Here is a 57550-nt window from a genome sequence, read left to right as displayed (position 1 = left end):
GATCATCTGGTGCCATTTGAGATCGTCGAGCGCGCCTTCGGTCGTCGCGATGACCTCAATGTTGAAGCGCTCGAACAGCGCTCGCGGGCGAAAATTCTCCCACTGCAGCAAGGTCGCGATCATGTCGTAATGGCGGTCGGCGGTTGCGGCCGTCAGCGGCTCTTCGATGCCGAACAGATGGGCAAGCACATGGTCGAACCACAGCCGCGTCGGCGTGCCGCGGAACAGATGATAGTGCTCGGCGAAGCGCCGCCAGATCGTCCTGCCGTCGGTCTCCACCGGTGAGCCGTCGAGCGTTGGCACGCCGAGGTCCTCGAGGCGGACGCCCTGGCTGAACAGCATGCGGAAGATGTAGTGGTCCGGCACAACAAGCAATTGCGCCGGATCGGCAAACGCCTCGTTGAGCGCATACCAGCGCGGATCGGTGTGACCATGCGGGCTGACGATCGGCAGGTTCTTCACGCCGGCGTAAAGATCGCGGGCAACCGAAAGCGGACGCGTCTCCGATGGAAACAGCAAATCCGGATGCGTCAGCACGGCCACATCAATCCTCCCAATACGGCAATCGGTAGGATCGGAAAGAAGTAATGTCAACATACAAAAATCGGGTTGTTATATGATGACTTGATGGCGGTGACCCATTGTGCAGGATGGAAACGGATGTTACGCCGCTGCCAGCCACGCCTCCGGACGATCGCCGCACCATGACCAACAGACGCCTTTCCAACAGCACGCTGCAGGCATTGCCGGCTCTGGCCGCGATCCCTGGATATGATCGCGACCAGATCGTGCCAGGCATCGTCCATCTCGGCGTCGGCGCGTTCCACCGCGCTCATCAGGCAGCCTATGTCGACGACTGCCTGGCGACGGGAGAGACGGATTGGGGCATTGTCGGCGTCTCGCTGCGCAGCGCCGACACACGCGACGCGCTGGCGCCGCAGGACGGGCTCTACACGCTGGCGGTCAGAAGCAGCGACAGTGAAAGCCTGCGCGTCGTCGGCTCGATCCTGTCGATGCTGGTGGCCCCGGAAGATCCGGGCGCGGTGCTGGCCGCGCTGACCGATCCGCGCACCTCGATCGTCACGCTGACGATCACCGAGAAAGCCTATCTCAGGGCGGCGGGTGGCGGACTGGACACAGCCCATCCCGACATCGTCCACGACTTGGCGAACCCGCAAATGCCGCGAACGGCGCATGGTTTTCTGACCGAATCCCTTTCGCGCCGCCGTGCCGCCGGCATCCGGCCATTCACCGTGCTCTGCTGCGACAATCTCCCGGCCAATGGCGCCACGCTGCACAGGCTGCTGGTCGAATTCGCCGCGCTACGCGGTACCAGGCTCGCCACTTCAGGCGATGCCAGGCTCGCCACTTCAGGCGATGCCAGGCTCGCCACTTCAGGCGATGCCGATCTCGCCCGCCATATCGCCGACGAGGTGGCGTTTCCATCGAGCATGGTCGATCGCATCGTGCCGGCGACCACCGATGCCGACCGGACACGGATATCAGGCCAGCTCGGCGTCGAAGACGCGTGGCCGGTGATGACCGAGCCATTCTGCCAATGGGTGGTCGAAGACGATTTCCCGGCGGGCAGGCCGGCCTGGGAAAAGTTCGGCGTCACCATGGTCGGTGATGTCGGGCCGTTCGAGGACATGAAGCTGCGCCTGCTCAACGGCTCGCATTCGGCCATCGCCTATCTCGGCCTGCTCAGCGGATATGAGACGGTCGACCGCGCCTTTGCCGATCCGGCGATCCGGCAATTCGTCGACGGATTGTGGGCAGAGGCCATCCCGACGCTGCCGCAGGACGCCGGGCTAGACACGACCGACTACACGGCCCAACTCGCTAAGCGTTATTCGAACACCGCGCTTGCCCACCGGACGGCGCAGATCGCCAATGACGGCAGCCAGAAACTGCCGCAGCGCATCGTTGCCTCCGCCATGGAGCGGCTGAGTGCCGGTGCCCCGCCCGCGCATCTGATGCTGGTGGTGGCCGCCTGGATCGCCGCTTGCGAGGCGCGCGGCAAATCCCTGCCGGAAAACCATTTCACCGACCCGCTCGACTTGGCCCTGGCCGCACTAGGCACCCGACAGCTATCGGCTGGCGAAGCGGTGGCGGCGGTGTTCGACCTGGCCGGCTTCGCCAAGGGCGGTGCTGAGCGCCTGACGCTGATCGACTTAGCGGCCGCCCATCTCGAGCGCCTGCGACAAGGTGGTGTGGCTGCTGCTTTCGCATCGCTGGGCATTGGGAGCGAATGACTATTAGGCTGATCTGATACTGATCCGGGATCAGGGCGTAGCGGGCGATGCAGAACTTTGACGTCGGCGGGACAGCGCCCCCCTCTGTCCTGCCGGACATCTCCCCCACAAGGGGGGAGATTGGCAGCTCTGATGCCGGCGCCAGTTCAGCAACGTCGGAGATTTGCGAAAGCCGCAGTGTCGGCCAATCTCCCCACCCGTGGGGGAGATGTCCGGCAGGACAGAGGGGGGCGCGAAGGAACGCGACGGAAGCTTTATCCTGGGCCGTCCTACTCTTGGCCTATGTCGTAGCATAAATCCCAGGACCTACGCTCCGCTTCGCCCTGAATGACGAGGGATAGCCCAGCCTTTAGGCCGGCAGGATGGCGCTCTCAAGTGTGGTGAGCTGGCTAAGGAACTGCTCGGCCTTGGTACGGGTCTGATCGTCCTTGGCGTCGGCGGCGTCTTCCCTGGCTTCCTGGATCCGGCGGGCAAGGTCGGCGCGGTCGATGTCGCCGACGGCTACCGCCGATTCTGCCAGCAACGTGCAGCCAGCCGGAACGATGTCGGCAAAGCCGCCGAACACGACGTAGCGTTCTTCGTTGCCGGCGGCGGTCTTCACCGTGACGACACCCGGCTTGATCGTGGTCATGACCGGCGCGTGATGCGCCATGACAGTCATTTCGCCTTCGGCGCCCGGAATGACGACGGATTCGACCTGCTCGGAAACCAGCAGGCGCTCCGGCGAGACCAGTTCGAATTTGAAAGCTTCAGCCATGTCAATTTAGTGAGTAGGGAATAGTGAGTAGGGAGTAGGGAGAGGACAATTGTCCCGATCACCCGGCTGCTATTCACTACTGACTACTGACTACTCCCTATTGCCTTGATTACGCCGCTTCAGCCGCCAGGCGCTGAGCCTTCTCGACCGCTTCCTCGATGCCGCCGACCATGTAGAAGGCGGCTTCCGGCAGATGGTCGTAGTCGCCGTTGCAGAGGCCCTTGAAGCCCTTGATGGTGTCGGCGAGATCGACCAGCTTGCCCGGCGCGCCGGTGAACACTTCGGCGACGAAGAAGGGCTGCGACAGGAAGCGCTCGATCTTGCGGGCGCGGGCGACTGTCTGCTTGTCCTCTTCCGACAGCTCGTCCATGCCCAGGATGGCGATGATGTCCTGCAGCGACTTGTAGCGCTGAAGGATCGACTGCACCTGGCGGGCGACCTGGTAGTGCTCTTCGCCGACGACCATCGGGTCGAGCATGCGCGAGGTCGAATCGAGCGGATCGACGGCCGGATAGATGCCCTTTTCCGAGATTGCGCGGTTCAGCACGGTCGTCGCGTCGAGGTGGGCGAACGAGGTCGCCGGCGCCGGGTCGGTCAGATCGTCGGCCGGCACGTAGATCGCCTGCACCGAGGTGATCGAGCCCTTGGTCGTCGTCGTGATGCGCTCCTGCAGCGCGCCCATGTCGGTGGCCAGCGTCGGCTGGTAGCCCACGGCCGAAGGAATACGGCCGAGCAGCGCCGACACTTCGGAGCCGGCCTGCGTGAAGCGGAAGATGTTGTCGACGAAGAACAGCACGTCCTGACCCTGGTCGCGGAAATATTCGGCGACCGTCAGGCCGGTCAGGCCGACGCGGGCGCGGGCGCCCGGCGGCTCGTTCATCTGGCCATAGACGAGCGCCGCCTTGGAGCCTTCGCCGCCGCCCTTCTTGTTGACGCCGGACTCGATGAACTCATGGTAGAGATCGTTACCTTCGCGGGTGCGCTCACCGACGCCGGCGAACACTGAGAAGCCGCCATGCGCCTTGGCGACGTTGTTGATCAGTTCCTGGATCAGCACGGTCTTGCCGACGCCGGCACCGCCGAACAGGCCGATCTTGCCGCCGCGCGCATAAGGCGCAAGCAGGTCGAGAACCTTGATGCCGGTGACCAGGATCTGCGCTTCCGTCGACTGCTCGACATAGGTCGGAGCCGGCTGGTGGATGGAGCGCATCTCGATGCCGTCGACCGGGCCTGCCTCGTCGACCGGCTCGCCGATGACGTTGATGATGCGGCCGAGCATGCCCGGGCCGACCGGCACGGTGATCGGCGCGCCTGTGTCATAGACGTCCTGGCCGCGAACCAGACCTTCAGTAGAGTCCATGGCGATGCAGCGCACGGTGTTCTCACCGAGATGCTGGGCCACCTCGAGCACGAGGCGATTGCCGACATTGGACGTTTCCAGCGCGTTCAGGATCGCCGGCAGATGTTCGCCGAACTGCACGTCAACAACGGCGCCGATGACCTGGCGAACCTTGCCGGCCAAGCCAGTCTTCTTGATGGCAACAGTCGGCGCCTTCGCCGCAACAGCCTTGGCGGGCGCGGCCGCCTTCTTGGCCGGAGCCGCCTTTGCTGCCGCTGCCGGAGCCTTTGCTGGTGCTGCCGCCTTCGCGGCGGTCTTCGGGGCCGCCGTCTTCGGGGTCGCTGCTTTCGCCATCGTCTTTACCCTTTTCGTCTCTTTGTTTCTCACGCGATCCGCTTGAAGGTCACAGACCTTCGTGGGAGCACGCCTAGAGCGCCTCGGCGCCCGAAATGATTTCGATCAATTCCTTGGTGATCTGCGCCTGCCGCTGGCGGTTGTAGGTGATCGACAACTTGTTGATCATGTCGCCGGCGTTGCGTGTCGCATTATCCATGGCGCTCATCTTGGCACCCATCTCGCCGGCCGCATTTTCGAGCAGCGCACGGAAAACCTGCACGGAGATGTTGCGCGGGATGAGGTCGGAGAGGATTTCGCCCGGCTCCGGCTCGTATTCATAGACGGCATTGCCGCCGTCCGTCGTCTCGGCGGCAGCCGAAGCCACACCTGCCGGGATGATCTGCTGGGTCGTCGGGACTTGGCTGATCACCGACTTGAACTGCGAATAGAACAGCGTGCAGATGTCAAAGCCGCCCTCGTTGAAGAGCTGGATGACTTTCTTGGCAATGGCATCGGCATTGACGAAGCCGAGCGTCTTCACTTCGCGCAGGTCTACGCGCTCGATGATCAGCTCCGCGTAGTCGCGGCGCAGGATGTCGAACCCTTTTTTGCCGACGCAGATGATCTTGACCTTCTTGCCGTTGGCCAGAAGCTTGCGGATGTGGTCGCGGGCAAAGCGTGCGATCTGCGAATTGAAGCCGCCGCACAGACCACGCTCGGCAGTGCAGACGACGAGCAGATGCACGTCGTCCTTGCCGGTGCCGGTCATCAGCGCCGGGGCCTCGCCGCCGCCGCCGATCGCCTGGGTGATGTTGGCCAGCACCGCGCCCATGCGCTCCGAATAGGGGCGCGCGGCTTCCGCCGCCTCTTGCGCGCGGCGCAGCTTCGCCGCGGCGACCATCTGCATCGCCTTGGTGATCTTCTGCGTCGCCTTGACCGAGGCGATACGGTTACGAAGGTCTTTTAATGAAGGCATGCTTCAAACCTGATCCCGTCCGTCCGGCTTCGTTCAAGCGAAGGTCTTGGCGAAGGTGTCGATCTCCGCCTTCAGCTTGGCGCGTAGATCGTCCGACAGCGCCTTCTCCTTGCGGATGCCGTCGAGCACCTCCTTGCCGGCCGAGCGCATATGGCTGAGCAAGCCATGCTCGAACTTGCTGACCTGGTCGATCGCCAGCTTGTCGAGATAGCCGTTGACGCCGGCGAAGATCACCGCGACCTGTTCCTCGACCTTGAGCGGCGAGAATTGCGGCTGCTTCAGGAGTTCGGTCAGGCGCGCACCGCGGTTGAGCAGGCGCTGCGTGGCGGCGTCGAGGTCGGAGCCGAACTGAGCGAAGGCCGCCATTTCGCGGTACTGCGCGAGCTCGCCCTTGATCGAGCCGGCGACCTGCTTCATCGCCTTGATCTGCGCCGAGGAGCCGACGCGCGACACCGACAGGCCGACATTGACTGCCGGGCGGACGCCCTGGAAGAACAGATTGGTTTCCAGGAAGATCTGGCCGTCGGTGATCGAGATGACGTTGGTCGGGATGTAGGCCGACACGTCGTTGGCCTGGGTCTCGATGATCGGCAACGCCGTCAGCGAACCGCCGCCATTGTCGTCATTGAGCTTGGCGGCCCGCTCCAGAAGACGCGAATGCAGATAGAAGACGTCGCCCGGATAGGCTTCGCGGCCAGGCGGGCGGCGCAGCAGCAGCGACATCTGGCGGTAGGCGACGGCCTGCTTCGACAGATCGTCATAGCTGATCAGCGCATGCATGCCGTTGTCGCGGAAATACTCGCCCATCGTGCAGGCGGTGAACGGCGCCAGGAACTGCATCGGCGCCGGATCGGAAGCGGTGGCGGCGACGATGATCGAATAGTCGAGCGCGCCGCGCTCTTCGAGAACTTTCACGAACTGCGCGACGGTCGAGCGCTTCTGGCCGACGGCGACGTAGACGCAGTAGAGCTTTTCCTTCTCCGGCCCGTGATCGTGCACCGATTTCTGGTTGAGCATCGTGTCGAGGATGATCGCGGTCTTGCCGGTCTGGCGATCGCCGATGACCAGCTCGCGCTGGCCGCGGCCGACCGGGATCAGCGCATCAATGGCCTTGAGGCCGGTCGACATCGGCTCGTTCACCGATTTGCGTGGAATGATGCCGGGCGCCTTGACGTCGACGCGCTTGCGCTCGGTCGCCTTGATCGGGCCCTTGCCGTCGATCGGGTTGCCGAGCGCGTCGACGACGCGGCCGAGCAGGCCCATGCCGACAGGCGTATCGACGATGGCGCCGGTGCGCTTGACGATGTCGCCTTCCTTGATGTCGCGGTCGGCGCCGAAGATGACGACGCCGACATTGTCGGCTTCGAGGTTGAGCGCCATGCCGCGGATGCCGCCGGGGAACTCGACCATCTCGCCGGCCTGGACATTGTCGAGGCCATAGACGCGGGCGATGCCGTCACCGACGGACAGAACCTGGCCGACTTCGGAGACCTCGGCCTCCTTGCCGAAATTCTTGATCTGGTCTTTCAGAATTGCGGAAATTTCCGCGGCGCGGATGTCCATCAGCCGACCTCTTTCAGTGCAAGCTTGAGCGAATTGAGTTTGGTTTTGAGCGACGTATCGATCTGGCGCGAGCCTATCTTGACCACCAGCCCGCCGAGCAGCGACGGATCGACGGTCACGGTGATCGCGACATCCTTGCCGGCAACGCTTTTCAGCGCCGCCTTCAGCTCGGTTTGCTGAGCCGCCGTCAGCGCATGCGCCGAGGTGACTTCAGCGGCGGTCTCGCCACGATGCTCGGCGGCGATCTGGCGGAAAGCCTTGATCATGCCAGGGATGGCGAACAGCCGGCGGTTCTGGGCGACGACGCGCAGGAAATTTCCGGTGAGGCCGGTGATCCCTGCCTTGTCGGCGATCGCCGCAATGGCCCTGGCCTGGTCTTCGCTGGAGAACACCGGGCTATTGATCAGACGGGTGAGGTCGGCACTGCCTTCGAGCATCGTCGCGAAACTGTTGAGGTCAGCCTCAACCTTAGCAACCGAGTTTGCCTGCAGCGCGAGCTCGAACAGCGAACCCGCATAGCGTTCTGCAACACCTGAGATTGGCGATGACGATTGGGCCACGGACCGTCTTTTCTCTTGTCTGACAGGCCGCAGATTATTGGCGCGAGCGAGAACTCTGGCTAAATCTTTGACCTTACTGCATTTTTCCAAGCACGGAGGCGCAGCTTCCGCTATCCCCGGCCGAAAGTCGATTGCCGTCTAGCACAGGCATTTTAAGACCGCAATGCGTCGTCCTGCATGGTTTTAGGCACTATTGTCGCATCTGGCGGCCGAGCTCAACGACTGGCCCCGAATTAGCCTTTGATTCAAGGCACAAAGCCGAAGGCGAAGGCAAGCGGCAGCGCCGCCAACACCAGTTCCACCACAATTGAAACCCAGTTGAAAGGCGTGTTGGCGCCATCCGACATCATCGACAGCAGCCGGCCGAAGGCGGTGAACAGCCAGGAAAAGCCAAGCGCCATGTACAGCAGCGGCTGCGCCAGCAGAATGCAGCACAGGCTAACGCCGAGATAGAAGCCCGACATCCTGCCGCGCCCTTCGGCGATCGCCGCCGCCTTCTCGGGCTTGACCTGCAGCCGCAGGATGCGGAAGGCCAGCCCCGGCGCCAGGAACAGCAGCAGGCCGAACAGCAAGGTCACAACGGCGCTCGACCATGCCAGCCACTCGCCCTGGCTCATCGGCCACGGAAACGCAAATTCCATCTTGTCCCCTCGTAAATGGCTGTTCGAAATTTCGGGCATTCTAGCGAAGGAAGAAACATGCGCCAGATGGCGCCGGCAATTTGCGAAAAGCGCATCAACCCAGCGCGAATTCGACCGCCGCCTCGGCATGGATGCGCGTCGTATCGAACACAGGAATGTCGAAGTCTGGCTGGCCGATCAGCATGGTGATCTCGGTACACCCCATGATGACGCCGTCGATCTTTTCGTCGCGCCGCAGGCGAGCGATTTCACCAACGTAGGCCGCCTTTGATTCGGTACTGATGATGCCCTGGCAAAGTTCGTCGTAGATCACGCGATGAACCATATCCCGCCCGGCTTGATCAGGCACCACCGGTTGAAGTCCGTATTTGTCGGCGAGCCGGCCCTTGTAGAAATCCTGTTCCATGGTGAAGCGCGTCGCCAGCAGCGCCGGCCGCTTGACGCCGGCCTGGCTGATCGCAACGGCGGTGGCGTCGGCGATGTGGATGAGCGGTATCGACACCGCCGTCTGCACCGTGTCGGCCAGCTTGTGCATGGTGTTGGTGCAGATCAGCAGCCCTTCGGCGCCGGCTGCTTCCAGCTTGCGCGCGGCGTCGACCAGCCGAACGCCCGCCCCCTGCCAGTCGCCAGCGTGCTGCCGTTCGGCGATCTCGGCGAAGTCGAACGACCACAGCAGCAGTTTCGCCGAATGCAGCCCACCCAGCCGCTCGCGCACGATCTCGTTGAGCAGGCGGTAGTAGATCGCTGTCGATTCCCAGCTCATGCCGCCGATGAGGCCAAGGGTTTTCATGATGGGCTGTTCCTTTTCCTGTGCGATTCCTATATTGTGACCACATGAGACCACAAGGAGTTCTCGCATGAAGACAATGCAGCTACGAGAAGCGAAGGCGAGCCTTTCCGTGCTCGTGGCGGCGGCGGCGAATGGCGAGCCTACTGTCATTACCAAGCACGGCAAGCCGACAGCCATGGTTGTACCGATCGATGAGGGACGGAAGCTCTATCCGCAAAACAGCCAAAAAGACTTCGTGGATTTCCTGCTTCAATACCCAGGTGGCATCGAGCTTGAGCGGAACGAATCGCCATCGCGGGAAGTCGAGTTTTGAGCGACTATCTGCTTGATACGTCTTTTCTCTCGGCCTTTGCACCTGGCCGCACTCCGATTCCTCAACATGTGCAGAAGTGGGTTGCTGAACAACGGGAGCGTGGCTCCTGGCATATGTCGTCGATCGTAATTCTAGAGGTGGAAAGAGGCATCGCCAAACTGAAGCGGTCAGGCGGACATGCGAAGGTGGAACGCATCAGCCGCTGGTTCGAAAGTTTACTTATCGAATTTGACCAGCGCATCCTCCCCGTCGATGTTGCAATCGCGCGAGAAGCCGGACGACTGGAAGACGCAACTATCGCACGAGGTGTCAGTCCGGGCTTGGCTGATGTCTTGATCGCAGCGACTGCTCGTTTGAACGGCCTGTCTGTCTTGACAACCAATGTCCGGCATTTCGCCATCCTCGATGTACCGTACCTGAACCCATTCGCTGAGGGCGGGCCAAGGGCTTAATTCTTCGCCCATCACAAAAAGCTCTGCGGGTCGATGTCGACCTGCACACGAACCGAGCCCCGTATCTTCGGGCCCTCGGCCAGCATGGTGCGGATGAACCCTTGCATGTCGGCGCGCCGCTCGCCTTGGATCAGCAGGCGAAAGCGATGGCGGCCGCCGATCAGCGACAGCGGCGCCTCGGCCGGTCCGAGCACGAACAGGTCGCTTGCCTGCGGTGCGGCACGCCGCAGGCCGCGGGCGTGCCCTTCGGCTTCCGCCCGCGTCGCCGCACTGACGATGACGCCGGCGAGCCGGCCGAAAGGCGGCAGCGCCGCTCGTTCACGTTCCGTGATCTCGCGCTCGTAAAAAGCCTCAGCGTCGCCGGAGACGATCGCCCGCATCACCGGGTGGTCGGGCTGGAAGGTCTGCAGCAGCCCGAGGCTCTTCTTGCCGGTGCGGCCGGCGCGGCCCGTCACCTGGCTGAGCAGTTGGAAGGTGCGCTCGGCGGCGCGCGGATCGCCATTGGCAAGACCGAGATCGGCGTCGACCACGCCGACCAGCGTCATGTTGGGGAAGTTGTGACCCTTGGCGACAAGCTGCGTGCCGATGACGATGTCGGCCTCGCCATTGGCGATGGCTTCAAGCTCCAGCCTCAGCCGCCGCACACCGCCCATCAGGTCGGACGACAGCACGATGGTTCGGGCGTCGGGGAAATGCGCAACGACCTCTTCGGCGATGCGCTCGACGCCCGGCCCGCAGGCGACCAGATGATCGAGCGTGCCGCATTCCGGGCAGGCCTCGGGACGGCGTTCATTGTGCCCGCAATGGTGGCAGACGAGCTGGCCGCGAAAGCGATGCTCGACCAGCCAGGCCGAGCAGACCGGGCAGCCGAAGCGGTGACCGCAGACCCGGCACAGCGTCAGCGGCGCATAGCCGCGCCGGTTGAGGAACAGCAGCGATTGTTCCTTTTTCTCCAGTGTCTGGCGCATATGGCCAAGCAGCACCGGCGACAGGAAGCCGCCGCGTGCCGGCGGGGCGCGGCGCATGTCGATCGTCTTCAGGTCGGGAAGGGCCGCCTCGGCAAAGCGCGCCGCAAGCACCGCCCTGTCATAGCGCCCCTGGCTCGCATTGACCCGGCTTTCGACCGACGGCGTCGCCGAGGCAAGCACGACCGGAAAGCCGCCGATATGGCCGCGCACCACCGCCATGTCGCGGGCGTTGTAGAAGACGCGGTCTTCCTGCTTGTAGGCGGGGTCGTGCTCCTCGTCGACGACGATCAGCCCGAGTTCCCGGAACGGTAGGAACAGCGCCGAACGCGCGCCGGCAACGACGCGCACTCCACCTTCCGCCACCTGCCGCCAGACACGCTCGCGCATCCTTGGCGGCAGGTCCGAATGCCATTCCGCCGGCTTGGCGCCGAATCGCTCCTGGAAGCGCTCGAGGAAGGCGTGGGTCAGCGCGATCTCCGGCAGCAGGATCAGCACCTGCTTGCCACGGTCGAGCGCCGCCGCCACCGCCTCGAAATAGACCTCCGTCTTGCCGGACCCGGTCACGCCGTCGAGCAGCGTGACGCCGAATGCGCCGGCCGCGACATTGGTGCGCAGCATGGCGGCCGCATCGCTCTGGTCCGGCATCAGCGAAGGCTGGGCGTAGCTGGGGTCGGGTGCTGCGACCACCGGTCGCGGCGGGATCATGACCGTCTCGAACACGCCTTGCGCTTTCAGCCCGTCGATGACGGTCGACGAAACGCCGGCCGCATGCGCCAGCCCGGACCGCGTCCAGGCAAGCCCGCCTTCGGCTGTTTCCAGCACGCGCATCCGCGCACCCGTCATCCGGTCGGGGTTGGCGAAAGTGCGTTGCAGCCCTTCGATCCACGGTTCCGGGTCGAACGCCTCCGGCGCCCGCAGCAGCATGCGCGCCACCATGCCGGGCGGCGACAGCGTGTATTGCGCGATCCAGTCGACGAAGCGGCGCATGGCGCGGTTGATCGGCGGGCAGTCGAATACCTGCTCGATCGGGCGCAGTTTTTTGGCATCGACCTTTTCGACGGCGCCGTCCCAGACGATGCCCGCAACCTGTCGCGGGCCGAGCGGCACGCGCACGATCGAGCCCGGCACCACGCGCATGCCGGCGGGCACGGCATAGGTGTAGGGCCGCTCGGCGGGCATCGGCACCAGCACTGGCGCGGCTGCGACAAAGGGCGAATCTTCGATCATGAGGCGTGACCTTGCCCCGACTTTCGTCTAGATCAAAGTCCGACCCCAAATGTGCATGACATGCACATGAAAAATCTTCAGGAGACCGTCATGAAATTTTTTGTCGACACCGCCGATGTCAAGGAAATCCGTGAGCTGAACGATTTGGGGCTGCTCGACGGCGTTACCACCAATCCTTCGCTGATCCTCAAATCCGGCGGCAAGATCGCCGACGTCACCAGAGAGATCTGCGAGATCGTCAAGGGCCCGGTCTCGGCCGAAGTCGTCGCCACCGAATACAAGGACATGATGGCGGAGGCCAAAATCCTGGCCAGGATCGCCGACAATGTCTGCATCAAGGTGCCGCTGACGCTCGACGGGCTGAGAGCCTGTAAGGATATCCGGTCAGACGGCCGCATGGTCAATGTCACGCTCTGCTTCTCGGCCACCCAGGCGCTGCTCGCCGCCAAGGCCGGCGCCTCCTTCATCTCGCCCTTCGTCGGCCGCATCGACGACACCGGCTGGGATGGCATGGAACTGATCTCGGACATCCGCACCATCTACGATAATTATGATTTCCAGACCGAGATCCTGACCGCTTCGGTGCGCACGGTGAACCATGTCAAGCAGGCCGCGCTGATCGGCGCCGACGTCATCACCGCGCCGCCGGCAACGCTGAAGGCGCTGGTCAAGCACCCGCTGACCGACAAGGGCCTGGAGCAGTTCCTCGCCGACTGGGCCAAGACCGGCCAGAAGATCGGCTGAAAACAAGACGCCGCGTTCATGAAAAAAGGCCGAGCAATCGGCCTTTTTTGTGCGCCAGCAAGCGGCTGTGGGCGAGAACCGGAACGTCTTGATCGAGGCCGGAAAGTTAACCCGCCACCGTCTTGCCGTGCTTGACCAGATCCTGGGCGATCGACAGGCGCAGCAGGTCCGCCAATTCGCGCGCCGCGCGGTTCTCGGCGTCGATTTGCGCCCGGTAGGAGGCAAACTCCTGACGGGGCTTGTCGAAGGACGACGCTATCGAGCGCTTGCCGGTCGCGATGGTCGTGCCGGTCTTGGCGTCGGTCAGCACATAGTTCGCGGTCAGTGTCACCGTGCCCGCCGTCGGCTCGTCCTCATCGGTTGTGACCTGCACGATTGCAGCGGACTCGACAAGTTCGCTAACGCCGAGATCAAGCGAATAGGCAGGTGAAGCCGGCTCCCCCGCACCCTGGCCGAGCGCGAAGATCAGGTTGTTGCGGACCTGCTGAGCGTAGCGGGTGTTGACCGGCTTGACCGAGATGGACCCGAGTTCGGCGGCAGCGCCGACTTGCGACCCGGCCGACAACGGCGCGCTCGAATAGAGCGGGCGCACCGTGCAGGCTGAAACCAGCGCAACCGAAGCGACCAGGCCGCAAAGCGCTGCGCGGCGCAGCAAATACGTCACTTCTGTCTTCCCTAAGTCAGGCAACGACATTGACGATCCTCTGCGGGACGATGATCACTTTGCGCGGCGCCTTACCTTCGAGCGCTTTCTGCACGAAGTCGAGAGCCAGAACCGCTTTTTCGACCGCACCTTGGTCCGCGTCGCGGGCAATTGTCAAATCGCCGCGCTTCTTGCCGTTGACCTGGACCGGCAGCACGATCTCGCTGTCGACGACCAGCGACGGATCATAGACCGGCCACGGCCGTTCCGCGACAAATCCTGTCCCGCCCAAGGTCGACCAGCATTCGTCAGCCAGATGCGGCATCATGGGCGCGATCATGATGACCAGCATTTCCAGCGCCTGACGCAACGCCGGAGCGTTTTCCGGGTTCAGACTTCTGCCACCCAAGACATTGGACCCGCTGAGCTCACTTTTGCTGGCCGTGAAGGCGCCGGCGGGCGCAAGCGCCTGGATAGCGTTGACCAATTCATAGAGCCGCGCGATGCCTTTGTTGAAAGCGATCCTCTCGATATCCTCCGCCACCAGCTTGGCGGCACGATGGGCCATACGCGACAGTTCAAGCGCGGGACCGGAAACGCCTTGTGCAGGTGATACCCCTGCCAGCGCGGGCGCTGCCTCCGACACCTGACGCCAGACGCGCTGCACGAAGCGGTGTGCGCCCTCGACGCCAGCTTCCGTCCAAATCACGTCGCGGTCGGGCGGCGAGTCGGACAGCACGAACCACCGTGCGGTATCAGCGCCGTAGTTTGCCAAGATATCGTCGGGATCGACGACATTCTTCTTCGACTTCGACATTTTCTCGATCGCGCCGATCTCTACCGGCGTGCCGTCGCTGATCAAAGCCGCCTTTCGCTCCCCATCGATCATATCAACCCTGACCTCCGCCGGAGTGACATACTGGCCGTTGGCGCCGCTGCCGATACGGTAGGTCTCGTGCACAACCATGCCTTGGGTAAACAGGCCATCGAACGGCTCTTCGGCCACATTCAGATGGCCGGTCGCCTTCATGGCGCGGGTGAAGAAGCGCGAATAGAGCAGGTGCAGGATCGCATGCTCGACACCGCCGATGTATTGGTTGACCGGCAGCCAGCCGTTCTTGCCGTCGACCACGGCCAATGTCGTCGGCGCAGCCTCGTTCCACGGGTCAGTGAAGCGCGCGAAATACCACGATGAATCAACAAACGTATCCATCGTATCGGTGTCGCGTCGCGCCGGCTTGCAACATTGCGGACAGTCGACATGCTTCCACGTCGGATGATTGTCTAGCGGATTGCCTGGCTTGTCGAAGGACAGGTGATCCGGCAACTCGACCGGCAAATTCTCGGCGCGCTCGGGCACGGCGCCGCAATCGTCGCAATAGATCACCGGTATTGGCGCGCCCCAACAACGTTGGCGCGAGACCAGCCAATCGCGCAGCCGGAACTGCACCTTGCGCTCAGCCTGCGGCCGATTGCCGATAGCGATGCCTGACAGCCTGGTGGCAACCTCATCGAATGCCGCCTGTGGCGTCATACCATCAAGGAAGCGCGAATTGATCATCACGCCGTCGTCGGTATAGGCCTCCTCGGTGATCTGGAAGGTCCCGGCGTCGGCACTTTCCGGCATCACTACCGGAATGACCGGCAACCCGTATTTATTGGCGAAGTCGAGATCGCGCTGATCGCCAGACGGACAGCCGAAGATGGCACCCGTGCCATAGTCCATCAGCACGAAATTCGCGACATAAACCGGCAGCGTCCAGCTCTCGTCAAACGGATGAACGACTCGGATGCCGGTATCAAATCCCTTCTTCTCGGCGGTCTCGATCTCGGCAGTCGCCGTACCGCCGCGCTTGATATCCTTGATGAAGGCGGCCAGCTCGGCGTTGTCTTCCGCAGCCCTTTTCGCCAGCGGATGGTCTGCCGCAATTGCCATGAACGAGGCGCCGAAAATAGTGTCGGGCCGGGTCGTGTAGACCTCAAGCTCGCGCTCGCCGGCGGGCGCCGTAGCGGCAGCCAGCGGCCAGCGTATCAGCAGGCCTTCTGAGCGGCCGATCCAGTTGGCCTGCATCAGCTTGACCTTGTCCGGCCAGCGCTCCAGCGTCGACAGGCTGTCCAGCAATTCCTGCGCCATCGACGTAATCTTGAAGAACCATTGCGTCAGGTCGCGCTGCTCGACCAGTGCGCCGGATCGCCAGCCGCGCCCGTCGATGACCTGTTCGTTGGCGAGCACCGTCATATCGACCGGATCCCAGTTGACCTTCGCCGATTTGCGCTCGGCCAGCCCAGCCTTCCAGAAATCCAGGAACATCTTCTGCTGGTGCTTGTAGTAGCTCGCATCGCAGGTGGCGAACTCGCGGGCCCAGTCCCAAGACAGACCCATCGACTTCAACTGGCCCTTCATCGTTTTGATATTGGCGTAGGTCCAGTCGCGTGGATTAACATTGTTGTCGCGCGCCGCGTTTTCGGCCGGCAGGCCAAAGGCATCCCAGCCGATCGGGTGCAGCACGTTGAAACCCTTGGCCCGCTTGTAGCGCGCCACCACGTCGCCCATCGTATAGTTGCGCACATGGCCGATATGGATGCGCCCCGACGGATAGGGGAACATCTCCAGCATGTAGTATTTCGGGCGCGGGTCGTCGTTGTGCGCTTCAAACAGCTTCTTTTCAGCCCAGGCTTTCTGCCATTTGGGCTCTGACGCGCGCGGATTGTATCGTTCGGTTGCCATCGGATGTTTTTCACTTAAAAGCAGGCACGAGCCGCCAGACATGGCCGGCGGCCAGGAAATGTCGTCGCGGTGTTCACCATGGATTGCCGGACCCGTCAACTGCGGCGATCCGGCGAGTATCAAAACTAGAGGCAGATATAGGCATGACGAGCGCCGTCGAACAGTTTTTCACGGTCAAGGCGAAGATCGCAACTGCCGAGCGCGAGGCGGGACGGCAGGCCGGCGCGGTGACGCTGGTCGCGGTCTCGAAGACCTTCGACGCCAACGATATCCGCCCGGTCATCGAGGCCGGCCAGCGTATCTTCGGCGAGAACCGCGTCCAGGAAGCACAAGGAAAATGGCCGGCGCTGAAGGAAGCTTTCCCCGACATCGAGCTGCATCTCATCGGTCCGCTGCAATCGAACAAGGCGAAGGAAGCGGTCGCGCTGTTCGATGTCATCGAGTCGGTCGACCGCGAGAAAATCGCCGCCGAACTCGCCAAGGAAATCGCCAGACTGGGCCGGTCTCCAAAACTCTACGTTCAGGTCAACACCGGTTCGGAACCGCAAAAGGCCGGGATCGAACCGCGGGAAGCCGTCGCGTTCGTCGCGCGCTGCCGTACGGTTCACGGCCTCGCGATCGAAGGTCTGATGTGCATTCCGCCAGCCGACGAGAATCCCGGTCCGCATTTCGCGTTGCTGGAGAAACTTGGGCTTGAGGCCGGCGTCGAAAAGCTCTCCATGGGCATGTCCGGCGATTACGAGACGGCGATCGCCTTCGGCGCAACCAGCGTCAGGGTCGGCTCGGCGATCTTCGGAGCCAGGTAGCCGCGTCATAGCACCGCATTGCGAGGCCTAAGCCGTGCGCTAGCTCCGAGGGAGAACCCGAGCGACCAACCATGGCCGTTCCTTTGCAATGCGAAGGAGGGGCAACATGAGCAAAGAACGCGTTCCCCATAACCGATATGTCTCCGACGGGCTGCACCCGCACGTCTATCTGGCGATGGTCGGGCTTGCCGCGTGGTACGCGCTGTCGGCCTGGATAGGCTTCGGCGACGGCGGCTATACCGATTATCTTCTCGTCGTCATGACCGGATTCATCATCATCTCGGTCGCGTTGCCGGCCTTTGCCGGGCGCGTCTGGCTTCGACACCATCACCGGAGCGACACAGCCGCCCACAGCTTCGAGGACTGGATCGCTGGCGAATTCGACACCGGACAAGGTCGCGTGAGCGCCAAGACCGCGCTGGTCGAGCTCCTCCTGCCGCTCGCCGCAGTCGCCTTCGGCATGACGGCCTTTGCGATCATGGCGCGCCTGGCTGGTTGAGGCGGCGCCTTTTGCTGTTCGTAACGGCAGCGGCCTTTCCGCCAGGCCGGAAATTCGTTCTGCGGAGAGGCTTGAAACGAAACGTTTCGTTCCTATTTGCCAGACGTCACCACCAAATTTCCGGAGCCGCACCATGCGCTACAATCAACTTGGAAACACGGGGATGTTCGTCTCCGAACTTTGCCTCGGCACCATGACCTTCGGCGCCGCTGGCGAAAACGCCCAATGGGGCCTGATCGCTAGCCTCGACCAGGATGGCGTCGACAGGATCGTCGAGCGCTCGCTCGCCGCCGGCGTCAATTTCTTCGACACGGCGGACGTCTATTCCTTCGGCGCATCGGAACGGCTTCTCGGCCAGTCGCTGAGGAATCTCGGTATCAAGCGGCAGGATGTGATCATCGCCACCAAAGCCCATGGCGCCATGGGCGACGGCCCCAACCAGCGCGGTTCCTCGCGCGGCCACATCATGGATTCGGTCGAGGGCAGTCTCGAGCGGCTACAGCTCGACCATATTGATCTCTACCAGCTTCACGGCACCGACACGGTGACGCCGATCGACGAGACGCTGCGGGCGCTCGACGATCTGGTTGCCAGCGGCAAGGTCCGCTATGTCGGCGTTTCGAACTGGGCAGCCTGGCGCATCGCCAAGGCGCTCGGCATTGCCGACCGTAAAGGCTTTGCCCGTTTCGAGACCGTCCAGTCCTATTACTCGATCGCCGGTCGCGACTTGGAGCGCGAGATCGTGCCGCTGCTCGACGAAGAGAAGCTTGGACTGATGGTCTGGTCGCCGATGGCGGGCGGTCTGCTCTCCGGCAAATACGGACCCGGCGCGCCCGGTAATGGCGAGGGCCGCCGCGCCAGCTTCAATTTCCCGCCGGTCAATGAGGATCGCGCCTGGGCGGCGGTCGCCGTCATGCGCGAGATCGCCGGCAAGCACGGCGTCAGCGTCGCAACGGTCGCGCTGGGCTATGTGCTGGCCAAACCCTTCGTGATGAGCGTGATCATCGGCGCCAGCCGCATGGAGCAACTCGAACAGAACCTTGCCGCCACCGAATTGAAGCTCGATACCGAGGATCTTGTTCGCCTCGACGAGGTCAGCGCTCTGCCGGCCGAATATCCGGGCTGGATGCTCGAGCGTCAGGCGGCTGGCCGGCGGCCGGCGCCCTTTGCGCCGAAAAAATAATTCAATCTCACCTTCGATTGATGTTTCGGGAGCCGGCAGACTCCCGATCTTCTTTGGGCTCAACCCAACCGCACAGTCTCGACCAAAAAGTCGAGAAAGGCCCGCACCCGCGCCGGCAAGTGCTTGCCCTGGCCGACATAGACGGCATGGGTGAGCTCCTCATCGCCGGGGTTGAAGTCCTCCAGAAGCGGTACCAGCCGCCCGGCGGCGATGTCGGGCTCCACATGCCAGCGCGCCAGCCGGGCGATGCCCGCTCCGGAGAGCGCCATCAGCCGCATCGCCTCGCCATCGCTGACCAGCGCATTTCCGGTGATCGGGACGACAATGGTCTCGCCGGCTGCGCCGACGAAAGGCCAGCCGTCGATATGGCGCACGAAGCAGAAACCCATCCGGTTGTGACGATCGAGATCGGCCGGCGTTCGGGGCGTGCCATGCGTCCTGAGGTAGGATGGCGCGGCGACGACGACCACCGGACTTTGCCCGAGCTTGCGGGCGACCAACCGTGATTCGCCGAGCGGCCCGGCGCGGATCGCGACATCGGCGCGCTCCTCCAACAGGTCGATGACACTGTCGGTCAAAACCAGATCGACGGCGATTTCCGAATAGCGTTCGAGGAAGCGCGGCAAAAGCGGGATCAGCCGGTGCTGCCCGAACGGCACGTAGCTGTTGACGCGCAGCCGCCCACGCGGGGTGGCACCGGCCGCCGCCTCGCGCTCGGCTGCCGCCATGTCGGCCAGGATGCGCACGCCGCTGCCGAAGAAGGCCGCCCCCTCAGGTGTCAGTTGCAGCTTGCGCGTCGAACGGCTGACCAGGCGCGCGCCAAGACGGGCCTCAAGGCGCGCAATCAGCTTGCTCACCGCCGACGGCGTCATCCGCAAGGCGCGAGCGGCGGCCGAAAAGCTGCCCGCCTCGACGACGCGGACGAACACTTCGATCTCGCCGGAGCGGTTGATGTCGGGTCTCGCCATTCGTGAATCTATTTCACAGACAATGTGCCCGACGCAAGGCTGGTTCACAGCACATCGCGACACGATCTTCCGGGACGGGGCGTGGGAAGACACGGCGTCCCATCAAACGACCGCGATCGAAGTGGGAACCGCCATGCCTCTTGCTCTTTATGCCCTCGCCGCCGGTGCCTTCGGCATCGGTGTCACCGAATTCGTCATCATGGGCCTGCTGCTCGACGTCAGTACCGATCTCGGCGTCTCGATCTCGGCCGCCGGCCAGCTGATTTCCGGCTATGCGCTGGGCGTCGTCATCGGCGCGCCGCTGCTGACCATCGCCACCGGCCGCTGGCCGCGCAAAACCGTGCTTCTGGCGCTGATGGCGATCTTCACGCTGGGCAACCTCGCCTGTGCGCTCGCCCCCGACTACTGGACACTGATGGGTGCCCGCGTGCTCACCGCCTTTGCCCACGGCACCTTCTTCGGCGTCGGCTCCGTCGTTGCGACCGGGCTGGTGGCGCCCAACAAGAAGGCTTCGGCGATCGCCCTGATGTTCACCGGCCTGACCATTGCCAACATCCTCGGCGTGCCCTTCGGCACCTGGCTCGGCCAGGCCTTCGGCTGGCGGGCGACCTTCTGGGCTGTAACCCTTGTCGGCATCGTTGCCTTCGCCATCATTCTCCTGCTGGTGCCGCGCAGCCAGACAGAGCCGGAGAAGAGCGACCTGCGCGGCGATCTCGCCGTGCTCGGCCGCGCGCCGGTTCTGCTTGGTTTCGCCACCACCGTGCTTGGCTATGCCGGCGTCTTCGCCGTCTTCACCTATATCGCCCCCTTGCTGACCGAGATCACCGGTTTTGAGGAAGCAGCCGTGTCGCCGATCCTGCTTGTCTTCGGCGGCGGCCTCATCGCCGGCAATCTCGCCGGCGGCAAATTCGCCGACCGCTGGCTGGTGCCTTCGGTTCTCGGCAGTCTCGTCGTGCTGGCGCTGGTGCTCGGCTCGATGACCTTCGCCCTGCACAGCCAGGCAATGGCCGTCATCTATGTCGGCCTGCTCGGCGCCGCCGCCTTCGCCACTGTGGCGCCGCTGCAGATGTGGGTGCTGGAGAAAGCGCAAGGCGCCGGCCAGAGCCTCGCCTCGTCCTTCAACATCGCCGCCTTCAATCTCGGCAACGCCGCCGGCGCCTGGCTCGGCGGCATGGTCATCGCCCATGGTCCCGGCCTCGGCGCCGTCACCTGGGTCGCGGCCCTGCTGCCGCTCTCGGCGCTGGCCGTGGCGGCACTGGCGCTTCGCCTCGACCAAAATACCGTCCTCGCCACACCGGAAATCGTGCGGTCATAGGTCGGCAAACCTCAATCACTCTTCAAAAACTCATCCGACATCATCAAGGAGCAAAACCATGGACTATCGACGTCTAGGCGCCTCGGGCCTGAAGGTCCCGGCACTCTCGTTCGGCGCTGGAACCTTCGGCGGCTCAGGCCCGCTGTTCGGCGCCTGGGGTAACAGCGATGCGACGGAAGCGCGGCGGCTAATCGATATCTGCCTCGAGGCCGGCGTCAACCTGTTCGATACCGCCGACGTCTATTCGAACGGCGCCTCCGAAGAAGTGCTCGGCGCGGCCATCAAGGGCCGCCGTGATGCCGTGCTGATCTCGACCAAGACCTCGCTGCCGATGGGCGACGGACCCAACGATGCCGGTTCCTCCCGTTCGCGTCTCATCAAAGCCGTCGAGGACGCGCTCAAGCGTCTCGGCACCGATTACATCGACCTGCTGCAACTGCATGCTTTCGACGCCGCAACGCCGATCGAGGAGGTGCTGTCGACGCTGGACAGTCTCGTGCGCGCCGGCAAGCTGCGCTATGTCGGCGTTTCCAACTTCTCCGGCTGGCAAGTGATGAAATCGCTCGGCCTGGCGGATAAGCATGGCTATCCGCGCTACGTCGCCCATCAGGTCTATTATTCGCTGGTCGGGCGCGATTATGAATGGGAGTTGATGCCGCTTGGCCTCGACCAGGGTGTCGGTGCGCTGGTGTGGAGCCCGCTCGGCTGGGGCCGCCTGACCGGCAAGATCCGCCGCGGCGAGCCACTGCCGGAGAAAAGCCGGTTGCACGACACCGCCAGCTTCGGGCCTCCGGTCGAGGACGAGCAGCTCTACCGGGTCGTCGATGCGCTCGACACTGTCGCCCAGGAAACCGGCAAGACCGTGCCGCAGATCGCCATCAACTGGTTGCTGCAGCGGCCGACCGTCTCCTCTGTCATTGTCGGCGCGCGCAACGAGCAGCAGCTGCGCCAGAACCTCGGCGCCGTCGGTTGGTCATTGACATCAGACCAGATGAAGAAGCTCGACGCAGCAAGCGAAGTCACCGCGCCCTATCCGTATTTTCCGTATCGTCGTCAGGAAGGCTTTGCCCGGCTCAGCCCGCCCGCGGTTTAACCCCGCTCGATACATCAAATGCCCCGGGGACAGGGCATGTTGAGATTCAGGTCAGGGCGCGCCGAGAATGGTGGCTTCCGAGAACCGGAGCGGAGCGTACTTAAAGTACGTGAGCACCGGAAGCGCAGGAAACCGCCATTCGCAGGCCGGCCTCACCTGAATATCGACATGCCCTAATGCAGCACGAACTCGCCGTCGACTTTGTGCCACTCATTCGGCGCGATCAGCTTCTGGTGCGTATAGCTCACCGAATGCAGCGGGCCATCGAGCTTGGTCTGCCAGAACTCGATGAACCGGATCAGCACCGGAAATTTCGGAGCGATGTCGTAGTCCTGCCAGATGAAGCTCTGCAGCAGATGCGGATGATCGGGAAAATGATAAAGAATCTTGGCCGTGGTCAAGCCATATCCCCTAAGCATCAGGTCCATTTCGGATTGGTCGCGCATTTCGATCCTCTGGGTTGTTTCTCCTTTCCTCCCAATGCGAAATTGTGCGCGCTATTTGCTTAATCGTCTATTGATATTTCGTGGTTGAAGCCGGGTTTACTATGCAAAATCATAAAGTTAGCAGCCGTCAACCCCGAGTGCTGACAAGGGTGGGAAAAGCTTCTGCGGCATCCCGCCGCGCAAATCCAACGTCTAATGTTGCCGTCACCGCGGAACTGTTAATAATGCGCGCGAATTCGCGGCCGCTTCGCCGTGATGCCGACGGCGGTCAAGCCGGGCGGCCTGGTTTCGGGAGGAAAGTGAAGAAATGTCCGAGGTTCATGTCCATCGCGTCCAGCCGGCGTGGAAGAAGAATGCGCTGATCGACAATGACACCTATTTGAAATGGTACGCCGACAGCGTGAAGAACCCGGACAAGTTCTGGGGCAAGCACGGCAAGCGCATCGACTGGTTCAAGCCCTACAGCAAGGTCAAGAACACCTCCTTCGACGGCAAGGTCTCGATCAAATGGTTCGAGGACGGCGAGACCAACGTCTCATGGAATTGCATCGACCGGCATCTGAAGAAGCGCGGCGACCAGACTGCCATCATCTGGGAAGGCGACAACCCCTACGACGACAGGAAGATCACCTATAACGAGCTCTACGCGCATGTCTGCCGGCTCGCCAATGTGATGAAGAAGCACGGCGTTAGGAAAGGCGACCGCGTCACCATCTATATGCCGATGATCCCGGAAGCCGCTTATGCGATGCTCGCCTGCACACGCATCGGCGCCATCCATTCGGTGGTCTTCGGCGGCTTCTCACCGGACGCGCTGGCCGGCCGCATCGACGACTGCAAGTCGACCTTCGTCATCACCGCCGACGAGGGCCTGCGCGGCGGCAAGCCGATCCCGTTGAAGGATAATACCGACAAGGCGATCGAGATCGCCGCCAAGGCCGGAACGAAAGTCGAGAAGGTCGTGGTGGTGCGCCGCACCGGCGGCAAGACCGGCTGGGTGGCCGGACGCGACGTCTGGTACCACGACGAGGTCGCGACGGTTAAGGCGGAGTGCAAGCCTGAGAAGATGAAGGCCGAGGACCCGCTGTTCATCCTTTACACGTCGGGTTCGACCGGCAAGCCGAAGGGCGTGCTGCACACCACCGCCGGCTATCTCGTCTATGTCTCGATGACCCACCAACATGTCTTCGACTATCATGACGGCGACATCTACTGGTGCACAGCCGATGTCGGCTGGGTCACCGGCCACAGTTACATCGTCTACGGGCCGCTCGCCAACGGCGCCACCACGCTGATGTTCGAAGGCGTGCCGAACTACCCGTCGCAGTCCCGCTTCTGGGAGGTCATCGACAAACACAAGGTCAATATCTTCTACACCGCGCCGACGGCGTTGCGTGCGCTGATGGGCGCCGGCGACGCCCATGTCGCCAGGACGTCGCGCAAATCGCTGCGCGTGCTCGGCACGGTCGGCGAGCCGATCAATCCGGAGGCCTGGGAGTGGTATTTCAACGTCGTCGGCAACGGCAAGGTGCCGATCGTCGACACATGGTGGCAGACCGAGACGGGCGGCATCCTGATCACGCCTCTGCCCGGCGCCACCCACCTTAAGGCAGGTTCCGCGACGCGGCCGTTCTTCGGCGTGAAGCCGCAACTGGTGGACGGCGACGGCAAGGTGCTGGAAGGTGTTGCCAGCGGCAACCTCTGCATCGCCGATTCATGGCCGGGCCAGATGCGCACCGTCTATGGCGACCACGAGCGTTTCGAACAGACCTATTTTTCGAGCTACAAGGGCAAATATTTCACCGGCGACGGCTGCCGCCGCGACGCCGATGGCTACTACTGGATCACCGGCCGCGTCGACGACGTCATCAATGTCTCCGGCCACCGCATGGGCACGGCCGAGGTCGAATCCGCGCTGGTTTCGCACGAGAAAGTCTCGGAAGCTGCCGTCGTCGGCTATCCGCACGACATCAAGGGCCAGGGCATCTACTGTTACGTCACGCTGATGGCCGGCGAGAAGCCGGGCGAGGAGCTGCGCAAGGAACTCATCGCCCATGTCCGCAAGGACATCGGCGCCATCGCCACGCCCGACAAGATCCAGTTCGCTCCGGGCCTGCCGAAGACCCGTTCGGGCAAGATCATGCGGCGCATCTTGCGCAAGATCGCCGAGGACGATTTCGCCGCGCTCGGCGATACCTCGACGCTGGCCGATCCGGCGGTCGTCGACGACCTCGTCGCCAACCGGCAAAACAAGAGGGCTTGATGCAGGCAGCAACCGCCACAACGTGCGCAAATCTCGGCGTCTACTGCTTGGTCGACCGGCCGGCCCGTGTCGAGAGATGATGCGGTTCGTTTAGGCGGTGCAGAACATTTGAGATGAGGGCGGGACAGCGCCCCCTCTCTCCTGCCGGACATCTCCCCCATTTGGGGGGAGATCGGCAGTTCGGGCGCCGCGCCCAGAATACCACGCCGGCGATTGGCGAAAGCCGTGGTGACGGCCAATCTCCCTCCTTGTGGGGGAGATGTCCGGCAGGACAGAGGGGGGCGCGAAGAATCGCGGCAGAACGCAACATGTGTGCTGATCATCGATACAAATCCGCTCGCGTCGGCGGCAGACCGCTTGGACCCCGCGCCCGCTTGGTGACGACGGTCTGGAAAATCTGCGCCGAGGCGCGTTCGAAAGTGATCGAACAGCCGGTGAGATAAAGCAGCCAGAGGCGCGCCTTGGCTTCGCCGACCTCGGCGATCGCTTCGTCGAAGCGTGCGTGCAGGCGCTCGGCCCACAGGCGGCAGGTGCGGGCGTAGTGCTCGCGCAAATTCTCGACATCGTAGACGAGGAAGCCGTGCGCTTCGAGATTGCCGAGCGTCATCCCGATCGTGTCGAGCTCGCCGCCGGGAAAGATGTATTTGATCAACGCCTTGAATTCCGGGCCCTTGCGCAAGGTCTTCTTGATGCTGCCCTTGTCGCGCCGGGTGATGGCGTGGTGCAGATAGATGCCGCCCGGCTTGAGCAGGCGATGGATGGTCGAGAAATAGGCGGCGTGGTTGGCGAGGCCCAGATGCTCGAACATGCCGATCGACGATATCTTGTCGAAGGAGCCGGACAGCTCGGCGTAGGATTTTATCTCGATGGTGATGCGATCCTCCAGCCCCTCGGCGCGGATGCGCTCGCGGGCGAGTTGGGTCTGGGCTTCCGACAGCGAGACGCCGAGGCCGACGACACCGTAATTTTTCGCGGCATGGATGAGCATGGCTCCCCAGCCGCAGCCGATGTCGAGCAGCCTTTCGCCCGGCTTCAGCCGGAGCTTGCGGCAGATGTGGTCGAGCTTGTCTTTCTGCGCCTGGTCGATGCTATTGGCGAAATCGGTGAAATAGCCGCAGCTATAGACCATGCGTTCATCGAGGAAGAGCCGGTAGAAGGCGTTCGAAATATCATAGTGGTGCTGAATCGCTTGCCTGTTCGAGCCGCTGACGAAAGGGTTGCGGCCGGAGAGGTCGGTCCGCGCCGCCATCTGCTTTCTCGAAAACAGCACGGCCGGCAGGTCGCGCAAGATCGCGAGTTTCGGCAATGTCTTTAGCTTGGTCCTGAGCTTGCCTTGCGAAGGCAGGGCGTAGAAATCGAACAGCGATCCGCCTTCCACGTCGATTGTCTTGGAAATCCACATTTCGATCAGCGTCGAAAGGGACGGCCGGCGGATCACCTGCCAGACGATGTCCTGGTCATTGATGGTGAGCACAGGGCCGGTGACCGGCCCGATCCGCTCGCCGGTCCACAGCCTGACCGCGAAACCCGGCTTCAGCGTTTCGATAGCCGTTCGAACAATCCGTGCTGCCTTGTTGCTGGCTTCCATTTCCTTTCCCCGATGCGCCGGGAGTCCAATGCGACAATGTTGTCCGGTTGGCCGGTAGACCGCAAGCCGCCCCGATGCTGAAAAACATCACACACGGCTTTTTCAACAGGACGCCTTGCCATTTGCTGCGGCGCACACCATCATGAGGGGGTGTTCAACAAATCGAAAGGAGGTGATCCGATGTCGAGTGATTTCGTTTTCCAGAACGTGGCCTCAGCGGATTGCACTTTCGGGAAGCAGTCTTCCCGTTAAGGCGCGAGATGCGCGGCAGGTGACGTTAAGCGTCGCCGCCAATGAGCCGCGCCATGGACGGAAACACGGAAGGCCGCCGGCTTCGCAAGAAGCGGCGGCCTTTTCCTTGTCCGCAATTCCTTTTCTACGAACGTTCATCCGTCTGTGCGGGGCACTTCAGCGTTTGATGGTGAGTTTCTCGATGTTTCGGGTGATCTCGCTGAAGGCGTCGGTTAGCTCCGGGCCCGTGGCGGCCTCGTAATAGTGTTTCAGCGAAGACGTGTCCGCGGTAGAGCAGTTCTTGAGCACGCTCTTCGCCTGGTCCCTCTCGTTCACCGTCATGGTCGGGTCGTTCAGATCGAAGCCGATCGTGAATACCTCGATCCCATCGCGCTTCATGTTGCCGCAGATGGCTTCGGCATTGCTTCGCGAGGTCTGGCCCTGACCCTGCCAGTTGGGCGCGCCGCGCCCCTTGGCAAAAGCCGTATTGAATAGGCCGTCGGTCATCAGAATGGCGATCTTGGCCACCCTCCTTTTGTCGAAATTGGCGGGACCGGCACCCAGCCCGGCATCGGCTGTCGCCGAGCGCCACGATGGCGAAAGCATGTAATAACCCCACTGCGCGGCGATGCCGCCGGCCGTCACGCCTGCAGCGGTGAAATCGTCGATGGTCTTGAGCAGCTTGTCTTCGTCGGCCGTCAGGGGGACGAGCGCGGCCAACGGGCAATTGCGCATATCGTAGTCCCGATTCACTTTGGCCAGATAGGTTTTACCGTTGTTGTCCACGCGCGGCGTGTAAGGCCCGTCAGACGAATAGTCGGCATACCCATCCTTGTCCTTGCGCTCGGTGGCGCATTCGTCCTCGGCAGGGGTCGCAGAAGAGACCGAGACCGGCGCATCGGTGGGCGGCGGTACCTCTGGCCCATGTTCCGTCTCGACGAAAACCGTGCCGGCCAGACCGCCTGTATTGACGGCTTCGGCGTAGGGAACGATCGCGATGCGTATGCGGGGATCGTTCTCGTCACGGTTCCATTTGAGCAGATCGGTCACGGCCTTCGAAGCCGCAGTTCGCAGGTCGCCAATTTTGTCGGTGTTCTTATACCAGCTGGCCGCCATCGATCCGGTCACGTCGAGCATCATCGCCACTTCGATCTGCTTGTCCGAATAGAGCGCTGTCGTCGACGCTTCGACGCGTTTCACGTCACCCATGCCGAAAAGCGGGAAATAAAATCCGACGTCGACGTGGACGTCCGCCTGGACCGTGTTGGCGGTCCTGTCGACCGTCAGTTTGTCGAGGACGATCTGGTCGGCCTGCAGGATGCCTGCCTCGCTGTTGGCGTCAAGGAACAACTGCACCGATGCGTTGGCGTCGGCCTCCTTGATGACGCCGGTCGTCAGGTCGCGTGCCGTCGAGGTCACCGCCGCATCGACCACGCCTTGCAGGCTCGACTTGGCGTTGTAGAGCTGGGAAACGTTGACGGCAAAGCCAGCGCCCAGCGTCAGAACCGAAGCGACGATGCCGAACAGAACCGCGAAATTTCCGCTGCGATCCCTGGCGAAGCCGCCGATCGCGTCAACAAGACCCCCAAAATGCCGCATGCTTCCGCCTCCATTCGCCGCGACCTCGAAGCCGCGTGAAGGCGCATTGCAGGAATCCGGCCGGATGGCGCCGCCAAGGGACCAACAGCCAACGGCTCATTGTCAAACCGTTGTTTCTGCTTGGTTTGGGAACGCAACAGGGTGAACAACCGGTAAACGACAAGCCGCTGCGGCAGTTTCGTTTACGAAGCGTTTACCAAGATCCCGCCATCTGCCGTGGAGCACAAGAACTCGATCCCGATCCGGCACAGGCCGGCTGTGCCGAAGCGGATCAGGCGTATCAGACCCATAAGACGGCCACAGCTCAGATGACGATTAGAATGGGACGCAGGCCGTTCGCCTGCGCTTCTATGCCAGCATCTGCGCGCTGACGGTCCTGTCGACGCCGCGATGGGGCGGGTTGAACAAGTTGCTTTCCTGCTCGTAGGTCCAGACCTTGAACAGCCCAAGCCGGTGCGGGCCGAAACTGTGCAGCAGCGGCACGTCTGTCGCGTCGCGGCCGCGCGCGATGACGATGCGGCCGATCCTCGGCATGTTGTGGCGGGGGTCGAACGTGTACCATTTGCCATCGAGGAACACTTCCAGCCACGCCGAAAAATCCATCGGTGCCGGGTCGAGCGGCACGCCGATGTCGCCGAGATAACCGTTCACATAGCGGGCGGGGATGTTCATGCAGCGGCAGAGCGTGATCGCCAGATGAGCGAAGTCGCGGCAGACGCCGACGCGCTCTTCATGCGCCTGCGCCGCCGTGCGTGTCGGGCGCGCATAGCCGTAGCCGAACGACAGACGGTTGTGGACATAGTCGACGATCGCCTGCACCCGCGCCCAACCGGATGGAACAGGGCCGAAAACCTGCCAGGCCAATCCGCCTAGGTGGTCGGTCTCGCAATAGCGGCTGCCGAGCAGATAGCAGAGCACTTCGTCGGGCAACTCCGCCACCGGCACTTCCCTGGCCAGTAGGTTGACCTCGTCGGCCTCGCCGCTGTCCTCGACGACGGCGTCGTAGAGGATGCGAAAGCCGCCGCCAGGCGCCGTGAAGCGACGGCAGGTGTTGCCATAAAGGTCGTGATAGAGCCTGGTTGGGACGGCAGGCGAGGTCAGCACGCGCGTCTGCCGCTTGATGTCGGCCTGCCGCTCCTTGTGGATCTCGAGCAGCGAAATCACCGGGGTGGCTTCCGCACAGTCGATGGCGATTTCGTAGCCGAGCCGAATCAGCATCGCGGTTCCACCCCTTTTTGAGCATCGCGGAAGACAGTCTGGTGAACGCGAGACGGCTCGCCGTGGTTCCCTGGCATTGTCGAAAACGCGGCCTCGCGCCTTCCCATGCAGCCGACGCGACGTTACGGTCGATCGACTGGCTTTGATCTCTCCGAAACAACCTCCCGGGATAGCAGATGTTCGCAGGCAAAAAATTCGCAGCCTTCCTGTTCGACATGGACGGCACAGTGGTCAATTCGATTGCCGCGGCAGAAAGGGTATGGGCAGATTGGGCACACCGGCAAGGTCTCGACGTTGCTGCATTCCTGCCGACGATCCACGGCGTGCGGGCGATTGAGACCATAGCTCGGCTGGCGCTTCCAGGCGTCGACCCGATGCGCGAAGCCGATGCGCTTCTGAAGGCCGAGGTGGCCGATATCGACGGCATCCTTCCGATCGCCGGCGCCGCGGCGTTTCTGGCGTCGCTGCCGCCCGAGCGCTGGGCCATCGTCACCTCTGCGCCGCGCGAGCTGGCTCTCCTGCGCATTGCGGCCGCAGGCATCCCGCTTCCCGCTGTCCTTGTCGCGGCCGAGGACGTTTCCCACGGCAAGCCGGCGCCCGATTGCTTCCGGCTGGCGGCCGAGCGGCTGGGCGTCGATGCGCGCGACTGCCTCGTTTTCGAAGATGCGCCCGCCGGAATATCGGCGGCCGAGGCGGCAGGTGCTGCGGTCATGGTGATCAGCGCCACGCACCAGCATCCGCTGCAAACGCCGCATGCCGCAATCGCCGGTTACGACGCGATCGGCATCGCTGTTGACGACCGCGGCTGGATCGCCCTCGAGCCGGAGCGCGCCGCCGAGGTCTGCTAAGCCTCAAGTATCAGGGTCGTGCCTAGAAATCGCTGGTCAGGCCCTTGACCTCCCAATCGCCATAGCGGCCGGGCTCCTTGCCGCCACGACCGCCGATCTCCCGGGGCATCGCGGCTTCCTGCTGGCGGTAGTGTTCGCGCCGTGCTTCCGCTTCCGCCAAGGCGCGGCGGGCTGCCGGCGTCAGCGTCTTTTGCAGCGCACGGTGACCGGGGCCGGCATTTGTATTACCGGTTTTGCCTGTTTTACTGGTTTCGTCGATCATGCGATATTCCCGGATTGAAACAGGGCCAAGCGTTTCCCATCATATAGCGATGAGCCGACAAGGATCGACCCCTTTTACGCAGCGCCGGCAGAAACGGAGCAGACGATGAACACACTTCGCACCGCCATGCTTTTGGCCGCGATGACCGCGCTGTTCATGGGCGTCGGCTATCTGATCGGCGGATCGGGCGGCATGGTGATCGCCTTGCTGATTGCCGCCGGCATGAACCTGTTCAGCTATTGGAACGCCGACAAGATGGTGCTGTCGATGCACCGCGCGGTCGAGGTCGACGAAAGGAATGCGCCGGAATATTACGCCATCGTGCAGAGCCTCGCCAGACAGGCCGGCCTGCCGATGCCGAAAACCTATCTGATCGACAACCCGCAGCCCAACGCCTTCGCCACCGGCCGCAACCCGCAGAACGCCGCGGTCGCCGCCACCACCGGACTGTTGCAGCAACTGTCGCCTGAAGAAGTCGCCGCGGTGATGGCGCACGAGCTCGCCCATGTGCAGCACCGCGACACGCTGACCATGACGATCGTCGCCACGCTTGCCGGCGCGATCTCGATGCTCGGCAATTTCGCCTTCTTTTTCGGCGGCAACCGCGACAGCAACAATCCGTTCGGCTTTGTCGGCGTGCTGGTGGCGATGATCGTGGCGCCCTTTGCTGCGATGATCGTGCAGATGGCGATCAGTCGTACCCGCGAATACGAGGCCGACCGGCGCGGCGCCGAAATAGCCGGAAACCCGCTTTGGCTTGCCTCGGCCCTTGACAAGATCGCCCGTGGCGCCGAACGCATCCGCAACCCGGATGCCGAGCGCAATCCGGCGACCGCCCACCTCTTCATCATCAATCCTCTTTCCGGCGAGCGCATGGACAGTCTGTTTTCCACCCACCCGAATACCGATAACCGCATCGCGGCCCTGCAGGCGATGGCGCGGGACATGGCGGTCGGTGGCGGATCCGCCCCGTCGCGGCCGCAAGCTCCGATGCCAGATCAGGCCGGCGATCAGCAGCCTTCGGGCCCGTGGGAGCAGGCAGCACAGCAGCCTGAGCAGCCGGCGGCGCAACCGGCCCGGCCGAAATCCAATCCCTGGGGCCGCAATCCGACCGGACCCAAGGGTCCGTGGTCGTGAGCGAAGCGAAACGCCGGCACCGAATTTCAGGCGATCATGAAAACAATGCGGTGAGCCCCGGTGAGCCCGTTGCCGGTCTCGCCGCGCGCAAGGCGGCCGCACGGCTGCTTGCTGCCGTCATCGACGCGAGGACGCCGCTTGACGGGCTGACCGACCATGAGAACGGCCATCCGCAATACAAGGCGCTGGATCTGCGCGACCGGGCGCTGGTGCGCGCCATACTGGTCACCGCGCTGCGCTTCCGCATGACCATATCGGGGCTGCTGGCCCGCCGCCTGGAAAAGCCGCTGCCGCCCAATGCCACCGCGCTTTCGCATATTCTGCATGTGGCGGCTGCACAGATCCTGTTCCTCGACATTCCCGACAGCGCCGCCGTCGACCTTGCCGTGACCCACGCCAAGTCCGATCCGCGCACGGTGCGCTTCTCTGGTCTCGTCAACGGCGTGCTGCGCACGCTGGCGCGGTCCAAGCAGGCCGAGCTGGCTGCAGCGCTTGCCGCCACCGATGAAGCGCCGAAATGGTTTTCCGACCGGCTGAAGGCCGCCTATGGCGTCGACAAGGCCAGGCAGATTCTCGCCGCTCATCGGCACGAGGCGCCGGTCGATTTCACCGTCAAGTCCGATCCCGCGTTGTGGGCCGAGCGGCTTGGCGGCATCGCGCTGCCGACTGGCACAGTGCGGGTGGAAAAGCTCAGCGCCTCCGTCACCGAGTTGCCAGGCTTCGAAGATGGCGCCTGGTGGGTTCAGGATGCCGCGGCAAGCCTTCCGGCCCGGCTCTTCGGCGACATAAAGGGTTTGCGCGTCGCCGATCTCTGTGCCGCCCCAGGCGGCAAGACCGCCCAGCTGATACTTGGCGGCGCCAAGGTCACCGCGATCGATTCCTCAAAAAACCGGTTGGCGCGGCTCTCGCAGAATCTCGAGCGGCTCGGCCTGTCCGCAGAGATCGTTCAGGCCGATCTGCTCAAATATGAGCCGAAGGAACTGTTCGACGCCGTCCTCCTCGACGCGCCCTGCTCTTCGACCGGCACGGTGCGGCGGCATCCCGACGTGCCTTGGACGAAGACCGCGGCCGACGTCGAAAAGCTCGCCGATCTGCAGCGAAGGCTACTCGCCCGCGCCGTCACCCTGGTCAGGCCCGGCGGGCGCATCGTCTTTTCCAACTGTTCGCTCGACCCGCTCGAAGGCGAGGCGCTTCACCGCGCGTTCCTCGCCGGGACGGCTGATATCGTCGACGATCCGCTCCGCCCGGGAGAGATCGCCGGCATCGATCCGTTCCTGACGCCGCAAGGCACGCTGCGCACCACGCCCGCCGATCTCGATCTCGGCTCACCGGAACGGTCCGGCCTAGACGGCTTCTTCGCCGCCCGGATGCGCAGAGCCGGCTAATGCTAAAAATTTGACGACTATTTTAGGGAGAATCCTGCGGAAAACAGGCTGAACTCCAAGGGTTCCATTGAATTCGCCTTCGCATAAGTTCTTGAATCATATAATCTTGTCTTCGGGTTGAGGCGATGAGGAGGGCTTTTGGCGATCGCTGCCGGCAGCACGACACGTCTATGGACGCTTGTCGCGAAGGAGTTTTGGCGCAAGACGCGCCGGCGCCTGCGCGCCGGGCCGGTCTATCGCTGGCGCTACTCCGGCCGCACGCCGGAACGCGTTTTGATCGCTCCGCCGGACCTGCGCCTGGCCGACCCCCAGATCGCGCTGGAGATCTACTATGGCCGCTATCCGCTGTCGGGACATCTGGTCGAGACTGGCGGCAAATCGCCCTTCCAGATCGCCGTGCCCAATCCCGGATGGCAAAAGGCCCTGCACGGTTTTCGCTGGCTGCGCCACATGCGTGCCGCCGGCACCGAGCTTGCCGCCGCCAACGCGCGCGCGCTGGTCTCCGACTGGATCACTATCCACGGCAGCCAAATTTCCGGTGTCGCCTGGGAGCCCGGCACGACGGCCAAGCGCGTCATCGCCTGGCTGCAGCATTCCTCGGTGGTGCTGCAGGGCGCTGAATTTCCCTTTTACCGGGCATTCCTGAAGTCGCTGGCCGTGCAGATCCGCTATCTCAGGGCGATGGCACGCGAGATGCCGGACGGCAAGGACAGGCTGCGCGCCCGCATCGCGCTTGCCTTTGCCGCTTTGTCGCTACCGGCGCCGGCATCGGCTTTGCGCGGCGCGACCCGCAACCTGGCCGAAGAGCTTGACCGTCAGATTCTGCCGGATGGCGGCCATATTTCCCGCAATCCGATGACCGTGCTTGAAATCCTCGCTGACCTTCTGCCGTTGCGCCAGACTTATGCCAATCAAGCCGAGACGCCGCCGGCGGCGCTGATGGGCGCCATCGACCGTATGCTGCCGGCGCTGCGCTTCTTTCGCCACCAGGACGGCAGCCTCGCCCGCTTCAACGGCATGGGCGCGACCATCCACGACCGCATCGCCACCATTCTGCGCCACGACGACACCGCCGGCGCGCCGTTGCTGCACGCGCCACATTCGGGCTACGAACGCCTCTCCATGGGCGGCGTCACCGTGGTCGCCGATACCGGCCCGCCGCCTCCCATCGACGTTTCCAACGCGGCGCACGCCGGGTGCCTGGCCTTCGAGCTGTCGTCCGGCCGCCAGCATTATGTCGTCAACGCTGGCGTCGACACCTATGGCGCCGCCGAATTCAGGCCGCTTGCCCGGGCCACGGCCGCCCACTCGACCGCCACCATCAACGACACCTCGTCGGCGCGTTTCAGCCATTCGCTGCGCGTCAACGATCTCCTCGGCACGCCGTTGATCGGCGGCCCGCAGCATGTGCCTTGCAAGCGCACCGACCAGCCGGGCAGCCAGGGTTTCCTGGCCCGTCACGACGGCTATGTCGCGCGCTTCGGCTTGCTGCATGAGCGCGAGCTGAAATTGTCGACGAACGGCAACGTGCTCGCCGGCAGGGACTGTTTTCAGCGGCCCGGCAATGCCGCGATCCGCAACAATGGCCGCGATTTCGTCACGGTGCGCTTCCACATCCATCCCGACATAGGCATGCTTCAGGACGAGCACGACCGCCTGGTGCTGGCCGCTGACCAGGCCGACACCTGGGTGTTCACCTGTACCGAGGTGGCGCCCGAGGTCGAGGAATCCATCTATTTCGCCGATCTTGGCGGCCCGCGCCGCAGCCGGCAGATCGTGCTGGCCTTCAGGGCATCGGAGGTTTCCGAAGTCCATTGGCAACTGACGCGAACGGTCATCGCCGGTCATCCGGAAAAAAGCTGAGACTGCGGCTAGCCTCGCAGTTTGATTTCCAGGTCTCATGTGCTACGGCGCGCAGACACTTTCCCAACCAGCCGTGAAAGGCCGCCAGCCCATGGCCGTCGCCGCCAAGAACATTCCCGCGCCCGATCTCGTTCCCGTGCGTCGCGCGCTGCTCTCCGTTTTCGACAAGACCGGGCTCCTCGATCTCGCGCGGGCGCTGGCCGCGGCCGGTGTCGAGCTGGTCTCCACCGGCGGCACGGCAAAGGCGATCGCTGAGGCAGGCATGGCCGTCCGCGACGTCTCTGAGCTTACCGGCTTTCCAGAGATCATGGACGGCCGCGTCAAGACGCTGCATCCGTTGGTGCATGGCGCGCTGCTTGGCGTGCGCGACGATCCCGAACACGCGGCGGCGATGCGCGATCATGGCATCGAGCCTATCGATCTCGTCGTCTCCAATCTCTACCCTTTCGAGGATGTCCGCCGCTCCGGCGCCGCTTACGCCTCGATTATCGAGAACATCGACATAGGCGGCCCGGCGATGATCCGCGCTTCGGCCAAGAACCACGCTTATGTCGCCATCGTCACCGATCCCGAGGATTATGCCTCGGTGCTCAACGCTCTGGAGATGAATTTCGGCTCGCTCTCGCTGGATTTCCGCAAGAAGCTGGCGGCCAAGGCCTTTGCCCGCACTGCCAGCTATGATGCGGCGATCTCCGGCTGGTTCGCCGAGGCGCTGGAGATCGAGCATCCCACCTGGCGTGCCTTCGGCGGCAGGCTGGACCAGGTGATGCGCTACGGCGAGAACCCGCATCAGGGCGCCGGCTTCTACATCGATGGCGACAAGCGGCCGGGCGTCGCGACGGCGCGCCAGCTTCAGGGCAAGCAGCTTTCCTACAACAACATCAACGACACCGACGCCGCCTTCGAGCTGGTCGGCGAGTTCGATCCGGCCCGCTCCGCCACCGTCGCCATCATCAAGCATGCCAACCCGTGCGGCGTCGCCGAGGGCACTTCGCTGAAGGCCGCCTACGCCAAGGCGCTTGCCTGCGATCCGGTCTCGGCCTTTGGCGGCATTGTCGCGATGAACCGTATTCTCGATGCCGAGGCCGCCGAGGAGATTGTGAAAACCTTCACCGAGGTCATCATCGCGCCGGGCGCCTCGGAAGAAGCTATCCGCATCGTCGCCGCCAAGAAGAATCTACGCTTGCTTGTCACCGGCGGCCTGCCCGATCCGCGCTCGGCCGGCACCACCGTGAAATCCGTTTCCGGCGGATTGCTCGTCCAGGGCCGCGACAATGCGGTGGTCGATGATCTGGACCTGAAAGTGGTGACCAGGCGCGCGCCGACGCCGGCCGAAATGGCCGATCTCAAATTCGCCTTCCGCGTCGCAAAGCACGTCAAGTCGAACGCCATCGTCTATGTCAGAGATGGCGCCACCGTCGGCATCGGCGCCGGCCAGATGAGCCGGGTCGATTCCTCGCGCATCGCGGCGCGCAAAGCGCTCGACGCAGCCGAGGCTGCCGGCATGGCCGAGCCGCTGACCAAAGGGTCTGTCGTCGCCTCCGATGCCTTCTTCCCCTTCGCCGACGGGCTCCTGTCAGCGATCGAAGCCGGCGCCACCGCCGTCATCCAGCCGGGCGGCTCAATGCGCGACGACGATGTCATCGCCGCCGCCGACGCGCACGGCATCGGCATGGTGTTTACGGGCGTCAGGCATTTCCGGCATTGAGCCCTTCTTCCCTTCTTCCCTTCTCCCCTTGTGGGAGAAGGTGGCCGAGCGAAGCTCGGTCGGATGAGGGGTGTTGGCAGGATCGCTGCGACGAAGACGTAAGCGCTTCAAATCCCTTGATGTTTCAGGTTGAGTTTCTTCCAACACCCCTCATCCGTCTCGGCGCTATCGCGCCGATCCACCTTCTCCCACAAGGGGAGAAGGGAAGAACAGTTCACTCCGCCGGCTGGTCCGCCGGATACGGCGTGCGGACAAGGATCGCCAGACCGACGCCGAGGAACAGCACAATTGCAGCCATACCGAGCCTGTCCGAACCGCTGACCCAGCTGATCGTCGCCACCGTGAACGGGGCGAGGAAACTGGTCGCCCGCCCGGCCAGCGCATAGATGCCGAAATAGCGGCCAGCCTCGGCAGCGGTGACGCTGCGCGCCATGTAGGAGCGCGACGATGCCTGCACCGGCCCGAAGGCAAGCCCGATCAGCAGACCGAAGAAGATGTAGGCTTTTTCCGCCGGTGTACCGAACAAACCGCCGCTATCGGCTCCGGGCATCATCCAGGCACCGAACAGCGTATAGCCCGGTCCGGTCGAAACGATACCGATCGTCGCGATGCTGAGCAGGACAAGCGAAATCATCACTATGGTCTTGGAGCCAAGCGCCACGTCGAGGCGTGCGGCAACCAGGCAGCCGACGATGGCGACGACGTTCAGGATAATGCCGAACAGGCCGATCTCGGTGATCGACCAGTTGAACATCGCCGCCGCAAAAGCACCGCCCAGCGTAAGAAGTGCAATGACGCCGTCCTGGTAGATCATGCGGGCGACGAGAAAGCGGAAGATGCCGCTGCGTTGGCGCACTTCGGCCATTGTCGATTTCAATTCCGACAGGCCCTCGCGCACCGCCGGGCCAAGGGGAATGCCCCTGGCCGCATCCGGTGTAAAAAAGAACATTGGCAGGATGAACAGGAGATACCAGGCAGCCGACAGGGGCCCGGTCGCCCGAGCGTCCTCGCCGAGTTTCGGGTCGAGGCCGAGGACCGGATCTAGGCCGACGATCGTCTTGCCGGTTTCCGGCGAACTGGCCATGAAGACGACGACAAAGATCAGCGCGATCATGCCGCCGAGATAGCCGAGCCCCCAGGCGATGTTGGAGATCCTGCCGATTTCGCCCTTGGGCACCAGGCGCGGCATCATCGAATCGTTGAAGACGGTCGAGAATTCCGCCGCGACCGAAGCCAGCGAGAAGAACAGCACGACCAGGAAGACGTTCGAGCCGGGCGCTGCGAACCACAGCAGGCAGAGACTGGTGATCTTAATCGCGGCGAAGAACGCGATCCACGGCTTTCGCGGGCCGGTCTGGTCGGCGATCGATCCGAGGATCGGCGACAGCACGGCGATGGCCAGACCCGCCGCGGCGATACCGTAACCCCACACCGCCAGGCCCGTGGCCGGATCGCTCGCCATGCGCGAGACGAAATAGGGTCCGAAGATGAAGGTGGTGATGACCGTGAAGAACGGCTGCGCCGCCCAGTCGAACAGCATCCACCCCCAGATGCCGCGTCCCGATGCCCGCTGCACTGCTATTTCGGCCATATCCCCTCCCGCAAACGGCGCCCCGGAGCGGTCGCCGCTTCGCTCTATAGCGCAGTTTTTGCCGGCAATCCCGCGCGATGTGGAAGACTTCTCACATCCCCGTCAGGTCGCTGATCAGGCCCGATGCCACCGACAGCCGCGACACGGTGATGTCGCCGCCCTCGGTCAGCGCCTGCAGCCGCTCGCGGATACGCGCGACCCGTTCCCCGCCCGCCTCCAGCCATGCCGCTACCGGATCCGCCGCCTCGGCATGACCGGTCAGCGCCGCCACCGCGATGCCGCGCCTGGCCGCGCCGATCGTGTCGGTGGCGCGGGAGAGAGCCAATTGATCGTAGTAGTCGGATGGCGCGATCGAGCGCGCTGCGTCCTCGACACGCGGAATGCGGAACGCATCGCTGACAGCGAAAAACGCCTTCGCGGCGACGACAATGTCGGCATTCGCCGTTCGGGCCGTCAGCGCGATGTCAGGGACGACGCCTGCCACATCGGTCAGCGCCAGTTGTTCGGCAAGCCTTTCGGGCGCGCCGCCCTTGGCTAGACCATGCCGCCGCTCCTCGATCCACTCGCGCGAGAAGGCTGGCAACAGCGAAACGAGCTTCGGCTCCAGTGCCTTGCGCGCGTCCTGCAATTCGGCGATCCTTTGGCCGAGCGGTGCGGTGCCGGTATCGTTCTTGAGATACCAGCCGCTGGCCACATAGATAAGCCGGCTAACGGTCTGATAGAGGTCGAGCTGCACCTGTCCGTCGATCTGATTGTCGAGCGCGTCGATCTGGCGATAGAGCGCCGGCAATCCGAAGCCGTCGCGCACCAAGGCGAAGGTCCGGACCACGTCGGCCGCGCTGCGGCCGGTCGCTTCCTGCAGCCTGTTGACGAAGGATGGGCCGCCACGATTGACCAGGTCGTTGGCGACGACACGGGCGATGATTTCGCGACGCAGGCGATGGCCGTGGATCTCGGCCGCGTATTTCTTCGCCATACGGTCCGGAAAATAACCCATCAGGTCACGGTCGAAATGCAGATCGTCCGGCACGTCGCTGGCGACGATGTCGGAAAACAGCACGATCTTGGCATAGGCCAACAGCACGCCGAGCTCGGCCCTGGTCAACGGCTCACCGCGCGCCTCGCGCTCGGCAAGGGCAGCCGGCGACGGCAGCGTCTCCACCGCGCGGTCGAGCAGGCCGCGCGCCTCGAGCGCTGCCATGAAGCGGCTCTGATGGGCGATGTCGGCGAGGCCGCGCTTGCGGGCAAGGGACAGCGCCAGCGTCTGCTCGTAATTGTTGGACAGCACCAGCGCGCTTACCTCGTCGGTCATCTCGGCAAGCAGCTTGTTGCGCACCGGGCGGGTAAGCGCCCCCTTGCGCATGGCGGAAGCCAGCGCGATCTTGATGTTGACCTCGACATCGGAGCAGTTGACGCCGCCCGAATTGTCGATGGCGTCGGAATTGCAGCGCCCGCCATTCAGCCCGAACTCGATGCGGGCCCGCTGCGTCACGCCGAGATTGGCGCCCTCGCCGATGACCTTGGCGCGCACGTCGAGCGCGGTCACCCGAATAGCATCGTTGGCGCGATCGCCGACATCCTGGTTGGTTTCCGTCGATGCCCTCAGATACGTGCCGATGCCGCCGAACCACAAAAGGTCGACCGGCGCCTTGAGGATGGCGTTCATGATCTCCACCGGCGAAGCGGTCGTCTTGCCGAGGCCGATCGCCGCGGCTGCGGCCGGCGGCAGCGTGATCGACTTCTGGCTGCGCGAGACGATGACGCCGCCTTCGGACAATTTTGTCTTGTCGTAGTCCTGCCAGCTCGAACGAGCGAGGGCGAACATGCGCCGGCGCTCGGCCATCGAAGCCGCCATGTCGGGATCGGGATCAATGAAGATGTCGCGATGGTCGAAGGCGGCGATCAGCCGGGTCTTCTCGGACAGGAGCATGCCGTTGCCGAACACGTCGCCCGACATGTCGCCGACGCCGACAACGGTGAAGGGTGTGGTCTGGATATCGCGGTTCATCTCGCGGAAATGCCGCTTGACCGCTTCCCAGGCGCCCTTGGCGGTGATGCCCATCTTCTTATGGTCGTAGCCGGCCGAGCCGCCGCTGGCGAAGGCGTCGTCGAGCCAGAAGCCATGCTTCTCGCTGATGGCATTGGCGGTGTCGGAGAAGGTCGCCGTGCCCTTGTCGGCGGCAACGACGAAATAGGGATCGTCCTCGTCGCGCCTGATCACACCGGCAGGCGGGATAACCTCGTCGATGCCGATATTGTCGGTGATCGACAACAGGCTGGAGACGTAATTCTTGTAGGCGGACGCGCCGGCTTCGAAGATGGCGTCGCGGCCGGCGCCCATCGGCAACTTCTTCGGATAGAAGCCGCCCTTGGCGCCAACCGGCACGATTACCGCATTCTTGACCTGCTGCGCCTTGACCAGGCCGAGCACCTCGGTGCGATAGTCCTGGGCGCGGTCCGACCAACGCAGACCGCCGCGGGCGACCGGGCCGAAGCGCAGGTGCACGCCTTCGACCTCGGAACCGTAGACGAAGATCTCCCGCCACGGCCGCGGCGCCGGCAGGCCGTCGACCGCCTGCGAATCGAGCTTGATCGCCAGCGACTGGCCCTTCTCTTTCATATCGGGGACGAAATGATTGGTGCGTAGCGAGGCTTCGATCAGGTTGAGGTAGCGACGGATGATGGTGTCGTCATCGATGTTGGGAACCTCCTCCAACGCATCCCTGATCTTGGCCTTGAGGTGCTTGGCCGCGACCAACCCTTCCGTCTCGGCGGTCGGTCCGAGGCGGGTAACGAACAGCTCGTGCAGGCCACGCGCGATTTCCGGATAGCGGTTGAGCGCGGCGGCAATGAAATCCTGGCTCTGCGGGATCCCGGCCTGCTGCAGATAGCGGCCATAGGCACGCAGGATGGTGACCTCGCCCGACCACAGGCCGGCGGTCTGGGCAAGGCCGTTATAGCCGTCATTGTCGATGTCGCCGCGCCAGACGGAAAGGAACGCGTCCTCGAACAGCGCGCCGCGGTCGCCAAGGTCGATCGGCTTGCCGTAGCTGTTTTCGAGTTCCATGTCGTGGATGAAGACCATGCCCGGCTGATCACTATTGATCATGCCCGGCTGATCACTATTGATCATGCCGGAAGCATCGTCGCCGACCTCGAAGGTGCGCTCGCTGATAACGCGGAAACCGATGTTCTCCAGCACCGGCACCCGTCGCGACAGCGCCACCGGGCTGCCATGGTGATAGATCTTCAGCGCCGCCTGATGCGGTTCCTGAGCGGCATGACGGTAGTAGTCGATGGCGATCGGATTGGCCGCGCTGATCCTGGCGATGCGTCCGGCATCGGCCAACGCCTCAGCCGGCGAGAAGCTGTCGCGATAGCTTCCCGAGAAGCGCGCGGCGATCGCCGTGAGCGTCGCATCGGCGCCGGTCTCGGCCGCGGTCTCGCGCAGAATGTCGTCCCAGGTCCGCACGATGGCGCGGATCGCTGCCTCGATCGTCGCCTGGTCGACCTTCGGCGTTCTGCCGCCGGAACGGCCGATGATGAAATGGACGCGCGCCAGTCCGCCTTCCGGAAAGGCGGGATAGTAGGCCGACAGCCGGCCTTCGAACACCGTCTTCAGATAGGTGCCGATCTTCTCGCGCACGATGCTGTCGTAGCGGTCGCGCGGCACGAAGACGAGGATCGAGACGAAGCGGTCGAACTGATCGACGCGCACCAGCGCTCTGACGCGCGGCCGCTCGATCAGCCCCAGAAGCGCTTCGGCGTGCTTGCGCAGGACCGGCACCGGAACCTGGAACAGCTCGTCGCGCGGATAGCTCTCCAGCACGTTGATCAGTGCCTTGCCGGAGTGATCTTCAGGGTTGAAACCGGATTTGGCGATGATGGTTTCGGCTTTCGACCTGAGATAGGGGATTTTCATCACCGAGCGCGTATAGGCCGTCGAGGTGAACAGGCCGACGATGCGCAGCTCGCCCGAGAGCACGCCCTTGGCGGTGTAGGTCTTGACGCCGATGTAATCGAGATAGATGCGGCGGTGCACCGATGATTTGGCGTTGGCCTTGGTGACGATCAGCGGTTCCGGCCCATGCAGGAAGGCGCGGATTTCCGGCGTCGTCGTCACCGCTTCGGTGCCGCGCCGCAGCACCAGCACGTCGGGATCGGAGAGGATGCCGAGGCCAGGCTTTTCGGTGCGCTCCAGCGTGCCGCTCTTCTCGCCGCCGGTGTATTTGAACTCGCGCATGCCGAGAAAGGTGAAGTTGTCGTCGCGCAACCATTCGAGGAGGGCGATCGCTTCGGTGACGTGGGCCTTGTCGAGCGGCACCGGAGCGTAGCGGAACTCCGAGATTGCCTGGTCGAGGCGGGCCAGCATCGGCTTCCAGTCGGTGACAGCGGCGCGCACCTGGTCCAATATTTTCTTCAGCCGTCCGGCCAATGCCTCGGCCTGCTCGGCCGAAAGACGGCCGATATGGACGTGGATGACGCTCAAGCGTTCATGGCTGTGATCGCCCTTGGCAAAGCCACCATCGCCGAGGATTTCGTCGACGCCGCTCTTGCCGTGCCTGACGACGATGACCGGATGGGTAACCAGCAGCGGCTCGCCAGCGCTCTCGGAGATCTCGCCGAGGATGGAATCGAACAGGAACGGCATGTTGTCGTTGACGACGGTGATCACGGTCATCGGCCTGCCCTGGCGGACGACACCGGAATCGACCTCTATGGCGACGACGCAATCGCCCTTTTTGTGCCTGGCGACGGCGCGGCCGGCGAGATCGGCGGCGCGCTCGAGGTCGGCGACATCATAGGCGGCGACATCTTCGGCCGGCGCGCGGGCCAGCAGGTAATCGGCAAGCCTGCCGGGCTTTTCGCTGCCCTTGGCCGTGCTCAACTTTTTCAACTGGCTTGCGGATTTCAGGCCGGCCATGTCGCTAATCCCTCCCGTCATATGTTTTGCAACTATGGTAGCAGATGACCGGTACTTGGCGACAAAGGTTTGACGGCTTGCGACGAAATGTCGGAATTCGCCGGTGGGTCACCGAAAATAAGGAGAAAATCCGCCATGACTGACAAAATCACTGCACTCGATCTCGCACCCGCGGAGCGGAGCGAAGCGACAAAAGCCTATTTCGCCAAATGCGAGGAGAAGCTCGGCCTCGTTCCCAATGTGCTTTTGGCCTACGCCTTCGACGAGACGAAGCTGCGTGCCTTCACCGACATGTACAACGAGTTGATGCTGGGCCAATCCGGCCTGTCGAAGCTGGAGCGCGAGATGATCGCGGTGGCCGTCTCCTCCATCAACCACTGCTATTATTGCCTCGCCGCCCATGGCGCGGCGGTGCGCCAGCTTTCAGGGGACCCGGCCTTCGGCGAGATGATGGTGATGAATTTCCGCGCCGCCGATCTTTCCGCGAGACAGAAGGCGATGCTCGAATTCGCGGTGAAGCTGACCGAGCAGCCGGCGAAGATCGTCGAAGCCGACCGGGCAGCGCTGCGTGAAGCTGGCTTTTCCGACCGCGACATCTGGGACATCGCCTCGACCGCCGCCTTCTTCAACATGTCGAACCGGGTGGCAGCGGCAGTCGACATGCGGCCGAACGATGAATACCACGCGATGGCGCGGTGATGTGCGAGTCATCTGTATATTAGCTATCGCGCATTCTCGTTGCGTCTTTGCCGGTTTGGTCCGATGATCGCTCCTGCGGCGTGACCGCATGCCGGTTCGATGCCGCGATCAAGGGAGGAGACCATGGCGAAGTTTCTCTACGTCTATCACGGCTCGGGCAAGATGCCGACCGACGAGGCCGAGCGGAAAGCAGCGATGGATGCCTGGAACGGCTGGTACGGCAAGCTTGGCTCGGCAGTTGTCGACGGCGGCAATCCGGTCGGCATGTCGAAGACCGTGCTGCCCGGCGGCAAGGTCGAGAACAATGGCGGCAGCAATCCGACCGCCGGCTATACAATCATCGAAGCGAAAGACATCGACGATGCCGTCGCCAAAGCCAAGGATTGTCCTATCCTGACGGACCCGGGTTTCAGCGTCGAGATCGCGCCGATCATCGAAATGAGTTGACGCGCCGGCTCAGGACCGCGCCGCGATCGCCGCCGCAGCGCCGGCCATGGTGCCAGCGCTGACGCGGTTGGCGATCTTCATCGCCCGCTTGCTCTTCAACAGCTTTCGCGCCTGCGCCGCCGCGAGCACCCAGGCGAGATCGATGGCGACCAGAACCACGGCCATGGTCAGCGTCAGCTCGACCCAGCCGACGACCGTCACCGAGGCGAGATCGATGATGGTCGGCAGCAGCGCCAGATAGAACATCATGATCTTGGGATTGCCGAGTGTCACCGCCATCCCGGCAAAGAACAGTTTGATGGCCGACTCCTCGCGCGGCATCTCGCCCTCACGCGCCTCGACCGGGGCAGTCCACATCTTCCAGGCGAGGTAGGCGAGATAGGCGACGCCGACCCATTTCAGCACGACGAAGGCAAGATGGAAGGTCTGCGCCACCACCGCCAGTCCGAACACCGCCAGCGACAGCCAGATGCCCTCACCGATCCACATGGCGAGCAGGAACGGGAACACGTCGCGAAAGCCCTTTGCGATGACCCGCGCCACCAGAGCGGCAATCGACGGGCCGGGCGAGCCAGCGGCGACGAAAAGGGCGGCGGCGAAGATCAGAAGCGAGGTGAAGTGCATGACCGGGATCTTTGCTTGGGACGTTGATTGCTCGATATTAGCGCAAGTGCCCCCGCGGCGGTAGCATCGATAATAGAAGGGGCTTGTCGACCCGACGCGTCGCAGCTAGAAGTTTCGTCCCGACACATTTTTGAGCTTCACTTTGCCTACGTAACCGCCGGTCTCGTCAACTCCCCCGACACAATGCATGGCGCCGCTTTTCGCGGCGTCTGTTTCATATCATGTGTTCCTCAGGGTGGCGGTTCGAGACCGGTTTGGCACTGCTGAACCGCTGTCGCGCACAATCACCCGCGACACCTGATTTCCGACCACCGCAGCCTCTCGCCACGCCGTGCCCGCATGGGCATCTCGACATCGCCGATCTGACGAACTTCCCGACGGGAAGGGCTTTTCGGCATGTTCTCGATACTGCGTATCCGCTGGGCGATCGCACCCAAAACCGCGCCTCGACCTCACATCAACTGCAATCGCTGCAGTGGCCTGAAGGCGTACCACAGCAGCGGGAAATTCCGCGTCAACGCCAATGGCAAACGCATCGATGCGTGGTTGATCTACCGCTGCGTCGATTGCGACAATTCCTGGAATTTCGGCATTCTGGAGCGATGCTATCGCCGCAACATTGAGCCTGCGCTGCTGCAGGCGCTCGAAAGCAACGACCCGGCCCTGGCGCGTCGCCATGCCTTCGATATTGTCGCACTGCGAAGCAGGATCGGGCGCGTCGAGGAATTTCCCGAAGCCGCCGTTCATAAGGAGGTGCTTGGGGACAGACCGGAAAACACCACCGCTCTCGAACTCCAGCTCGGGCTGGAGATGCCGACAGCGCTGCGGCTCGACCGGTTGCTCGCCGGTGAACTCGGCATCTCGCGATCGCGGCTTCAGGCCTGGGACGAGAAGCGATTGCTGGTCGTTGGTCCGGACGGGGCCAAAGCCTTACGCAAGCCGGCACGCGCGGGAACGGCGATCCGCATCGATCTGGCCGGCGAAACCGACCGCGACGCCATCATCTCGGCCGCCGGCGGGTAAAAAAGGGAGGGAGCAACACTCCCTCCCTCGATAATTGTTTCCGGAGAAAAAAGCTTACGCCGCGCCGACCACTTTCGCCGACTTCTCAAAACGCTTGCGCTCGTTCGGGTCGAGATAGAGCTTGCGCAGGCGGATGGTCTTCGGCGTCACCTCGACCAGCTCGTCGTCCTGGATCCAGGCCAGCGCGCGTTCCAGCGTCATGCGGATCGGCGGCGTCAGTTTCACGGCTTCGTCCTTGCCGGCGGCGCGGATGTTGGTCAGCTTCTTGCCCTTCAGCACGTTCACTTCGAGGTCGTTGTCGCGTGAATGGATGCCGATGATCATGCCCTGATAGACTTTGACGCCCGGATCGATGACCATCGGGCCGCGGTCTTCCAGGTTCCACATGGCATAGGCGACCGATTCACCCTGTTCATTGGAGATCAGCACGCCGTTGGTGCGGCCCGGCAGCTCGCCCTTGTAGGGCTCGTAGGCATGGAACAGCCGGTTCATGACAGCGGTGCCGCGCGTGTCGGTCAACAGCTCCGACTGGTAGCCGATCAGGCCGCGCGTCGGCGCGTGGAAGACGATGCGCTGGCGGTTGCCGCCTGACGGGCGCAGCTCGACCATCTCGGCCTTGCGCTCCGACATCTTCTGCACGACGACACCGGCGTGCTCCTCGTCGACGTCGATAACGACTTCCTCGACCGGCTCCAGCAATTCGCCATTGTCGCCTTTCTGCATGACGACGCGCGGACGCGACACGGCAACCTCAAAACCTTCGCGGCGCATCGTCTCGATCAGCACGGCAAGCTGCAATTCGCCTCGCCCGGAGACGAAGAACGAATCCTTATCAGGCGATTCCTCGATCTTCAGCGCGACATTGCCTTCGGCCTCGCGCAGCAGGCGGTCGCGGATGACGCGGCTGGTCACCTTGTCGCCTTCGGTGCCAGCCAACGGGCTGTCGTTGACGAGGAACGACATCGTCACGGTCGGCGGATCGATCGGCTGCGCATGCAGCGGCTCGGTCACCGACAGGTCGCAGAACGTGTCGGCGACGGTTCCTTTCGACAGGCCGGCAATGGCGACGATGTCGCCCGCCTGCGCCTCGTCGATCGGCTGGCGCTCGAGCCCGCGGAAAGCCAGGATCTTCGAGATGCGGCCGGTTTCGACCTGGGTGCCGTCATGGTGCAGCACCTTGACCGCCTGGTTGGATTTCAGCGTGCCGGATTCGATGCGGCCGGTGATGATGCGGCCGAGGAACGGATTGGCCTCCAGGATGGTGCCGATCATCCGGAACGGGCCGGGATGAACGGTCGGCGCCGGCACGTGCTTGATGACGAGGTCGAACAGCGGCGAGAGGCCCTGGTCCTTCGGCCCTTCGGGGTTTTCCGAGACCCAGCCGTCGCGGCCTGAACCGTAAAGGATCGGGAAGTCGAGTTGCTCGTCGGTCGCGTCGAGCGCTGCAAACAGGTCGAACACTTCGTTGACCACCTCGACATGGCGGGCGTCCGGCCGGTCGATCTTGTTGATGACGACGATCGGCTTCAACCCGACCTTGAGCGCCTTGCCGACGACGAATTTGGTCTGTGGCATCGGCCCTTCGGCGGCGTCGACCAGCACGATGGCCGAATCCACCATCGACAGGATGCGCTCCACCTCGCCGCCGAAATCGGCGTGGCCGGGGGTGTCGACGATGTTGATGCGGGTATCCTTCCAGTCGACCGACGTCGCCTTGGCCAGGATGGTGATGCCGCGTTCTTTTTCGAGATCGTTCGAATCCATGGCGCGTTCGGCGACGCGCTGGTTGTCGCGGAACGAGCCGGACTGCTTCAGGAGCTGGTCGACGAGGGTGGTTTTTCCATGGTCGACGTGCGCGATGATCGCGATATTACGAATTTTCATGTTGTGGTCTCGGGAGCGTTGCAGGCAGCAGGCCAAAAGGCGCTGCCTCTTTCGGTTGGGCGGCTCATACAGGGTTTTTCGCAATTGCGAAAGAGGAGGCGTGCCACCAAATACATGGTCACCAAATCTTAAGCGTCTTGGTGTGAAATGAAATTATTAACCAAAGCGGAACCTTTCAGGGTCGGGACAGCTCAAATTTCATGACCAATACGGGCATCAGATACCGGCCAATCCTTGCATGGGCAGCCCTCGCCGTTCTGCTTGCGGCAGGCGCGGCGCAGTCGGCCGCGACGCTGAAGGAGACGCCGCCTGCCCTGCCGTCCGATACGCGTTCGGCGGAGCAGTTGTTTGCCGATGCGCCCGATGGCGTCGACCCGGTAGTGACCGGGCCGGTTAGCGCCGCCTTCAAGCAGAGGCAGGAAAATGCCGGCTGCGACAGCGCGGTCTGGCCTAAGATTCCAACCGTCTGCTATCCGGACTAGAGCCTGATCCATCCCGACAGAATCGGGATGGGGCTCTATCTTCTTGTTTGACCATGATCTTCTCCGAAAACCGGTTCCCACTTTTCGGGATCATGGTTTGGCTCACGCCGATCGCACCGGATCGAGCGCGACCTTGTAGAGTTCATTGTCGTCGCGGTCCATAAGCCGCACAGTCATCTGTTCAGTGGCGCCGTCGATATCGACGAGGCCGAAGAACTGCAGGCCGGCCGACGGTGGCAGGTTCTGCCCCTGCTCGGCAGTTGGCGCCTTGATGAATTTCAGCTCCGGGCCGAAGGTCATGTCGAAATCATTGGGTCCATACGTGCCGGCATGGAGCGGACCCGAGACGAACTCCCAGAACGGATTGAAGTCCTGGAACTGCGCCTTGTCTGGATTGTAGTAGTGGGCCGCCGTGTAGTGCACGTCGGCGGTCAGCCAGACGGTGTTGCTGATACCAGCGTTCTTTATGTAGCGAAGGAGGTCGGCAATTTCCAGCTCGCGGCCCTTGGCCGGGCCATTGTCGCCATTGCTGACGGCCTCGGCGCCGGCCTTCTTGGTGGCGTCGTTCCAGACGACGAGACCGAGCGGCATGTCGGCGGCGATGATTTTCCAGGTCGCGTTGGAGTTTGCCAGTTCGCGCTTCAGCCATTTGGTCTGCTGTTCGCCGAGAATGCGCGATTGCGGGGTCATCGTATGCTGCATGCCAAGGCCATTGGCGCCGCGATAGGAACGCATGTCGAGGAAGAACACGTCGAGCAGCGGCCCGTAGGCGATCTTGCGATAGACGCGGCCCGGTTCCGACGGCTCGTAGCGGATCGTCGTCATCTCGTGGAAGGCGCGTGCCGCGCGTGCCGCCAGCACATGGATGTTTTTTTCCGAGTAGCGGTCGTCGGCGCTCAGGTCCTTCGAATCCGACCAGTTGTTCACCACCTCGTGGTCGTCCCACTGGTAGAAGGTCGGGCAGATGGCGTTGAGCCCCAGCACATGTCCGTCCATCAAATTGTATTTCCACTGGCCCCGGTACTCGTCCAGCGTCTCGGCAACCTTGCGCTTTTCGTCGATGAGGACGGTGTTCTTCCACTTGCCGCCACCGGGAATGTCGACCTCGTCCTTCATCGCGCCGTCGGCGTAGATGGTGTCGCCGGAATGCAGGAAGAAGTCGGGCGTGTGCTTGCCGATCGTGGCATAGGTCTTCATGCCGGTGTCGTCGATGCCCCAACCCTGGCCGGCGGTATCGCCCGACCAGGCGAACCGGATGTCACGCTTCGAGGCCGGCGCCGTGCGGAAGCGGCCGACGATCGGCTCGGAGACGGCGTTGATGTCGGCGAGATCGGCCGCTGTCATGCGGTAGAATATATCCTGATCCGAGGCGAGGTCGGTGAGCAGCCGTTTTACCGTGTAATCGCTGGCCGGCGACGTATCGAGCGGCGCAAGGCGGACGGCGTTGGCGAAATTCTCCGTCGAGGAGACTTCAAACATGACGCGCGACGGGCGATCGGTGCGCGTCCAGACCATGCCGCTGGTGGCGTCGACGTCACCGGACTGGACACCATGGGTGAAGGCCGGCCGCTGATTGGCGCGGGAATAGTAGGGAAGCGCGAGGCCCGAGGCGCCGACGAGGCCAACGGTGCTCGCCGACGTGACGAAAGCGCGCCGCGTCATCGAAATTTTGTTCATGGCTGTCTCCTGGATGGCGTTGAACGTCGCCGCCAAGGTCCAGCGTCAATGTTTCAGGCACATCTCGAAACCATGAAGGTTTGATAACAATGGACAGGTGATCTCCCCCCTTGAGGGGGAGATGTCGCCGAAGGCGACAGAGGGGGTCGTCTCGCGTGAAGCGCCAACCTCCTGCGTCTGCGATAAGGGGCCGAGCCCGGTCGGACCGACCCCCTCTGGCCGCGTCGCGGCCATCTCCCCCTCAAGGGGGAGATTAGCGCTCGGCCGTCGCAGCTCAAGCCGCCTGCGGTTCCGGGTTGAAGGCCGGACGGCTGGTGTTGATCAACAGCGAGATGCAGGCTGCGGCTATTGCCGTCATGCCGGCGATGAGGAAGGCGAGCTCGTAATTGCCCTGCAATTCGCGCATCGTGCCGCCGAAGAAGGCGGCGGTCGCCGCACCCACCTGATGGCCGGCGACGATCCAACCAAAGACGATCGGTCCACTACGATCACCGAACGCCTCGTTTGACAGCCTGAGCGTCGGCGGCACGGTTGCGATCCAGTCCAATCCGTAGAGCACGGCGAAGATGATCAGGCTGGTCGACGAGAAGCCGGAATAAGGCAGATAGATCAGCGACAGGCCGCGAATGCCATAATAGACGCCGAGCAGCTTGCGCGGGTCGAAGCGGTCGGTGAGCCAGCCCGACAGCGTCGTGCCGATCAGGTCGAAGATGCCCATCAGCGACAGCAGGCCGGCAGCTTGCACTTGGCCGATGCCCATGTCGCCGCAAAACGCGATCAGGTGCGTGCCGACCAGGCCATTGGTGGTGAAGCCGCAGATGAAGAAGGTGGCGAACAGATACCAGAACACGCGGGTGCCGGCGGCACGGCGCAGCGTGCTGAGCGTGTGGGTGAGAAAATTGCCCTGCGAGGCCGGCGGAACCGGCGGCACGTCGTCGGCGTCAGCACCGTAGCGCACCATGCCGATCGAAGCTGGACGCTCCGGCACCAGCAGCCAGACCAGCGGCACCAGGCACGCGGTGGCCACCGCAATGGCGATGGCGACCGGCTTCCAGCCGCCCGACTGGGCGAGCGCTGCGAGCAGTGGCAGGAACACCAGCAGGCCGGTGGCGGCGGAGGCCGACATCAGTCCCATCACCAGGCCGCGATTGGTTTTGAACCAGCGGTTGACGATGGTGGCGCCAAGCACCGTGGCGACCGCGCCCGAACCGACGCCGGAGAATACGCCCCAGGTGAGAAGCAGGTGCCACGGCTCGGTCATCAACAGGCTGAGCGCCGTCGAGCCCGACATCACCACCAGCGATGCCAGCAGCGTGCGGCGCAGCCCGACCCGTTCCATCAGTGCCGCGGCAAACGGCCCGGTCAGGCCGTAGAGGAAGATGCCGATGGCCGCGGCGAGCGAGACGACATCGCGCCGCCAGCCGAAACTCTCCTCCAGCGGCAGCATCATGACGGCCGGCGCCGACCGCAGGCCCGCCGCGATCAGCAGGCAAAGGAAAATGACGGCAACCACGACGAAAGCGTAGCGCTGGCCAAACGGGCGGGATTGAGCTATCATGTTACTGACCGGTACGTTGCAGTTACACCGAGGTATACGTACCGGTCGGTAACGTTGTCAAGCAGGCCACGGCACGTCCTAGATGAAAAGCATTGAACCAACGATCAAAGCGGATGAAGTGACACCGCCCCGCGCCGGCGAGAAAATCCTTCGCGTTGCCCGCGACCTATTCTACCGGCAAGGCATCAGGGCGATCGGCGTCGACGAGATCGTGCGGCGTGCCGGCGTCACCAAGCCCAGCCTCTATCGCAGCTTTCCCTCCAAGGACGAATTGGCCGCGTCCTATCTCCGGCAATACGACCTCGAGTTCTGGGCCCGCTTCGACGAGGCAGTGGCTGCCCATCCCGGCGATCCGCGCGCGCAGATCGCCGCATTCCTGACCCGCATCGGCAAGCGCACGCAAAGACCAGACTATCGCGGCTGCGGCATGACCAATGCGGCGGTCGAGTATCCCGAGCACGGCCATCCGGCCCGCGTGGTGAGCGAGGCCAACAAGCAGGAACTGCGACGACGCCTGCGCGCCATGGCGGCGGCAATGGGTGCTGGCGACGCCGACACGCTGGGCGACGGGCTGCTGCTCCTGATCGAGGGCGCCTATATCAGCGGCCAGCTGTTCGGTGCCGGCGGACCGGCAAAATCGGTGGCCCGGAACGCCGACCTGCTGATCGAAGCGAGCTTGCAGAAATAGCGTTTGACGATACGCTACGGCAGCCCGAAACGGAGTTGCCTGCGATGCGAGCCCTTTTGATGATTTCGCTAGCCCTCGCCGGCCTCTGCCAGACCGCCCAGGCCGGCGACATTTCCAGTGCCTACACCGATCTCGACTCGAAGAAGGACTGCGTGACTTATGCGCAGGCCGAGGAAGGCGATGGCGACTGGGCCAGTCTCGTCTGTTCGGGCTATCGCGGCTACCCAGTGCTGATCTCTTACGACGACGCCCGGGAATCGCTGTTCTATGGTTTTCCGCCCAGCGACATGACTACGGTCTGGGAAAGTTTTGTCGGGCTTAATTCGGCTGGACCAAAGCTCGAGTGGCGCATCGAGACGAACGGCGACCTCGCCATTCCCTTCGCGGTCATCCACCGTCGCTCGATCAGCGATCCCGAGGGGGAGAACAAACCGACCGACGTGCTGATCGTCGCCAAGGTCGCCCAGCCGGAGAAGTATGAGGGCTGCACCGTCGGCCTGGTGCTGGCCACCGGCAATCCCGCAGCCAACGATGAGGCGCGCAAGCTCGCCGACGAGAAAGCACGCAGCTTTGCCTGCGGCAAGGACAAGCGCGCGATGATCGGCGACGTGCCCGCTTTTGGCCGCGTCGACAATTAGTGGGGGTGAGGAAGAGCGTAGCAATGGCCGCCCTTCGGCGATCCTTCACGCCCCCTCTGTCCTGCCGGACATCTCCCCCACAAGGAGGGAGATCGGCTACCATCTTGGCTTTCGCCAATCTCCAACGCTGAAAGAGAGACGGGGCGGCGAAGCTGCCAATCTCCCCCCAAGTGGGGGAGATGCCCGGTAGGGCAGAGGGGGCGCTGTCCCGCCGACGTCTCGCAATTTTGAAAGCGCTGGGCCTACTTGCTTGCCTTGGCCCGCTCGATCGCCTCGACGATCATCTTCTTGGCGTAGGCGGCATCGTGCCAGCCCTCGATCTTGACCCATTTGCCGGGTTCGAGATCCTTGTAGTGCTCGAAGAAATGCTGCACCTGCTGGCGGGTGATGTCGGGTAGGTGCGTGTATTCGGTGACGTTCTCGTAGCGCAGCGTCAGCTTGGGCGAAGGCACCGCGATGATCTTTTCGTCCAGACCGGAATTGTCCTCCATCACCAGCACGCCGATCGGCCGCACATTGATGACGCAGCCTGGCACCAGCGCGCGCGTGTTGCAGACCAGCACGTCGATCGGGTCGCCGTCACCCGACAGCGTGTGCGGCACGAAGCCGTAATTGCCGGGATAGCGCATCGAGGTATGCAGGAAGCGGTCGACGAACAGCGTGCCGGCCTCCTTGTCCATCTCATACTTGATCGGCTCGCCGCCGATCGGCACCTCGATGATGACGTTGACGTCCTCCGGCGGGTTCTTTCCGATGGCGATGGCTTCGATACGCATGGCTTTTGTCCCTCTTTCGATTGGAAACCGATAGCGGGCGGGGGCGCATGGTGCAATGCGGCGAATGGTACTGAAAACAGCTGAGGGTGTTAGCGAGAGGAGTGTCGAACCGTCATTCCCAGATGAAGGCGACCTTCTTCAGCGCCTTCTGCTCGAAGACCTCGACGCCCTCGGCGACGTCGCGGCCGCCGGCGCCGGCATAGAAGGTGAGCGCGTTCTGATTGTCCTCCAGCGCCCACACCACCATGCCTTTCAGCCCGTGGTCAGCCAGTCGCGCCCGTGCGGCTGAGAATAGCCGGCTGCCGAGCCCGATGCCCTGATATTCCGGGCGCACGTAAAGTTCGTAGATCTCGCCCTGCTGCTTGAGCTCGCGGGCGCGGTTCTTGCCGATCGTGGCATAGCCGGCGATCTTGCCGCCGATCTCGACGACCAGAACGGTGGCCGCACGACGGATGGCGTTCGCCCACCACTCGGCGCCGCGGCGGTTGATCATCGATGTCAGCGTGCGATGCGGGATGATGCCGGCATAGGCGCCGCGCCAGGCCAGCAGGTGCACGTCGGCGATGGCGCTTGCGTCGCGCGGCTCGGCTTTCCTGATATCGATGCTCAGCGTATTCATGATTGGTTAACCATAAACCCGCATCGCCCGATTGCAAGAGTCCGGTAAGCGGCTCCCCCCGCTTTCGCACAGGCCATCGGAAGACCCGCGAGCCTGTCTGAAAATGCGCTCTGCCGAGGCGGATGGCGTGGTTTTCGAGAACCGAAGCGCAGCGGACATTTGGGTCCGTGAGCATCGGAAGCGCAGAAAACTGCGTCAGGCGTCCGGCAGAGTAGCGTTTACAGGCAGGCTCTCAGATTTCGACCAGATGATCGTCGAGCTCGTTGCTGTCGCCGTAAGAAACCGGGAAATGCTCGGCCAGCACCGCGCCCGTCGCTTCGATTGCCTTGATGAAGCCGTCGGCGAGACGATCGTCGCCGGCATGCGCGGTAAGGTCGCGGACGACGCTGTCCCAGACGTCTTGGCCGACACGGCTGTCGATGCCGCTGTCGGCGACCACCTCGGCGTAGCGCTCGGCAATGGAGACGAAGACCAGCACGCCGGTGCGCGCCGTGGTGCGATGGACGTTGCGGGCGAGGAACTGCTTTATCGCATTGGCGTGCGCGGCCTGGTAGCGCAGCCGCCTCGGCACCAGATGGATGCGCAAGCCGGGCAGCGCCCACAACAGGCCAAGCACCGAGGCCAGCGCCAGAAGCTGTGCGATGACGAAATGCGGCAAGCGGATCGACAGCCACCACGCTTCCAGCCCGTAACTGACGGCGAGGCTGACGACGAGCATGGCCAGCGTCGCCATGAACGCGGCCGGAAAGAAATAGCTGTCGCTGGCATAGGCCACGACGCAGTAGATTTCGCCGTCGGTCTTTGTCTCGGCGGCGCGGATCGCTTTGGCGATGCGGTCATGATCCTCGGGGCTGATCGGTCTTGTTGCCATGTTGTGTCTCACCAGCTTCCTGAAGAACCGCCACCGCCGGACGAGCCGCCGCCGCCCGAAAAGCCGCCGCCACCCGACGACCAGCCACTACCGGAACTTCCCGATGACCAGCCGCCGCCGGACGAAGTACTCGTTGTCCAGACGCCGCCGCCCGTGCGCGCATAGCCTGACCTTTGGCCATAGCGAAACGTCATGCCCAGCCATTTATACACGCCCGGCGACAACTTGGTGCCGAAGATCGGCGGCAGGACCGCCATCGCCAGGCCGCCTAAGAACAGCGTCGCCCACACGATGATGAACAGCGCCACGATGGGATCGACGGAACTGTTGTCGGCCGGATTGCGGATCCCGCGAGATTCCAGCTCTTCGGGATTGCCTTCCAGCACCATGACCATGTCGTCGACGGCCTTACTGATGCCGCCGGAGAAGTCGCCGGCGCGGAAGGCCGGCACCATGTCGTTTTCGATGATCAGCTTGGTGTGCAGGTCGGTCAGCGTGCCTTCCAGCCCGTAGCCGACCTCGATGCGCATCTTGCGGTCGTTCGGCGCCACCAGCAAAAGCACGCCATTGTCCTCGCCGGCCTGGCCGAGCTTCCAGGCGCGAAACAGCCGGTTGGCGTAGGGCTCGATCTCCTCGCCGTCGAGACTATTGATTGTCGCGACGACGATCTGGTCAGAGCCCTTGGCCTCGAAATCCGCAAGCTTCTGGGTCAGCGCCGCCTTGGTCGCGGCATCGATGATGCCGGCATTGTCGACGACCCGACCGGTCAGAATAGGCAATTCGGCGGCGAGGGCGGTGAAGCCGACCAGCAGCACCGCCATGGCCACCAAGGCGGCACCGATCGTCGCGGCAAAACGGCCGGAAGCTGGTGGACGGATGGCGCATCTTGTCATGCCGTCACCAGCTTCCCGAGGAGCCGCCGCCGCCGGACGAGCCACCGCCGCCGGAAAAGCCGCCACCGCCTGAGGACCATCCTCCCCCGCCCGACGACCAGCCTCCACCACCGGAAGACCGCCGGCTCGGCTCGAAGGTCATGCCTAGCCAGCGATAGCGGCCAGGACCGATCTTCTGGCCGAACATCGGCGGCAAGATGGAGGCGGCGATGCTGCCGAAGAAGATGATCGCCCAGATAGCAATGAAGATCGCGAAGAACAGATCGTCGGTGTTGAATGGCGCCTGCTGGTTGCGGGCCCCGCGCGCTTCTAGCTCTTCGGGATTGCCTTCCAGCACCATGACCATGTCGTCGACGGCCTTACTGATGCCGCCGGAGAAGTCGCCGGCGCGGAAGGCCGGCACCATGTCGTTTTCGATGATCAGCTTGGTGTGCAGGTCGGTCAGCGTGCCTTCCAGCCCGTAGCCGACCTCGATGCGCATCTTGCGGTCGTTCGGCGCCACCAGCAAAAGCACGCCATTGTCCTCGCCGGCCTGGCCGAGCTTCCAGGCGCGAAACAGCCGGTTGGCGTAGGGCTCGATCTCCTCGCCGTCGAGACTATTGATTGTCGCGACGACGATCTGGTCAGAGCCCTTGGCCTCGAAATCCGCAAGCTTCTGGGTCAGCGCCGCCTTGGTCGCGGCATCGATGATACCGGCATTGTCGACGACCCGCCCGGTCAGGGCAGGCAATTCGGCGGCGAAAGCGGTGAGCGGGAGGAAGAGGCTAAGGCAAAGCAGAACTAGAGTGACGCCTAGAAGCGAGAGGTTGGCACTCCGTCGCGCCCCCCTCTGTCCTGCCGGACATCTCCCCCTCAAGGGGGGAGATTGGATGTCATTCCTGCCTTCGCCAATCTCCAACGTTGCAAGGTTGGCGGCGGGGTCGAAGCTGCAAATCTCCCCCCTCGAGGGGGAGATGTCCGGCAGGACAGAGGGGGGTGCGACGGAGTGCAAGGCCAATAGGGACCACGCTCACCAGCTGTTCGTCACCCACCCTGCGTCGTGCCGAAATCGACCTTCGGCGTCTGCATCTTGTCTTCCTCAATGGTGAAGTTTGCGAACGGCTGATTGCCGCGGAACCACAGGGTTGCCCAAATCACCGACGGGAAGGTCTTCAGCGTCAGATTGTACGCCTGCACCGCCTGGATATAGTCGCGGCGGGCGACCGCGATGCGGTTCTCGGTGCCTTCAAGCTGCGCCTGCAGCGCCAGAAAATTCTGGTTGGCCTTGAGGTCTGGATAATTCTCAACCACTGCCAGCAGCCGCGACAGCGCGCTGGTCAGGCCGGCCTGGCTGTCCTGGAAGGTCTTGACGGCCTCCGGATTGCTCAGCGTTTCCGGCGTCACCGTCACCTGCGTCGCCTTGGCGCGCGCCTCGACCACCGCATCGAGCGTATCCTTCTCGTGCGCGGCATA

The 57550-nt window shown here is 63.4% G+C and carries 50 protein-coding genes (2 of these 50 only partly in view); 21 read left to right on the top strand and 29 right to left on the bottom strand.

The genetic code is table 11. The features are described from left to right. On the bottom strand, positions 1-543 hold the beginning of the coding sequence (gene uxaC / locus EJ075_RS11955) for a glucuronate isomerase (protein WP_126104479.1). The gene continues 867 nt to the left of window position 1, outside the view; only the first 543 of its 1410 coding nucleotides appear in the window; it begins with the start codon at positions 541-543; its stop codon lies off the left edge, out of view. Between the two features lie 161 nt (positions 544-704). Here uxaC and EJ075_RS11950 point away from each other — a divergent pair, with 161 nt between their 5' ends. After that, positions 705-2255 carry a mannitol dehydrogenase family protein gene (locus EJ075_RS11950; RefSeq protein ID WP_164547087.1) on the top strand — a complete coding sequence of 517 codons (1551 nt, stop codon included), beginning with the start codon at positions 705-707 and terminating at the stop codon, positions 2253-2255. Between the two features lie 349 nt (positions 2256-2604). On the opposite strand, the gene EJ075_RS11940 is transcribed toward EJ075_RS11950, so the two are convergent. The 7 genes from EJ075_RS11940 to EJ075_RS11905 all read right to left on the bottom strand — a co-directional run bounded on the left by EJ075_RS11940 (position 2605) and on the right by EJ075_RS11905 (position 9217). Then, the gene (locus EJ075_RS11940) at positions 2605-3012 is read right to left on the bottom strand and encodes a F0F1 ATP synthase subunit epsilon (RefSeq protein ID WP_095487560.1); all 408 of its coding nucleotides are present in this window, start codon (positions 3010-3012) and stop codon (positions 2605-2607) included. A gap of 109 nt (positions 3013-3121) precedes the next feature. After that, on the bottom strand, positions 3122-4705 hold the full coding sequence (gene atpD / locus EJ075_RS11935) for a F0F1 ATP synthase subunit beta (protein ID WP_164547086.1): 1584 nt from the start codon (positions 4703-4705) through the stop codon (positions 3122-3124). A 73-nt stretch (positions 4706-4778) separates the two neighbouring features. Continuing rightward, entirely contained in the window at positions 4779-5663 is an 885-nt protein-coding gene (locus EJ075_RS11925; RefSeq protein ID WP_095487562.1) for a F0F1 ATP synthase subunit gamma, read from the bottom strand. A 33-nt stretch (positions 5664-5696) separates the two neighbouring features. After that, positions 5697-7226 carry a F0F1 ATP synthase subunit alpha gene (gene atpA / locus EJ075_RS11920; RefSeq protein WP_095487564.1) on the bottom strand — a complete coding sequence of 510 codons (1530 nt, stop codon included), beginning with the start codon at positions 7224-7226 and terminating at the stop codon, positions 5697-5699. Continuing rightward, positions 7226-7786 (bottom strand): F0F1 ATP synthase subunit delta, encoded by a 561-nt coding sequence (locus EJ075_RS11915; RefSeq protein ID WP_095487565.1) that lies wholly within the window; start codon positions 7784-7786, stop codon positions 7226-7228. Before EJ075_RS11915 ends, atpA begins: the two co-directional genes overlap by 1 nt. 245 nt (positions 7787-8031) lie before the next feature. Then, positions 8032-8427 (bottom strand): DUF4345 family protein, encoded by a 396-nt coding sequence (locus EJ075_RS11910; RefSeq protein ID WP_095487567.1) that lies wholly within the window; start codon positions 8425-8427, stop codon positions 8032-8034. 94 nt (positions 8428-8521) lie between these two features. Continuing rightward, on the bottom strand, positions 8522-9217 hold the full coding sequence (locus tag EJ075_RS11905; protein ID WP_126104478.1) for an aspartate/glutamate racemase family protein: 696 nt from the start codon (positions 9215-9217) through the stop codon (positions 8522-8524). A gap of 67 nt (positions 9218-9284) precedes the next feature. On the opposite strand from EJ075_RS11905, the gene EJ075_RS11900 reads away from it, so the two are divergent. Both EJ075_RS11900 and EJ075_RS11895 read left to right on the top strand, forming a co-directional pair. Beyond that, positions 9285-9530, top strand: a complete 246-nt coding sequence (locus tag EJ075_RS11900; RefSeq protein ID WP_095487571.1) for a type II toxin-antitoxin system prevent-host-death family antitoxin — start codon at positions 9285-9287, stop codon at positions 9528-9530. After that, entirely contained in the window at positions 9527-9982 is a 456-nt protein-coding gene (locus EJ075_RS11895) for a type II toxin-antitoxin system VapC family toxin (RefSeq protein ID WP_126104477.1), read from the top strand. The genes EJ075_RS11900 and EJ075_RS11895 overlap by 4 nt, the downstream gene beginning before the upstream one ends. Before the next feature lie 11 nt (positions 9983-9993). Here EJ075_RS11895 and EJ075_RS11890 read toward each other — a convergent pair whose 3' ends face one another. Beyond that, complete coding sequence (locus tag EJ075_RS11890; protein ID WP_126104476.1) at positions 9994-12177, bottom strand: primosomal protein N'; 2184 nt, start codon at positions 12175-12177, stop codon at positions 9994-9996. A gap of 90 nt (positions 12178-12267) precedes the next feature. Between EJ075_RS11890 and fsa the strand changes: the two genes are divergently transcribed. Continuing rightward, positions 12268-12921 carry a fructose-6-phosphate aldolase gene (gene fsa, locus EJ075_RS11885; RefSeq protein WP_126104475.1) on the top strand — a complete coding sequence of 218 codons (654 nt, stop codon included), beginning with the start codon at positions 12268-12270 and terminating at the stop codon, positions 12919-12921. Between the two features lie 106 nt (positions 12922-13027). Here fsa and lptE read toward each other — a convergent pair whose 3' ends face one another. Beyond that, a complete protein-coding gene (lptE, locus tag EJ075_RS11880; RefSeq protein WP_095487579.1) occupies positions 13028-13615 on the bottom strand; it encodes an LPS assembly lipoprotein LptE in 588 nt (195 codons plus the stop codon). Then, complete coding sequence (leuS, locus tag EJ075_RS11875) at positions 13602-16292, bottom strand: leucine--tRNA ligase (RefSeq protein ID WP_126104474.1); 2691 nt, start codon at positions 16290-16292, stop codon at positions 13602-13604. Before leuS ends, lptE begins: the two co-directional genes overlap by 14 nt. Before the next feature lie 143 nt (positions 16293-16435). On the opposite strand from leuS, the gene EJ075_RS11870 reads away from it, so the two are divergent. From EJ075_RS11870 to EJ075_RS11860, 3 genes are all read left to right on the top strand, one after another. Beyond that, positions 16436-17098: a YggS family pyridoxal phosphate-dependent enzyme gene (locus EJ075_RS11870; RefSeq protein ID WP_126104473.1), complete on the top strand. Its 663-nt coding sequence runs from the start codon at positions 16436-16438 to the stop codon at positions 17096-17098. Positions 17099-17204: 106 nt separating this feature from the next. Next, complete coding sequence (locus EJ075_RS11865; RefSeq protein ID WP_126104472.1) at positions 17205-17597, top strand: hypothetical protein; 393 nt, start codon at positions 17205-17207, stop codon at positions 17595-17597. A gap of 133 nt (positions 17598-17730) precedes the next feature. Then, on the top strand, positions 17731-18780 hold the full coding sequence (locus tag EJ075_RS11860; protein WP_126104471.1) for an aldo/keto reductase: 1050 nt from the start codon (positions 17731-17733) through the stop codon (positions 18778-18780). 59 nt (positions 18781-18839) lie between these two features. On the opposite strand, the gene EJ075_RS11855 is transcribed toward EJ075_RS11860, so the two are convergent. Then, the gene (locus EJ075_RS11855; RefSeq protein ID WP_126104470.1) at positions 18840-19748 is read right to left on the bottom strand and encodes a LysR family transcriptional regulator; all 909 of its coding nucleotides are present in this window, start codon (positions 19746-19748) and stop codon (positions 18840-18842) included. Between the two features lie 133 nt (positions 19749-19881). On the opposite strand from EJ075_RS11855, the gene EJ075_RS11850 reads away from it, so the two are divergent. Beyond that, positions 19882-21063: an MFS transporter gene (locus EJ075_RS11850; protein ID WP_126104469.1), complete on the top strand. Its 1182-nt coding sequence runs from the start codon at positions 19882-19884 to the stop codon at positions 21061-21063. Positions 21064-21121: 58 nt separating this feature from the next. Beyond that, a complete protein-coding gene (locus EJ075_RS11845) occupies positions 21122-22156 on the top strand; it encodes an aldo/keto reductase (RefSeq protein ID WP_126104468.1) in 1035 nt (344 codons plus the stop codon). 173 nt (positions 22157-22329) lie between these two features. On the opposite strand, the gene EJ075_RS11840 is transcribed toward EJ075_RS11845, so the two are convergent. Further along, entirely contained in the window at positions 22330-22602 is a 273-nt protein-coding gene (locus EJ075_RS11840; RefSeq protein WP_095487597.1) for an usg protein, read from the bottom strand. A gap of 307 nt (positions 22603-22909) precedes the next feature. Between EJ075_RS11840 and acs the strand changes: the two genes are divergently transcribed. Beyond that, positions 22910-24865, top strand: a complete 1956-nt coding sequence (acs, locus tag EJ075_RS11835) for an acetate--CoA ligase (protein ID WP_126104467.1) — start codon at positions 22910-22912, stop codon at positions 24863-24865. Positions 24866-25184: 319 nt separating this feature from the next. On the opposite strand, the gene EJ075_RS11825 is transcribed toward acs, so the two are convergent. The 3 genes from EJ075_RS11825 to EJ075_RS11815 form a co-directional block, all read right to left on the bottom strand. After that, entirely contained in the window at positions 25185-26453 is a 1269-nt protein-coding gene (locus EJ075_RS11825) for a cyclopropane-fatty-acyl-phospholipid synthase family protein (RefSeq protein ID WP_126104466.1), read from the bottom strand. Between the two features lie 408 nt (positions 26454-26861). Beyond that, positions 26862-28283, bottom strand: coding sequence for a pilus assembly protein (locus tag EJ075_RS11820; RefSeq protein WP_126104465.1), 1422 nt, complete (start codon positions 28281-28283; stop codon positions 26862-26864). Positions 28284-28631: 348 nt separating this feature from the next. Further along, a complete protein-coding gene (locus EJ075_RS11815; protein ID WP_126104464.1) occupies positions 28632-29501 on the bottom strand; it encodes a transglutaminase family protein in 870 nt (289 codons plus the stop codon). 176 nt (positions 29502-29677) lie between these two features. On the opposite strand from EJ075_RS11815, the gene EJ075_RS11810 reads away from it, so the two are divergent. Further along, positions 29678-30349, top strand: coding sequence for an HAD-IA family hydrolase (locus EJ075_RS11810; protein ID WP_095487607.1), 672 nt, complete (start codon positions 29678-29680; stop codon positions 30347-30349). Between the two features lie 22 nt (positions 30350-30371). On the opposite strand, the gene EJ075_RS11805 is transcribed toward EJ075_RS11810, so the two are convergent. Continuing rightward, positions 30372-30611: a DUF1674 domain-containing protein gene (locus EJ075_RS11805; protein WP_164547085.1), complete on the bottom strand. Its 240-nt coding sequence runs from the start codon at positions 30609-30611 to the stop codon at positions 30372-30374. A gap of 105 nt (positions 30612-30716) precedes the next feature. Between EJ075_RS11805 and htpX the strand changes: the two genes are divergently transcribed. The 4 genes from htpX (at position 30717) to purH (ending at position 36704) form a co-directional block, all read left to right on the top strand. Continuing rightward, a complete protein-coding gene (gene htpX, locus EJ075_RS11800; protein ID WP_126104463.1) occupies positions 30717-31748 on the top strand; it encodes a zinc metalloprotease HtpX in 1032 nt (343 codons plus the stop codon). Beyond that, positions 31739-33133, top strand: coding sequence for an RsmB/NOP family class I SAM-dependent RNA methyltransferase (locus tag EJ075_RS11795; RefSeq protein ID WP_164547084.1), 1395 nt, complete (start codon positions 31739-31741; stop codon positions 33131-33133). The genes htpX and EJ075_RS11795 overlap by 10 nt, the downstream gene beginning before the upstream one ends. A gap of 138 nt (positions 33134-33271) precedes the next feature. After that, positions 33272-34996, top strand: a complete 1725-nt coding sequence (locus EJ075_RS11790) for a heparinase II/III family protein (protein ID WP_126104461.1) — start codon at positions 33272-33274, stop codon at positions 34994-34996. 91 nt (positions 34997-35087) lie between these two features. Continuing rightward, positions 35088-36704, top strand: coding sequence for a bifunctional phosphoribosylaminoimidazolecarboxamide formyltransferase/IMP cyclohydrolase (gene purH / locus EJ075_RS11785; protein ID WP_126104460.1), 1617 nt, complete (start codon positions 35088-35090; stop codon positions 36702-36704). 214 nt (positions 36705-36918) lie between these two features. Here purH and EJ075_RS11780 read toward each other — a convergent pair whose 3' ends face one another. Together EJ075_RS11780 and EJ075_RS11775 are read right to left on the bottom strand one after the other, a co-directional pair. Next, entirely contained in the window at positions 36919-38295 is a 1377-nt protein-coding gene (locus EJ075_RS11780) for an MFS transporter (RefSeq protein ID WP_126104459.1), read from the bottom strand. Between the two features lie 91 nt (positions 38296-38386). After that, positions 38387-43219, bottom strand: a complete 4833-nt coding sequence (locus EJ075_RS11775) for an NAD-glutamate dehydrogenase (protein WP_126104458.1) — start codon at positions 43217-43219, stop codon at positions 38387-38389. A gap of 135 nt (positions 43220-43354) precedes the next feature. Here EJ075_RS11775 and EJ075_RS11770 point away from each other — a divergent pair, with 135 nt between their 5' ends. Together EJ075_RS11770 and EJ075_RS11765 are read left to right on the top strand one after the other, a co-directional pair. Then, positions 43355-43918 (top strand): peroxidase-related enzyme, encoded by a 564-nt coding sequence (locus EJ075_RS11770; RefSeq protein WP_095487619.1) that lies wholly within the window; start codon positions 43355-43357, stop codon positions 43916-43918. A gap of 123 nt (positions 43919-44041) precedes the next feature. Continuing rightward, positions 44042-44365: a YciI family protein gene (locus tag EJ075_RS11765; RefSeq protein WP_095487621.1), complete on the top strand. Its 324-nt coding sequence runs from the start codon at positions 44042-44044 to the stop codon at positions 44363-44365. Positions 44366-44374: 9 nt separating this feature from the next. Here EJ075_RS11765 and EJ075_RS11760 read toward each other — a convergent pair whose 3' ends face one another. Continuing rightward, entirely contained in the window at positions 44375-44989 is a 615-nt protein-coding gene (locus tag EJ075_RS11760; protein WP_095487623.1) for a LysE family translocator, read from the bottom strand. Between the two features lie 396 nt (positions 44990-45385). Between EJ075_RS11760 and EJ075_RS11755 the strand changes: the two genes are divergently transcribed. After that, positions 45386-46012, top strand: a complete 627-nt coding sequence (locus EJ075_RS11755; protein WP_095487625.1) for a DUF1062 domain-containing protein — start codon at positions 45386-45388, stop codon at positions 46010-46012. A gap of 54 nt (positions 46013-46066) precedes the next feature. Here EJ075_RS11755 and typA read toward each other — a convergent pair whose 3' ends face one another. Further along, a complete protein-coding gene (gene typA, locus EJ075_RS11750; protein ID WP_126104457.1) occupies positions 46067-47896 on the bottom strand; it encodes a translational GTPase TypA in 1830 nt (609 codons plus the stop codon). Positions 47897-48096: 200 nt separating this feature from the next. Between typA and EJ075_RS11745 the strand changes: the two genes are divergently transcribed. Next, positions 48097-48378 carry a hypothetical protein gene (locus EJ075_RS11745; protein ID WP_095487629.1) on the top strand — a complete coding sequence of 94 codons (282 nt, stop codon included), beginning with the start codon at positions 48097-48099 and terminating at the stop codon, positions 48376-48378. 102 nt (positions 48379-48480) lie between these two features. Here EJ075_RS11745 and EJ075_RS11740 read toward each other — a convergent pair whose 3' ends face one another. Both EJ075_RS11740 and EJ075_RS11735 read right to left on the bottom strand, forming a co-directional pair. After that, complete coding sequence (locus tag EJ075_RS11740; RefSeq protein ID WP_126104456.1) at positions 48481-50055, bottom strand: alkaline phosphatase; 1575 nt, start codon at positions 50053-50055, stop codon at positions 48481-48483. A 274-nt stretch (positions 50056-50329) separates the two neighbouring features. Continuing rightward, complete coding sequence (locus EJ075_RS11735; RefSeq protein WP_126104455.1) at positions 50330-51613, bottom strand: MFS transporter; 1284 nt, start codon at positions 51611-51613, stop codon at positions 50330-50332. A gap of 82 nt (positions 51614-51695) precedes the next feature. On the opposite strand from EJ075_RS11735, the gene EJ075_RS11730 reads away from it, so the two are divergent. Together EJ075_RS11730 and EJ075_RS11725 are read left to right on the top strand one after the other, a co-directional pair. Further along, a complete protein-coding gene (locus tag EJ075_RS11730; RefSeq protein WP_126104454.1) occupies positions 51696-52301 on the top strand; it encodes a TetR/AcrR family transcriptional regulator in 606 nt (201 codons plus the stop codon). Positions 52302-52345: 44 nt separating this feature from the next. Then, positions 52346-52939 carry a hypothetical protein gene (locus EJ075_RS11725; RefSeq protein ID WP_095487637.1) on the top strand — a complete coding sequence of 198 codons (594 nt, stop codon included), beginning with the start codon at positions 52346-52348 and terminating at the stop codon, positions 52937-52939. Positions 52940-53181: 242 nt separating this feature from the next. Here EJ075_RS11725 and ppa read toward each other — a convergent pair whose 3' ends face one another. The 6 genes from ppa to EJ075_RS11685 all read right to left on the bottom strand — a co-directional run. Then, positions 53182-53715, bottom strand: a complete 534-nt coding sequence (gene ppa, locus EJ075_RS11715; protein WP_126104453.1) for an inorganic diphosphatase — start codon at positions 53713-53715, stop codon at positions 53182-53184. A 112-nt stretch (positions 53716-53827) separates the two neighbouring features. After that, entirely contained in the window at positions 53828-54334 is a 507-nt protein-coding gene (locus tag EJ075_RS11710; protein WP_126104452.1) for a GNAT family N-acetyltransferase, read from the bottom strand. Between the two features lie 232 nt (positions 54335-54566). Next, complete coding sequence (locus EJ075_RS11705) at positions 54567-55205, bottom strand: TPM domain-containing protein (RefSeq protein ID WP_126104451.1); 639 nt, start codon at positions 55203-55205, stop codon at positions 54567-54569. A gap of 8 nt (positions 55206-55213) precedes the next feature. Then, positions 55214-56026, bottom strand: coding sequence for a YgcG family protein (locus EJ075_RS11700; RefSeq protein WP_245458186.1), 813 nt, complete (start codon positions 56024-56026; stop codon positions 55214-55216). 76 nt (positions 56027-56102) lie between these two features. Beyond that, positions 56103-56954, bottom strand: a complete 852-nt coding sequence (locus EJ075_RS11695) for a YgcG family protein (RefSeq protein ID WP_126104449.1) — start codon at positions 56952-56954, stop codon at positions 56103-56105. Between the two features lie 167 nt (positions 56955-57121). Continuing rightward, positions 57122-57550, bottom strand: the 3' portion of a protein-coding gene (locus EJ075_RS11685) for a LemA family protein (protein WP_126104448.1). Its footprint extends 210 nt past the window's final position; the window shows 429 of its 639 coding nt (coding positions 211-639); the start codon falls outside the window, past its right edge; the stop codon is at positions 57122-57124.

Origin of the sequence: Mesorhizobium sp. M6A.T.Cr.TU.016.01.1.1 (genome assembly GCF_003952585.1) — a bacterium.
GTDB lineage: Bacteria > Pseudomonadota > Alphaproteobacteria > Rhizobiales > Rhizobiaceae > Mesorhizobium > Mesorhizobium mediterraneum.
The sequence above is the reverse complement of the archived record's forward strand: the minus strand, read 5'-3'. Positions and strand labels throughout refer to the sequence as shown.

Coding starts and splice junctions, on each gene's coding strand:
- EJ075_RS11950 (WP_164547087.1), top strand. CDS start 705: ATGACCAACAGACGCCTTTCCAACAGCACGCTGCAGGCATTGCCGGCT.
- EJ075_RS11940 (WP_095487560.1), bottom strand. CDS start 3,012: ATGGCTGAAGCTTTCAAATTCGAACTGGTCTCGCCGGAGCGCCTGCTG.
- atpD (WP_164547086.1), bottom strand. CDS start 4,705: ATGGCGAAAGCAGCGACCCCGAAGACGGCGGCCCCGAAGACCGCCGCG.
- EJ075_RS11925 (WP_095487562.1), bottom strand. CDS start 5,663: ATGCCTTCATTAAAAGACCTTCGTAACCGTATCGCCTCGGTCAAGGCG.
- atpA (WP_095487564.1), bottom strand. CDS start 7,226: ATGGACATCCGCGCCGCGGAAATTTCCGCAATTCTGAAAGACCAGATC.
- EJ075_RS11910 (WP_095487567.1), bottom strand. CDS start 8,427: ATGGAATTTGCGTTTCCGTGGCCGATGAGCCAGGGCGAGTGGCTGGCA.
- EJ075_RS11905 (WP_126104478.1), bottom strand. CDS start 9,217: ATGAAAACCCTTGGCCTCATCGGCGGCATGAGCTGGGAATCGACAGCG.
- EJ075_RS11900 (WP_095487571.1), top strand. CDS start 9,285: ATGAAGACAATGCAGCTACGAGAAGCGAAGGCGAGCCTTTCCGTGCTC.
- EJ075_RS11890 (WP_126104476.1), bottom strand. CDS start 12,177: ATGATCGAAGATTCGCCCTTTGTCGCAGCCGCGCCAGTGCTGGTGCCG.
- fsa (WP_126104475.1), top strand. CDS start 12,268: ATGAAATTTTTTGTCGACACCGCCGATGTCAAGGAAATCCGTGAGCTG.
- lptE (WP_095487579.1), bottom strand. CDS start 13,615: ATGTCGTTGCCTGACTTAGGGAAGACAGAAGTGACGTATTTGCTGCGC.
- leuS (WP_126104474.1), bottom strand. CDS start 16,292: ATGGCAACCGAACGATACAATCCGCGCGCGTCAGAGCCCAAATGGCAG.
- EJ075_RS11870 (WP_126104473.1), top strand. CDS start 16,436: ATGACGAGCGCCGTCGAACAGTTTTTCACGGTCAAGGCGAAGATCGCA.
- EJ075_RS11865 (WP_126104472.1), top strand. CDS start 17,205: ATGAGCAAAGAACGCGTTCCCCATAACCGATATGTCTCCGACGGGCTG.
- EJ075_RS11860 (WP_126104471.1), top strand. CDS start 17,731: ATGCGCTACAATCAACTTGGAAACACGGGGATGTTCGTCTCCGAACTT.
- EJ075_RS11855 (WP_126104470.1), bottom strand. CDS start 19,748: ATGGCGAGACCCGACATCAACCGCTCCGGCGAGATCGAAGTGTTCGTC.
- EJ075_RS11850 (WP_126104469.1), top strand. CDS start 19,882: ATGCCTCTTGCTCTTTATGCCCTCGCCGCCGGTGCCTTCGGCATCGGT.
- EJ075_RS11845 (WP_126104468.1), top strand. CDS start 21,122: ATGGACTATCGACGTCTAGGCGCCTCGGGCCTGAAGGTCCCGGCACTC.
- EJ075_RS11840 (WP_095487597.1), bottom strand. CDS start 22,602: ATGCGCGACCAATCCGAAATGGACCTGATGCTTAGGGGATATGGCTTG.
- acs (WP_126104467.1), top strand. CDS start 22,910: ATGTCCGAGGTTCATGTCCATCGCGTCCAGCCGGCGTGGAAGAAGAAT.
- EJ075_RS11825 (WP_126104466.1), bottom strand. CDS start 26,453: ATGGAAGCCAGCAACAAGGCAGCACGGATTGTTCGAACGGCTATCGAA.
- EJ075_RS11820 (WP_126104465.1), bottom strand. CDS start 28,283: ATGCGGCATTTTGGGGGTCTTGTTGACGCGATCGGCGGCTTCGCCAGG.
- EJ075_RS11815 (WP_126104464.1), bottom strand. CDS start 29,501: ATGCTGATTCGGCTCGGCTACGAAATCGCCATCGACTGTGCGGAAGCC.
- EJ075_RS11810 (WP_095487607.1), top strand. CDS start 29,678: ATGTTCGCAGGCAAAAAATTCGCAGCCTTCCTGTTCGACATGGACGGC.
- EJ075_RS11805 (WP_164547085.1), bottom strand. CDS start 30,611: ATGATCGACGAAACCAGTAAAACAGGCAAAACCGGTAATACAAATGCC.
- htpX (WP_126104463.1), top strand. CDS start 30,717: ATGAACACACTTCGCACCGCCATGCTTTTGGCCGCGATGACCGCGCTG.
- purH (WP_126104460.1), top strand. CDS start 35,088: ATGGCCGTCGCCGCCAAGAACATTCCCGCGCCCGATCTCGTTCCCGTG.
- EJ075_RS11780 (WP_126104459.1), bottom strand. CDS start 38,295: ATGGCCGAAATAGCAGTGCAGCGGGCATCGGGACGCGGCATCTGGGGG.
- EJ075_RS11775 (WP_126104458.1), bottom strand. CDS start 43,219: ATGGCCGGCCTGAAATCCGCAAGCCAGTTGAAAAAGTTGAGCACGGCC.
- EJ075_RS11770 (WP_095487619.1), top strand. CDS start 43,355: ATGACTGACAAAATCACTGCACTCGATCTCGCACCCGCGGAGCGGAGC.
- EJ075_RS11765 (WP_095487621.1), top strand. CDS start 44,042: ATGGCGAAGTTTCTCTACGTCTATCACGGCTCGGGCAAGATGCCGACC.
- EJ075_RS11760 (WP_095487623.1), bottom strand. CDS start 44,989: ATGCACTTCACCTCGCTTCTGATCTTCGCCGCCGCCCTTTTCGTCGCC.
- EJ075_RS11755 (WP_095487625.1), top strand. CDS start 45,386: ATGTTCTCGATACTGCGTATCCGCTGGGCGATCGCACCCAAAACCGCG.
- typA (WP_126104457.1), bottom strand. CDS start 47,896: ATGAAAATTCGTAATATCGCGATCATCGCGCACGTCGACCATGGAAAA.
- EJ075_RS11745 (WP_095487629.1), top strand. CDS start 48,097: ATGACCAATACGGGCATCAGATACCGGCCAATCCTTGCATGGGCAGCC.
- EJ075_RS11740 (WP_126104456.1), bottom strand. CDS start 50,055: ATGAACAAAATTTCGATGACGCGGCGCGCTTTCGTCACGTCGGCGAGC.
- EJ075_RS11735 (WP_126104455.1), bottom strand. CDS start 51,613: ATGATAGCTCAATCCCGCCCGTTTGGCCAGCGCTACGCTTTCGTCGTG.
- EJ075_RS11730 (WP_126104454.1), top strand. CDS start 51,696: ATGAAAAGCATTGAACCAACGATCAAAGCGGATGAAGTGACACCGCCC.
- EJ075_RS11725 (WP_095487637.1), top strand. CDS start 52,346: ATGCGAGCCCTTTTGATGATTTCGCTAGCCCTCGCCGGCCTCTGCCAG.
- ppa (WP_126104453.1), bottom strand. CDS start 53,715: ATGCGTATCGAAGCCATCGCCATCGGAAAGAACCCGCCGGAGGACGTC.
- EJ075_RS11710 (WP_126104452.1), bottom strand. CDS start 54,334: ATGAATACGCTGAGCATCGATATCAGGAAAGCCGAGCCGCGCGACGCA.
- EJ075_RS11705 (WP_126104451.1), bottom strand. CDS start 55,205: ATGGCAACAAGACCGATCAGCCCCGAGGATCATGACCGCATCGCCAAA.
- EJ075_RS11700 (WP_245458186.1), bottom strand. CDS start 56,026: ATGGCGGTGCTGCTGGTCGGCTTCACCGCCCTCGCCGCCGAATTGCCT.